We start from the raw sequence: 57,486 nt of genomic DNA, 5'->3' as shown, positions 1-57,486 counted from the left end.
TTAAACACGCAACGGTCGAGGCACACGGAAACTCTTCCGCCAAAATCAATGCTAGCGAATCATTAGATATGCATGAACGGTCGGTCAACGTAATCAAATACAAAGGCCATCCAAAAATTAAAAAGTGGAATTAACACCAAAAGATCCGGCAAAGATTTTTCAATGCCGGATCTTCTTATCTCTAACCTTATCCCCCATTTTACGTAAGTAAAAAAGCTAACCCCCAAACCCATGATCCTACTTTTACTCTTCGTTCTACTCTATATCTTCTTCTTCCTTTTCAAGATCGTATAGCTGCCGTACGGTTAGGATTCCAAGTAGAATCGCCTACCTTGCGCGTATGAAGAAGATCATCTTAATCATCGCGGCAATTTCGTTATTGGCATCGTGTAAAACCGTTAAAACACAGGGCATTCAAGGAACTGTAAACTGGATCAGCGGCAACCAAATGCCCGGCCCCGACAAGAAAAACAATGCCGCTCCAAAAGGTGTTGTCCGGGAAATTAGAATCTACCAAGCAATCTTCATCGGAAAAGTGCAATCCCACGATGGAAGCTTCTTTGATGAAACAATCGGAACGCCCATCCTAGTCGTAAAATCGCTTGAAGATGGCACGTTTAAAGCATCACTACCACCGGGCAAATATTCGGTCTTTACCAAAGAAGCACGCGGATTGTTTGCCAATCAATATGACGGTGAAGGTTGTATCAATTGCGTGGAAGTCAAACCCAATGAATTCACCCCCGTAATCATCAGCGTAGATTACGACGCCGCGTATTAGTTTATCCCATTGTTTGAATAGAAATTCGTTTGCAGAAATTCTTCTTCTGGATTGTGCATCTTTGTAAAACAGCTCACGTTGTTATGGATAGAACAACCTAAACATGACAATCGTAAAAACTAACTGATCGTCTCGCATCCTTCCTGCTGCTTCTCCTTCTAATTCACCCCGTTCTTTACATTCAACTTTATAATCACCATAGCACAACTATGTCTGATCAAGAACAACAAGCACTCTGGTTCAAGATCAAGGATTTTGAACTAGACGACCCTGAATCAGCGTATACATTCTCAGATCGTCTTGCACACGAAAATGGATGGTCATTACAGTATGCATTACGCGCCATAGACGAATATAAAAATTCATATTCCTGACCTGCGTCGCTTCCCACCCGCTAACACCTTCCGATCAAGTCGATCAAGTTTGGCATCTTCATCTGTTATACACTCGGTCTTATTGGGTTGACTTCTGCAGAAAAACTATCGGAAAAGAAATTCATCACGGCCCAACGAAGGGCGGTCGTCAAGAAAAGAGCAAGTTCATACTGAAGAAGATTAACGGGAATATTTTCCTGATACCCACACTGACACCCGTGATGTTCCAAGAAATTGGAAATGTATTCGATCATGAAAAAAAGCGTCGCCAAGTAGACGTGAATGACAGTGGATGTAGCACCCGGCCACGGCTTGGCAGTGACAGCAATGATGTTCGATTCTAGTTGCTCAAGTAGTCATGGCGGCTGGGGTGATAGCGACGGTTGCTCTGGATCTGACGACAGCGGTGGTGGAGACAGCGGCTGCAGCAGTGGATGCGGTGGATGTGGCGGTGGTGGGGATTAGCCCTTTTCCTTATTAGCATCGCCCGTTCTCCTTTGGCAAAAGGGTTGCAAAAATATTTTCCCACCCAAGCAACCTCCCTTTTCATTTATGCATCTTGCCAATGAATACCCTTCAATGGAATTACAAATTTACCGTGCTAAGGAGGAAGAGCTCATAGATGGCGTTGCAAAACGCAGCAGAAGCGCTCAAAAAGCCCTTTATGAGAAATATTCGTCCAAAATGTACGCCTTATGCTACCGGTATGTTCGGCAACCAATGGAAGCTGAAGACATACTGGTAACGGCTTTTATGAAGGTTTTCGACAAGATTGATCAATTCAAGCGGGAAGGAAGTTTTGAGGGATGGATAAGAAGAATTGTGGTCAACGAGGCCCTCACCCACTTGCGACGAAATCGCGCCATGTATTTAGAGACGGAGCTCGAGCAAGCCGATCGCGAACCCGATTATGATAACCTGAGCGATCATCTCGAAGCAGAAGATCTCCTGAACATGATTCAAGAAATGCCTGCGGGATATCGCGTTGTCTTTAACATGTACGCGATCGATGGTTATTCGCACAAGGAAATTGCTGAACAACTCGGTATCAGTGAGAATACATCTAAATCACAACTGAGCCGCGCTCGCACCTACTTGCAAAAAATACTCGCTGACCAAGATTGGATTTCAAAAAAAAAATTGAGCAACGATGAATCAGCAACCTGACAAACTCTTTCGCGACAAACTTGAGCAGTATCAACGTACCGCTCCTGCACCCGCGTGGGATCGCATTGAACAAGGGCTAGATAAAAAAAATAAGCCAGCATGGTTATGGCTTCGCATTGCCGCCGCGATTCTCTTCCTTGCTGTGGGTACATGGTTCTTCTGGCCGTCTAACGCAACCATCGATCAGTCTCAACAAATGTCTGACAAGAATAAAAGCGTACCGAAAAAAGTACTTCCACCAGTTGAAAAAGATCTTCCGAAAGAACAACAGCCAAAAGACATAGAACCTGTAGGGAAGAAGTCTCCATCATCAAAGGAAATACAGGAGAACATCAACACATCGCCTGTTATTAAAAAGAAAGAGACACATGAGGAAGTGGAACAACTCGAAGAAGTTCAAACACCACTTCATGCAAGTAATAATGTTATCAAAGAAATTCCTACACAAGAAAACACCACAGCGATTGAGCCTAAGCAAGATGTTATGATCGCTAAGGTAGAAGACCAACAAAACATCAAACTTGTATACAGTGCGAACGCAGCTGATAAATATTTAAAGAAAACTGTTCCCAGCGAAGCAACCACCGAAACGAAAAAGACATCTAGGTTGCAAAGACTGCTTGATAAAGCTGAAGACTTGAAAACAAATCAAGATCCTATTGGCGAATTCCGGCAGGCGAAAAATGAAATTCTTGCGCTGAATTTTAGAAGTGAAAAAGATCGGGAACAAAACAAGTAACACACATGAAAAAAACATTTTTAGTGATCGCCATGCTCATCGCAGCTTTCACAATCCAAGCTCAGCAAAAACAAGATACGGTTATCATAGAACTCGCAAAGACAAGTCGTGTAATCTTCACCATGCGCGACAAACAAGATTTGGAAATCTTAAAACACTATGACTTCAATGAACTATTTAAAGACATCCTGAAAAAACTTGAATCCCGCGACACTACAGCGGTTGCTGCAGACTCTACTACACAACAACCCACCATTGCCCAGGAAGAAGAAGAAGTGGAAGAAGATTGGTCTTCAGACAATGACGATGACAACAATGATAACAACCGTGGTAGACGCAGACGTGGCACATCGCAATCATTCAACTTCGATCTGGGAACAAACAACTATCTCGCCGATGGAAAATTCCCGGAAGCTGATAACCAACCTTACGCTGTTCGTCCTTGGGGATCATGGTACGTTGGAATCGCATCGGTACAAAGAACACGTTTATCAAATAAGTTTTTCCTCGAGTGGAGTATCGGCGCGAGCTGGTACAACTTTAAATTCGAAAAAGACAATGTGATCGTTCAAAAAACAGACGACGGCGTGACTTTCTCAGAAGACACACGCGATCTAGAATTCAAAAAAAGCAAGCTTACGTCGTCATATGTTATGGCATCGATTGTACCCGTTATCGATTTCGGTGGCAGCGCCGACAAATCTCGGTTGTGGGATAACGATAGCGATGCATTTAGATTCGGCGTCGGCCCTTATGTGGGATATCGAATCTCCAGCCATTCTAAAATGGTTTATGTTGAAGATGGAGACCGTGAAAAAGATAAAGAGCGCGACAACTTCTACCTCAATAATTTCCGCTATGGCTTGCGCCTTCAAATCGGCTATCGCTCTACTGATCTATTCTTTAACTATGATTTGAATGAGCTGTTCGCGGAAAATAAAGGCCCTAAGTTGAACGCCTTCAGCTTCGGTGTTACCTTCTAAGCGATACATACTCTCGCTAATCTCAAGGCCCGGTTTCAATTCGAACCGGGTTTTTGTTTTTAATAACTAACAGTCGTTTTCGATAAATCAAATTGCTTTTCTTTTCACGAAGCTTTCAATCCATTAATCTCCTTGCTAATTTAGAGAGATTTTTATTTTGTAACTTTGATTTTATTGTCAATATGAGTGACGCCATCGCAAATCTATCTAGGAAAGAACAAGTGATCCGAAAAGCTGCCGAGCTTTTCAAAGACAAAGGCTATGCAGCTGCGTCAATGAGAGATCTTGCTCAACTACTGGGCATCGAAGCTGCTAGCTTGTATTCTCACATCAAATCAAAAGAAGAAATTCTGCGAAGCCTTTGTTTCGACATGGCTGCCGAATTCAGAAAATCGCTCGATGATGTTGAGAAAGAAAAAATTTCGGCAAGTGAAAAATTAAAGAAAGGTATCATCGGCCACATTCAAGTAATGGCCAAGGATCTTACTGCGTCAGCCGTTTTTATGAATGAGCACCGCCATTTAAGCCAGCCTTTCCTCCGTGAGTTCCTGCTCCTTCGCATTAATTACATAAACCGCTTCAAAAGCATTCTCGAAGAAGGTGTGCGTACAGGCGAATTTAAAGACAGCATCGACAAAAAGCTGGCTGTAATGACGCTATTCTCTTCTCTTAACTGGATGCCAATGTGGTACGATCCAGGATCTGCCATTGACCCTTCACAGCTCGGCCAACAGCTTGCCGATATGCTCGTGAATGGCTTGAAAAAGAACGCCTAGCGTTTTCAAGTCCAGATTGGCTAACAATCGTTTGGTTCACAATTTTTTATGTCGTAAAATCGCTGATTAATCAGTGATTGGAATCCTTTTTCCAATCCTAAAATCACGATTATGTACGGCGGAGGAAATACATTCGAAGGAATCAAGACCGACAGTCTTGCCCAGGAAGATCCCATCAAGCTTGCTGAGTTTGAAGCACGAATTGCGCGTGGCGAAAAAATTGAACCTGCCGATTGGATGCCCGCACTCTATCGCAAGCAACTTATTCGCATGATCGAACAACATGCGCACAGCGAAATTATTGGTGCATTGCCCGAAGGGACTTGGATTACCAGAGCCCCTGGATTTAAACGAAAGCTCGCGCTCATGGCCAAAGTCCAAGATGAGGTGGGTCACGCGCAACTCCTCTATAGCGCGGCCGAAACGCTAGGTAAAACGCGTGAAGAAATGATTCACGACCTGATAACAGGTAAATCAAAATATTCAAACATATTCAACTATCCCGCATTCACTTGGGCCGATGCGTGTTTCATCTCCTGGCTGGTAGATGCTGGTGCCATTGTAAACCAACTCGCCAACGCCAAAGGAAGCTACGGTCCTTACTGTAGAGCGTTGGATCGGATTTGCGCCGAAGAATCTTTTCATTTGAAATATGGCCATCATTGCGTCATCTTTCTTGCTACGGGCACGCAAAAGCAACGCGACATGTTCCAAGAGGCAATCAATCGGTGGTGGGCACCAATGATGCATTTCTTCGGACCTGCGGATAAAATCTCAGCACACACGCAAGTGCTCATGAATTGGAAAGTAAAAATGGCAACCAACGACGATACAAGAAATCAATTCCTGGATATGTACGTCCCTAAAATTTGGGAACTTGGCTTTACCATTCCTGATCCGGCGTTAAAGAAAAATACAGACACTGGTCGTTGGGATTATACCGAGCCTGACTGGGAAGAATTCAAACGCGTAATCAATGGCGGTGGTCCTTGTAACGAAGAACGCCTTGCTGTACGACGTATCGCTGAAGAGCGTGGCAAATGGGTACGCGAAGCATTGCGTTCTCCAAAGGCTTCTTATGTTATGCCGCTTGCTTAGCTAGTTCCTACGCAACGGGCCAAGTGAATCAGCAAACAACATGATCTCTTTCCATAACGCCATCATCGCTTCACGAGGAGAATCAAAACAGCTTTTCAAATACAACAGTTTACTACTATCCTCCGGAAGCTCATTGTTGATCCACTGTAAAATATCATCCGCCAACATAAAAATTTCATTCGAGTGGTACTTCGGACAATACCGATGAAGAATATCCAAAGCCCAAAGAAAATCCAGGTACTTCATAATGGTGGAATAATTTAGGAACATGACAAACAACGATTTAGTTTAAAGATAATAGGATATAAAATTTCTGCAATAAATTTTCAGCTTGTGAAATCGCTCGACCCACGTGTAAATAGACTGCCGGAAACACCGAAAGATATTGTTCCGAAAGCACCTTTGGATCAATTTGGAACGTTCGAAGTTTTCGTTCAACCGAAAGAAGGAAAACCGTTTCAACATGAAGGCATCGTTCATGCACCTGAGCTTGAAATGGCATACGTGCTGGCGAAAGAAGCATTCACGCGTCGCTTCACATGCACTTCCTTATATGTCGTAGATACGCGTTCCGTGTTTGTATCTCCCCTTGCGGAAGGAACTACAAATGCGTACGACTTACTGGAACAAAAACAGGAGCAACACTCAATTTCTGAAGACACCTTTGAAATTTACCATCTGTTAAAGCGTGGCAAACAACACGTTCACATTGGAACCGTAAAAGCATCAACACCCGATGCCGCCATGCAACAAGCCAAGACGATGTTCAACACATCAACGCCTGTCATGAACATCTGGGCAATTCGCACGAAAGACATTCGCTTCACGGAAGAATCAGAGAAAGACCTCTGGGGTACGCTACCCGAAAAAAAATTTCGTGACGCTGCTTCGTACAAGGGCGGCGACAAACTCAAAACATTTCTCGAACGCAACAGCCAAGCACTATGAGTGAAGAACAAGCCATCGCATTAAAAGAACTTCTCTATAAAATTGCTGACGATCAACTCATCCTTGGTCATCGCAATTCGGAATGGACGGGTTTCGGACCACTTCTTGAAGAAGACATTGCCTTCTCCTCGATGGCGCAAGACAAAATTGGTCAGAGTTATGCATTGTATCAAATGCTGCATCATGCTGGTGAGCAAGCTCCCGACACCGTCGCCTTCATGCGTCATGCAGATCAATTTCACAACTGCGTTTTGGTCGAGCTGCCCAATGGTGAATATGACTTTAGTTTGATTCGACACTTTCTTTTCGACACCGCAGAAGCGTTACGATTCGATATGCTGACACGCTCGTCATTTGAACCCTTGGCTGATCTCGCGAAAAAAATAAAAGGGGAATTACGTTATCACACGCTTCATGCTAACACATGGATCAAACAACTTGGTAACGCGACTCCGGAGAGCATCGCCCGACTTCAGACCTCTTTAAACTATGCACTCCCCTATGCACTCGGAATATTCGAACCCTCGCCTAACGAAAACATCATTATGGACGCTGGATTTTTTCAGGGTGAAGCATCTTTGCAAGCGGAATGGCAATCACGTGTAATATCAATACTGGAGCAAACCCAGCTAAACCTCCCCGATTGGAAAACCGTTACACCTATCCTTGGCGGTAGAATCGGGAAACATAGTCAGCATCTTCAACCCCTACTCGACGAGATGTCTGAAGTATTTAAAATTGATCCAACAGCAGAATGGTAATGAATGTGGTCGTACAAGATTCAGTGAAGGAGCTTCGGCATGTCATCAACGAATATGCATCGAGGATAGCGTCTATCCCCGACGCAGAAATGTCTGTCAAGCCTCGTCCAGAAAAATGGAGCAAGAAGGAAGTCGTTGGACATCTTGTTGATTCAGCACAAAACAACTTGCGCCGATTTATTTGCGGACAATATGAAAGCAACCCAAGTATTAGCTATGAACAAGATTTTTGGGTAACCGCAAATGCATATCAACACATGACGACGAGCGACGTCATCAACTTGTGGAAACTTTTGAATGAGCGGATATCTGTCATCTTAGAAACGATGCCTTCCGAAAATTACGAACGACAATGCATTGCGGGTGGTCATGCAAGAACGCTCGCATGGCTTGCACAGGATTACGTAAAACATTTGAAGCATCATCTAAATCAAATTATTCCTAACGCATTTGACATCAAATACCCATGACGACCTTGTCACAAGAAATGATATTGAGCTGGCTTGAAGACGTGAAGGATCCGGAAATACCTGTGCTATCCTTAGTGGATCTAGGGGTTATTCGCGGCATCGACATCGCGGGCAACCACGTATCGATCGCGTTAACACCAACGTTTGTCGGCTGCCCCGCGCTTGATATGATGAAAGATGAAATAACCTCGAATCTAAAAGGTCACGGCGTGGAAGACGTTAAGATATCAGTGACATTTCGAGAACCATGGACTTCAGACATGATCTCTGAGAAGGGCAAGATTGCTTTAAAGAAGTTTGGACTGGCCCCGCCACCATCACAAGGTTTAATCGACGATATAGACGTTCTGGAACATGCTATTTGCCCAAGATGTAACGGCACGCATACAGAACTTAAGAACACGTTTGGCCCCACCCTCTGCCGTTCAATACATTATTGCCTCGATTGTCGAGAAGCCTTTGAACAGTTCAAACCAATCTGATGTTTATTGTTCCGTATTTCATGTTATTCGTTAACAAATCATACATCTCTACTAAATCCCTTCCAACCGGAGGAACATTTCTGTCATTTACCCGTATTTCGCAGATACTGGCTTATTTTAGCTTATGAAAACACTTTTTTCTGGCGCACTTGTAGCTTGTTTTGGCATCCTTTGTCTGAGCTGCTCTCAATCAGAGCGCAGGACCGAAGAAACAGCCTTTACAAAACAAGACTCCGTCGTTGATTTTTATCTCGCCTACCAGGATAGCATCCTGCAAGCCTGGAATGTGATGATCAATGACGATAACAAGAAAATAAACGCCATGCGTAGCCTTCTACATGAACTCTCCGTTTCCAATCCAGAACAGCGTGAAGATCTCTCACACTTTCAAGAACGTTTAGACAATCTCGTTCAGTTGCGTTACGATCAAAGGTCTATTGCCAATAAAGATGCTGTTGAGGAATATGATTTCGCATCGAGTTCTTTGGTTGCCGAACTTCTAAGCACAGCTGAAACACAGCCAGAGTTTGCATACAACGCTACGCTACAAACATTAGCAGAAGAAATCAGGTTAGCAGATGAGAGAGTGGGAAACTATCGCGCCGATTATGATGCGATCGTTGCCGGATACAACACGTTCCTCGAGCAGAACAAAATGTTTCTTTCTGACATTGCCCCAGATTCGACATTAGAAAAGAAGCCGCTTTTTCAAATGGTGTCCGAAGAATTACCATAAGGTGCTTTACATCGCTAATCCAGGAATTTCACCTCCACGCGTCGATTAATCTTTCTTGCAACTTCCGTTGTCTCCTCAAGCAATGGCCTCTGCTCACCAAATCCATTATGTGTAATCCTTGTTTTGTCTATTCCATGGCCTACTAAATATCCAGCCACGGTGCGCGCACGATTTTTGGATAAGGTAAGATTGAATTGATCACTACCGACATCATCAGTATGACCTCCCAACACAAGGTGTAGCTTCGGATGCTTCTCAAGCCATAAGACAAGTTGATCAAGTGTTTCTGTAGAAGCATAAGAAAGTTTGTAGCTATTGAATTCAAAGTTGATATTCTTTAACACATAAGTTTTATTCACCACAACATCTTCTCCTACAAACTCAGGTGCGAGATCGGACACAATAGCTTTCTCACGCGTGTATTTGGGTTCAACAAGTACGTTATCAATATAATAGTAAGACGCTGCCTTAAGCATTACCTGCTGCACGGGTATAAATTGCAGTCGATAACTTTTCGTTTCGAAATCATCCATAAAATTTCCGATCATCACGAAACGTTCTCCTCCTGTTGCCTTGTATTCGTGATGAATGCTTTCCCACAAACCTGTGTTTGGCGTCAGAACAGAATCCTTCCTGACAAGAACTGCCGGTGAAATCCGAACTACTTTATCAGTTTTAATCTTCACCAATGAATCCGCAAAATGAAGTCCTATCTGATTGACAGCATACATAGAATAGGATGAGAGCCTATAGTGAAATTCGATGATGTAAGTTGAATCTTTAATCAGGGGTGATGTGAGTTGACACTGGAGGTATTCCCGATAATTCAGATAGTCTGTCCATAGATAAATACCCGCATAGCCACCGCCCTCGTATGCTTCCGATACACCGGCCCAGTTGTGCGGTACATCGGCCTCGCCAACACTGCACCGATTAAAAAGATCAGGCGTGCCATTCGTTGCTGACGTCCAACTAACAGCGCGAAATTCTGCAGGATGCTGGGAATGACTTCCTGGACAGTGCGAGAACTCTTCGAACCCATTATTCGGAACGAGATTCTGTGCCGATAATATCTGCACGCATACAAAAAAACAAAGCAGAAGTATAACCCCTGCTTTGCTGAATAATATTGAATTGTAATTGGTCAACTGTTTAGGGTTAACGCAATAACGACCGGCCATTTATTTGTAGTATGTTACTTGAACCCTAAATTTTGGATCAATCGCGCCGAGTCTGTCATAGGCAGATTTAGAAATTCTAATAACAACTTTCTCCGTCAGTGCATTCTCTGGAAGTTTACCTGTAACACGAACAAACACCTCGCGATTATTCATTTCATTCTTCACTTTCAGAATACTTCCTACCGGCGCAGTACGATGAAGGGCCAGGTACTTTCGATTACCTTCTGTACCATCGATTAATTCAGCTAAACCACCTTCCGAAATCTCGTCGGCATTGTTAATCGGTTCTGTTACAACAATCGGCTTTTCGCGAACTGGCTGGTCGCGCGTGGTGACAGGCGTAGTCGTTGTGCTCGCCGTTTGTGTACCCGCACTTGTTGATGTTGACTGTGGTTCAGGAGATTTTTCAACTGGCGTTGAACTCGATGAGTTACTTGACGACGACACTACTGGCGGCGTTGTTGATGTAGCGGTACCATTCGCGTTACTTGCTATGGTACCCGTTGAAGTTTGCCCCTTCGACGCATCGACAACAGCTGTAGTGGCCGCAGGTTTAGCAACGATCAGGGATTGCCCCACTTTCAAATCGTTTCCCTGGATACCGTTCCACTCTCTGATCTGGTCTACTGTAACGTTGTATTGACGAGCAATAGAATACATCGTTTCCTTCGTATCAACCACGTGAACACCTTTCTGAGAAGGCGTAATAACTGGTGTCGACACGTTGGAGCTCGCTGTTCCTTGCGTATTTCGTTTCTTGATTGAAAGCTCTTGACCAATGGAAAGGCTGTTATCAGAAAGATTATTCCATTGTTTAATTTCATCAATAGAAACATTGTACGCCTTCGAAATGGAGAACATCGTTTCCTTTTGTGCGACGACGTGAATAATACCTCCGCTATTGTTTGCGATGACTACACTAGCGTTCGAACGAACCTGTGAAGCTGCATTTTCTTTTTTCGAATAGGGTACCTTTAATATTTGCCCAATCTCGAGACCACTGCCCGCCGTTGGATTGTTTTCAAGCACAGCGTCAACCGTAGCGCCATATCGACGCGAGATGCCGTACAAAGTCTCCTTCTCACTCACCTTGTGAATGACAAAGGTTTTGCCATTGACTGTTTCAATTCCCAGAGAATCCTGTTGGACCTGCGGCTGAAAAAATGAAACACCCGCTAAAATAATTTCTGCAATCATAAAAAATAACTTACCAGCTCCTCTCTATTCTTTACGAAAATTACGCAACCTGAAAGGACGAAAAAAGTATCCAGGCCGATTCCTTTGAGGTGTTCGTCCAGTTTTTCGTGCAAACGAACGGTCCCCTTCGTGTCAAATACTATCAAATAATTGGCCAAACCATTTTCCGTCACATAATACGACACCAATATTTTATCGTCGTATTCAAAATACTCCAACGCTGATACGACGGATAAATTTAGTTTGCGATCTAAAAATGTTTTTACTGTATTGAAATGCGTAGTTCCTTCCAAATATTGAACAGGTCCGGGTATCGGTGTAGCGTCGGATGTTGTAGCGGACAAAAGTTCCTGTCCGTTTTGCAAATCCAACAACACTAATTTCTGTCCCATTTTCAATGAATATCCCAATAGACTTTTTCGGTTCAATGTGACCAAAGAAAAATCATTATTCCACCAGCGTAATGAAGGCTTGTGAATACCATACGCCAAAATTCCCTTCTTGTCGGGATTTTGATGCTCAAGGTAAATTGTAAATAACATCGTATCATCTTCGGCGCCTGCCAAACTGACCCACCACGGTTCATCGAGTACCAAGTTAGTCCACAAAAATGAGTTCGTTTCCAGATTCAATGCGTTGAAAGAAACCGTCTTCGTCGTTTGATCGCGAATCTCAAGCAAAAGGACTCTTCGCTGGGGAACGGATATCATATTCCAGATATTCCCTTGAAAGCGATGCGAAAACTTAAATTGTAGCCTGTCTGCCAACTACTATTAATTGGTTAATTTAGTGCAAGGTATAAACAGAATGAATAACACAAATCAAATGATACGAAGTTTCCTCATCGTCTCTTTCCTGTTCTTGAGTTTTTCACTGATGGCACAAACCAAAGTGATGGTCATGGAAATCAAAACAGAAATCGACACCCGTACATCGCGCTACGTGAAACTGGCCTTGGAAGAAGCTGCCAATACAAAAGCCGACGTCGTTTTATTGGAAATGAATACCTACGGAGGTGGTGTAACGGACGCTGTTGACATTGTACAAATGCTGCTCAAATTTGAAAAGCCTGTATGGGTTTACATCAACACCAATGCAGCTTCTGCGGGAGCGTTGATTTCTATCGCATGCGATAGCATATACATGTCGGGCGGATCGAGCATAGGTGCAGCAACGGTGGTGGATGGTGAAGGCATCAAGGCAATCGATAAATATCAATCGTACATGCGATCGGTGATGCGCTCTACAGCAGAAGAAAATCATCGCGACACAACAATCGCGCAAGGTATGGTGGAAGAAAACTTTGCTATCCCTGGCCTTAAGAAAGTTGGTCAGGTGATTACGTTTTCAACATCGGAAGCTATCAAATATGGTTTCTGCGAAGGAAAAGCAGAATCTATCGAAGAGATTTTAAAGAAAAACAAAATCACGAATTATACCATCACGCGATTTGAACTCGGCACAGTCGAAAAAGTTATTGCATTTTTCTTGAATCCATATCTGAGCGGATTGTTGATCATGTTGATCCTCGCCGGTATCTACTTCGAAATGCAAGCGCCGGGTTTAGGATTCGCTGGAGCCGTCGCACTCATCGCACTACTTCTCTATCTCATTCCGTACTACCTCAATGGCCTTGCTACCAATTGGGAGATCCTGGTATTGCTCCTCGGATTTGCATTACTCGCAGCCGAAATTTTCGTGATTCCTGGTTTTGGTGTCGCGGGAATCAGCGGAATCATTTTGGTCCTGGTATCACTCGTGTTGATTATGGTGAACAACGACGTTTTCGATTTCGGCTTCGTTCCCGAATCAAGTCTTATGGCCGCACTATTAGTATCAATGGGCGGATTATTGGGCGGGGTCGTCTTATTCTTTTTGGTTGGTAACAAGTTACTTGACAATAAACATTTTAGAAAAATTGCGCTCGCCAATACGCAAGACAGCAAGGATGGTTACGTCGCTACCACGATTACTGATTCCATGAATGGAAAAACTGGGATTGCCCACACTGTATTGCGCCCTAGCGGGAAAGTTTTAATTGAAGGACAGTTCTATGATGCCTATAGCCGTGGAGAATATATCGACAAGGGAGAAGCGATTGAAGTCGTAGCCCACGAAACCACGTCGTTAAAAGTTAAGAAAATTCAAGCATGAAAATTTTAGGATTAATTCCGGCGCGTTATGCCTCTACACGTTTTCCCGCTAAACCTTTGGTTGACATTGGCGGAAAGAGCATGATTCGTCGCGTCTATGAACAAGTTGTTCAGTCGAAGTTTATCAATAAAGTTGTTGTTGCTACAGATCATCCAGAAATATTCGCACATGTGAAGCAATTCGATGGTGGTGTATGCATGACGAAGGAAAGCCATGTCAGTGGCACGGACCGTTGTTACGAAGCGCTTACGTTACAAGAAGAGAAATTTGACTACGTGATCAATATTCAAGGTGACGAGCCCTTCATAAAACCTGAGCAGATTGATTTACTTGCTGCGAAGCTCACCGGTGAAACAGAGATTGCTACGTTGGTGAAAGCAATCGATCAAGTTGAACAGCTCTTCAATCCCAATATTGTAAAGGCAGTCCTCAGCAAAAATTCTGAAGCCCTGTATTTTAGCCGATCAACGATTCCTCATATTCGTAGTGCGGCAGAATCATTGTGGATATCAAAACATACCTTTTACAAGCACATTGGGATGTATGGATATCGCAGTGACATCTTAGAACAACTCACTAAATTGCCCGTGTCGTCCTTAGAGAAAGCGGAGTCGTTAGAGCAATTGCGTTGGTTAGAGAATGGATTCAAGATTACGGTAGCAGAAACATCTCTAGAAACGATTGGTATCGATACACCCGAAGACCTCAAACACGCGCTAAACCATATTCATGCATGACAGTCTGTAAAAATTGTGACACTGCTTTTGATGGAAAATTCTGTTCCAACTGCGGGCAGAATGCTCATGTCCATCGCATCACAGTCGGGCACATGGCCCACGAACTCAGTCATGCGATTACCCACGCCGATAAAGGATTTCTCCTCTTGGTGAAAGAGCTTTTGTATCGCCCAGGTTTTGTTGCCAAAGAATATTTAGAGGGCAGGCGAAAGAAATATTTCAATCCTTTCAGTTTCCTGGTGATCATGTCGGCGCTGTCGGCATTCATCACGTACAAATCAGGATACTTGCAACAAGCTGGCGATGGTCACCGAGGGCCGAGCAATATGTATTACCAGGAAGCGATGCAACTCAGCATCAACTATGGCAAGCTCATTGGCTTGGTCGTAATTGTTCCACTGTATGCCTTGATCTCGTGGCTTTTTTTCTGGAAGCCGCGCTACAACTACGCTGAACATTTTGTATTGCAGAGCTATTCGATTGGGATGTATTACGTTGTTTCGGTGCTCATTTTCATTCCCGCATTTTTACTGATGCCCGGAACATTCCAAATCAACAACATGGTTCTTCATTTGATCTATGCGATCTATATGGGCGTTACCTATCACCAATTCTTCAAAAAGAACCTATTCGTCTGCATTCTGAAGGCATTGGTAATGACGGTCGTGTTCATTGCAGCCTTCTGGTATCTGTTAGTAGGCTATATCTGGTTGAAGCATTTGATCATTGATCACTAACAAAAAAAGGTCAATCTTTCGATTGACCTTTCTTCAACTTCAAGTGTTAATATATTCTTAAGCGATTGTTACACGCTTAAATTCTGCTACAGTCAAACCTTTCGTAACACTATCCAAGTACTGTGCTACAGTCTTAGCGTTATCTTTCACGAAGATTTGATGGAGCAAAGTACTCTCTTTGTAGAACTTCTGGAGTTTACCAGCAGCGATCTTCTCAACCATGTTCTCTGGTTTACCTTCCGCTCTGATTTGCGCTTTTGCGATTTCAAGTTCTTTTTCGATCACTTCTTTGTCGACAGAAGACTCATCAACCGCCACTGGATTCATCGCGGCGATTTGCATACCAACGTCTTTACCAGCTTCTGTTACGTCTGCGCCGTTTACACCCTTCAATGAAACGAGTACGCCAAGTTTAGAACCAGCGTGGATATAAGGTACAACGGCTTCGCCAGTCATACGGATGAATTCCGATACTTCGATCTTCTCACCAATCTTACCGACGAGCTCAACGATCTTGTCATTGATTGTAAGGGCACCAGCTTTTTGAGTAAGCAGTGCTTCTTTATCAGCAGCTTTTGTAGTGAAAGCCGTTTCAGCGATAAGTTTACCAAGCGATTGGAACTCTTCGTTTTTTGCCACGAAGTCAGTTTCGCAATTCAATGCGATCAAAATAGCTTCTTTTTTATCGTCGCTAACTTTCACGAACACAGAGCCTTCTTTCGCGTCTCTATCAGAGCGGGAAGCAGAAACTTTCTGACCTTTCTTTCTTAATATCTCGATAGCTTTTTCGAAATCTCCTTCGGCTTCAGCGAGTGCTTTTTTGCAATCCATCATACCGGCACCAGTCATCTGGCGGAGTTTGTTTACGTCTTGTGCAGAAATAGCTGACATATGATTTTAGATTTTTACAAGTTTGAATTTACAGTTACGTATGGCTATAAAAACCAAACATCGGCTTGTAGACCGATGTTTGATTGCTTTTATTTCACAACCGTGTTTGCAGACATCGTCATGTCGCCCACCGGTGATTAAATCAGGATTATTTCGACTCTTCTACAGTTTCGTCTACTCTTCTCTTCTCGTCTTCTTCCTTCTTGTGAGCAGCGTCTTCTTTATCCTTCTTACGTTCCATCAAACCCTCTTCAATCACTTTACCAATGTTTTTAGTAAGGATAGAGATTGATTTGAAAGCGTCGTCATTCGCTGGGATGGGGAAATCAACACCTGAAGGATCAGAGTTTGTATCAACCAAAGCAAATACAGGGATATTGAGTTTTTGAGCTTCCGTTACCGCAATGTGTTCGCGCTTTACGTCGATCACGAAAAGTGCAGCAGGAAGTCTGTTAAGATCAGCAATACCGCCGAGGAGTTTTTCAAGTTTAGCTTTCTCACGTGTAATCATGAGGCGCTCGCGTTTTGCAAGGTTAGAGAAAGCTTCATCTTTCATAAGCTTCTCGATTTGCGCAAGCTTCTTAAGAGACTTGCGGATCGTTGCAAAGTTTGTGAGCATACCACCCAACCAACGTTCTGTTACGAACGGCATGTTGAGGCGTTTAGCTTCCTCCGTAACGATATCTTTAGCTTGTTTCTTCGTTGCTACGAACATGATCTTACGACCAGAACGTACGATGTTTCTGAGGGCAAAAGACGCTTCGTCGAGGCAATTGAGCGTTTTATTCAGGTCAATGATGTGGATACCATTGTTTTCCATGAAGATGTACTCAGCCATCTTAGGGTTCCACTTGCGGGTAAGGTGACCAAAGTGTACACCTGCATCCAACAAATCCTGATATGTTAATTTTTCAGCCATTTCTCTATGATTAACGCTTGCTAAACTGGAATCTTCTTCTTGCTTTTCTTCTACCCGGCTTCTTACGCTCTACCATTCTTGAATCGCGGGTCATCAAACCTTCTTTTCTAAGAGCAGGTTTGTTTTCTGCATTGAACTCAACCAACGCACGAGCAATACCTAAACGTACCGCTTCAGCTTGGCCTTTAATGCCACCACCTTCAACATTTACAGTTACATCATACGCGCCTTCTGCTTTCACAGCAACAAGACCCTGCTTAACCAATGTTTGGTGGATCTCTGAAAGGAAGTACTCCTTAAGATCGCGGTTATTTACTTTGATATCACCTTTACCAGGTTTTACATAAACTCTGGCGATTGAGGTTTTTCTTCTGCCGATTGCGTTGATGATCTGCATATCAGAACTTAATTTCTTTAGGTTGTTGAGCTGTATGAGGATGTTCTGCACCTGCATAAACATGCAAGCTTCTGAACAATTCGCGTCCAAGTCTGTTTTTAGGGAGCATACCACGTACAGCGTGCTCGATCAATCTTTCAGGGTGCTTAGAGCGGATAAGGGTTGGCGTGTGTTCACGCTGTCCGCCAGGATAACCAGAGTGAGTGAAGATCACGCGATCTGTCCACTTCTTACCAGTCATTCTAACTTTCTCAGCATTGATTACGATAACATTATCGCCACAATCAACATTTGGCGTATAGCTTGGCTTATGCTTGCCCTTAATGATGTGAGCAATCTGGCTTGCCACACGGCCTAATACTTTGGCGTTGGCATCTACCACTACCCAGCCTTTTTCAACTGTTGCCTTGTTGGCATTCAGTGTTTTATAGCTATTATGATCCATTTTCTTATGTAATAATCAATTAGAAACACTACCCCTTTCAAAAAGGGACACAAAGGTAAATTGCTCCTCGCGGAAATGCAAGCATAGTTGTGAAATTGCTTGAAAAACCCTTAAGATATTTATCGCCAGTCACTTACAAACCCTCTTTTTTGCCCTTAACCTCGCTTTCACGACTTCGTGCCCCCATCAAACCAAAAAAAACAAACATGTGGTTCCCAAAAATCACTCCTTCTTGCCACCATCCTGAAGATCGCAAACCCGCTTCGTGAAGTATTCCTGACCTGGTCCGCCGAACTACTTATTCTCAGACAGTTGGCGGATGAGTGCCTGCATGTCTTTTGGATAAGGCGCTATCACCTCGCGGTCAACACCGTTCAGGTCTTTAAAGCGCAATGCATGGGCATGAAGGGCCATGCGTTTCATTATCGGTTGTTCTTCGGTCTGTTTCTTAAGATTAAACCCTCGCTTTACACTCGACAAAAAGAAGGGTTTGCCGCCATAAGTATCATCGCCCGTAATGGGCGCTTTTAGCGTTGCAAGGTGAATACGAATCTGATGCATCCGGCCGGTGATCGGCTTACAGGCAATTAGCGTATGAAACTTATAGGCCGTTACGGTGCTGAAATAAGTTTGGGCAGGTTTTCCGTCCTTCTTGCTGATTTTCACAACCCCATCGTCCATTTTCAGAATGGGGAGGTCCACCAGGGTCTCATCAAAATTGTGAATACCGTCAGACACAGCATGGTATGTTTTGGTTACCTCACGATGCTCGAACTGGAGACTCATGTGTCGGTAAGCTTCCGGATTTTTCGCAATCGCCAGCACACCTGATGTATCTTTATCCAAACGATGGCAAACTTGGGCATCGGCAACATATTCTTTCGCTAACGATAATAGATGCACCTTGTCATGGCGATCGGCTAGCGTTGAAACAAAAGGAGGTTTGTTAATGAGGAAGTAGTCATTATCCTCGTAAAGGATGATGTCGCGCAGGTCTAATTTAGATGCTTTCAAGTGGCAGTGATAATTTCAACTGCAAACCAAATCAAAAAAAGTTAATTAATCCTCCTCCAAGTCCGTTACTTCTGGCTTTGCACGCGGGAGTTTGAAGCTGAATACAGATCCTGCACCGGGCTCACTTTTAACTTCCGCTTTGGTGTTATGACCATCGAGGATGTGTTTAACGATGGATAATCCTAGGCCTGTACCGCCCTTTTCACGACTGCGGCTCTTATCGACCCGGTAGAACCTTTCAAAGATTCGTCCGAGGTGCTCGGCAGGAATCCCCTCTCCTGCATCACGTACGCTCGTCACCACATTTTTCTTTGTGACGTCGAAGCTGACGATAACATCGGAACCATCTTGTGAGTGCTTGATAGCATTAGAAATCAAATTCGTCATCACTTGGCTGATGCGCTGCCAGTCGGCGTACACCATTACTTTTGTTTCGGAGCCGGCGATACTAAGACTAACATCTTTCTTATCAGCCTTTCCTTCAAACTGCTCGAATACCTCCTCCGTCAAATGATAGAGGTCTATATTTTCGAAATGCATTTTGATCTGGCCAGTTTCAATATGCGAAAGGGTTAATAAATCTTGGACGAGCATATCAAGTCCGTCGAGACTCTTCGCTGCTTTCTTTAGAAACTTTGTTCGTACCGCGCGATCGTTCACGGCCCCGTCGAGCAGCGTGTGCACAAAACCTTGGGCAGCAAAAATGGGAGTCTTCAATTCATGCGAAACATCGGCGATAAACTCTCTCCGGAAAGCTTCCAGCTTTTTGAGCTCATCGATCTCTTTCTGTTTTACTTCCGCAAAAGAATAGATATCCTCATTTATCGTCTTTAGTGGGTTAAGCGATGATGACTGTTTGTCGAGGTGCGCAAACTCTTTCTTCTTTAATTTCGTCACCAACTTATAGATCCGATTGATCTCACGAAAGATGAGAAACTCTAATACGACAAAAGTGAGTAGGTAAGCAACTGAAAAACTTATCCCAAACGCGACCAATAAAAGTCCAGACGAAGCGGAATCAAAAAGCGAAAGAAAGAGCGTAGTGATCAACGCGATGCAGAGTGCGAGGAGTAGTGCAAGTACTCTTGAGCTGTAGACCATTATTCGTTAATCTTTACAAGTTAATCGTTAATAGTGAATCGGATTATTAAATCTCTATACGCAAAAACTTTCCGTAAAATTCCGAAGAACTTTTCACGGAAAGAAGCTTTCTGCTTTCAGCTTTCTGCTAATTCGTGAATGCAAGGAGCCTTTACATCAACTAATCGTTAATCGGATTATAAAGGGTCAGCCCGCAAATCGAGTTCCCATTCAGGGGCCAGGGGTGAACACAAATCCATACCTGAAGGAGTGCTTATTAAATCTCTATACGCAAAAACTTTCCGTAAAATTCCGAAGAACTTTTCAAGTAAAGAAGCTTTCCGCTTTCCGCTTTAAGCTTTCTGCTAATTCGTTAATCGGTTATAAGTTAATAGTGAATGCAATGAGCCTTTACATCAACCGTTGGCAGAAATAAAGGAGTTGATTCACGCATCAAAGGTATTCGAGAACCTAAAACTTTTAACCCTGAACTTTAAACACTCTACTTAATTACCATTCTTGCTAGTTATCGGTTGCCAGTTAATGATGGAAATCGTTAATCGGATTATTAAATCTCTATACGCAAAAACTTTCCGTAAAATTCCGAAGAACTTTTCACGTAAAGAAGTTTCCGCTTTCCGCTTTCCGCTTTCTGCTTTAAGCTTTCTGCTTTAAGCCTTAAACTTTCTACTTAATTGAGGCTGAATTTGTATCCCACACCTTTCACTGTGGTGATGTAGTCTTCTCCGATTTTTTCGCGAACCTTTCGGATGTGAACATCAACCGTTCTTGCCAGTACGTAAACATCCGATCCCCAAATGTTTTGCAGCAGATCTTCGCGGCTAAATACTTTGTTGGGATTTTGGGCAAGGAAGTAGAGAAGCTCAAATTCTTTTTTAGGGAGATTGATCTCCTTCTCATTCACTTTAATGGTGTAGCTTGTTCTATCAATGGTGAGATCGCCGATGTTGATCAGACTAGTCGGTGAAGTTTTTTTAGAATCCCTTCTAAACAACGCGCTAATCCTGCTCATCAACGCCCGTGGCTTGATCGGCTTGGTGATGTAATCGTCGGCGCCAACATCAAATGCTGCTACTTCAGAGTATTCTTCCGATCGAGCAGTCAAGAAGACAACAAAGGTTTGTTGAAGTTCTGGAATATCGCGAAGCATGCGACATGTTTCCACACCGTCCATCTTTGGCATCATAATGTCCAGCAACACTAGGTCTGGCACGAATTTCCTTGCAATGTCTACAGCTTTCGATCCGTCGGATGCAGTTTTTACTTCATAGCCACCTTTTTCAAGGTTGTATTTCAGCAATTCGAGGATAGGTTCCTCATCATCTACGACAAGCACTTTGTGCATCTGCTTGTTTCCCATAGTTCAACTATTTGCATCAAAAGTAGACAGAAAAGGGGGCTTAAAAAATGAGGTATGCTTTATTAACAATTCCTTAATGTCGCCTGAGAGTTTGAAAGTCTACAACAACCGGGAAGTCCGTTAAGACGAATACAAAATGCAGCTGTTTCATAAAGTTACACAAAAGCAACAGAGGCCACAGGAAGGAAATACAACGGTTATCAGTTATATTTGTGATCGTTAATCACCTAAAGTAATGTACTCATAAAACATCCACGAGCCTCTGATAAGACTTTGAGTGGATGGAGAGTGGACACAGAGTGGAGAAATGAGCCGTCTTCGTCGCTCCTTGGGTAAGGTGACAACCCGCATGCGTCAGCCAAAACGATGATACATCCTGTTAACCTGCACTTAACAGATCCTACCAACTAAACCTCAACACGTCAGCACATCAACACATCAACACGTCAATCATACATCTTTGTTAACGTGTATCTACCGAAGAATTCAACTAAACCTCAACACGTCAACATCCAACACATCAACAGGTCAAAGAAAAGGATATCGTGTACTCAAATGTGCTATGTACTTTTTCAAGTCTCCCCCGAATGCACCATTATATTCTTCCCAAAAATCATTTTGCTTTGCCTGGTATTGCCGAAAGTTCATGAAGTAGGCATTGTTTGGTAATTTTTCCTTGAAGCGTTCCGATGGCTTCTTGTTCAGATCCAACGTTAATGTATCAAGCGCCGTTACAATCATTTTTATCGTTTCATTCTTGATCCGCTTCTTCTGTTCGACAGGATCTTCTGTCCTCATGCTCTTGTAAATACTATCCAGCGCATGCGCGCCACGCAGCATATGATTGACATATTTTACATAGTCTTTATCTTCATTGATGTAATCGCGATATTCTTTTGATCCTTCACCATACTTGGCGATAAGAAATCTCTCTGCACCACGATCACCGATGAACGTGGCGAGGTTTTCATTGAAGTCGATGCTGTCTTTGACAAAGATGGTTGCATGCGACATTTCATGAATAATAAGGTTTGCTAGGTCACCTTCACTCCTATTCAGCATCTTACTTAAGATTGGATCGGTGAACCATCCCAGCGTGGACCACCCACCAGGATTTCGAACGATCACATCGAACCCTTCCTTTTCGAGTGACTGCTTCAAGGTAAAAGCGCGTTCCTTATTAAAAAAACCTTTGTAGGGCACTGAACCGATCACCGGAAACTTCCACTCCTTATGTTTCAATTCAAATGGTTCGCTCGCCATCACCACCCACATGATCTCTTCACCTTTTTGATCATACATGGTTTTATAGTTCTCGGTATCTTTTAATCCTAGTGAATCCGTAGCAAAGCGTCTTACATCTTGAATGAGGTTCAGGCGTGCTTTCAAAGAATCAGGAAAATTGGGATCGGCAAGGAACTCTTCTACCGGCCGGGCATTCCAGATGATGTTCATTTGTCCGTATCCCTGCTGAACGCCATAACTCACGAGTTCCCAATAGATCAGAACAAGAATGGCAATCACACCCAGCAATCCCCACAACGCCCGTTTAATCCATTTTTTGATTTTGCCTTTCATGTTTTCCAGACAATACGCTTCATAATTTTCCCGACAATCCCGCAATATAAAAACGTTTGACACTAGTTGTCACAAAACTGTGCTACCTTCGAATTGTTATTACAGCGCAAGAAATCAGGGATGACAACCAGACAAGTTGAGGTCTCATAAAAAGGCTAAACACAACAAAATCAGCTGAATACTTGCAACTAATTAAATTAGTTTATTTCTTTGAACAACCTAAATTGATTAGTACATCGTTGATAATCGTTTTCAACAAGAAGTTGTTGATTGAACATAAGAGTTAATAAAACAAACACATGAGCGACGCAAAAGAAAAACTGAAGGCACTTCAGTTAACCTTAGACAAACTTGACAAGACGTATGGCAAAGGCACGGTGATGAAACTTAGCGATGAAAAGGTAGTTGACATCGCTTCAATTTCTACGGGTTCACTAGGATTGGATATTGCATTGGGTATTGGTGGTATTCCAAAGGGAAGAATTACGGAGATCTATGGCCCTGAATCATCTGGTAAAACGACGCTAACCATGCACTGTATAGCTGAAGCTCAGCGCAGAGGTGGTCTTGCAGCGTTTATTGATGCGGAACACGCTTTTGATAAATCTTATGCAGAGAAATTAGGTATCGACACCGAGAATTTATTGATTTCTCAGCCAGACAATGGAGAGCAAGCACTCGAAATTGCAGATCATTTAATTCGTTCTGGAGCAATCGACATCATTGTTATTGACTCAGTAGCAGCACTTGTTCCGAAAGGGGAACTTGAAGGCGAAATGGGTGAAAGTAAAATGGGACTTCAAGCGCGTTTGATGTCGCAAGCGTTGAGAAAACTTACGGGAACGATCAGCAAAACAGGTTGCTCTTGTATTTTCATCAACCAGCTTCGCGAGAAGATCGGCGTAATGTTTGGAAACCCAGAAACAACCACGGGTGGTAATGCTTTGAAATTCTACGCATCAGTTCGTTTGGATATTCGTCGTATCGGGCAAATCAAAGAAGCTGCTGACGACATTACAGGAAACCGCGTGAAGGTAAAAGTGGTGAAAAACAAAGTAGCACCGCCGTTTAAAGTGGTCGAGTTCGACATCATGTATGGTCGTGGTATTTCCAAATCAGGTGAAATTATTGACTTAGGTGTTGAGTTGAACGTTATCCAGAAATCAGGTTCTTGGTTCTCTTACAATGGAAACAAGCTAGGCCAAGGTCGCGATGCTGTAAAACAACTCATTGAGGACAACCCAGAGTTGTTGGACGAGTTAGAAAAGAAAATCAAAGAAACCCTCGCCGGCGACGAAGCGAAGAAAGTACTCGAAGAAAAAGAAGCAGAATAAAATCTGTTCCTTATATACTATATCGTAATAGAAGAAAGCACTGGGAAACTGGTGCTTTTTTCATTTTCACCAGGTTAAACGGAAAATGGCAATCAGTCCGGCCAAAAAATATCCCTCGTGGCTCGAAACTAATAGACGGTTTTTGAAGTGCTTAAAAAAGAGAGGCTTGTCTCTAAAAAATTAAAATTTGATAGAGCGTGCGCGCGGTGGCCCAACTTAAACGCGGGGAGCCCCGGCATGTGCGATGGGCAGCATGTTTAAGTTTCCCCTTTTTCTTTTGTTACTTTTCTATTTGGGGAAGCAAAAAGAAAAGTAAGCAGAGGATGATGCATGAACTAATCCAGACGGACTCAGTAGCACATTCAAAAAGTTGATAAGAGTAAGTGCGATCAGCTTTTTGGGCCGCTATGAAAATACTTTCTCCGGGCACTAATAACTCGCAACTCATAGCCCTTTATTTCACTACGTCGCCCGCAGCGCAGCCACAGGATCTAATCTTGCGGCAAGGGCAGCTGGAATAATTCCGCAAATCAATCCAATAGCAGTGGATACACCTAGGCCAAGTATGATATTCTGAATGGAAAGCGTTACGACCAAACTGCCCATTGGAATGAGGGTAACTGGGAAAACCAACAATAAACCACACATACCACCGATGAGGCATAAGAAAACTGCTTCAAACAGGAATTGGAATAAGATGAAGTAATTTTTCGCACCCATTGATTTTTGTAGTCCGATGATTGGAGTACGCTCTTTTACGGAGACGAACATGATGTTGGCAATGCCGAATCCACCGACGAGAATGGAGAATCCTCCAATGATCCACCCAGCAAGGCTCAGTCCATCGAAGATACCGCCGATGATGTTGGCAATGGCTTCAGGGCGATTCAAGGCGAAGTTATCTTTCTCGGTAGGGCTCAATCCACGACGAACGCGAAGCATACCACGCAATTCGTTTTCGAGCTCAACCAATCCGATATCATCTTCATAACCTTTTACACCAATACGTGATGTGAGTTCATCCCATGCTCCGCTTCCTGTTTGAAATAGCCTACGGAAAGACTGATAGGGAATAATTGCCGTGAAGTCGTTACTGGGTGTTCCCAAAAAGCTTTCGCCCTCCTTTTTAATCGTTCCAATAACGACATACTTGAGGTTTTTAATCTTCACTACCTTTCCGATAGGATCCTCTCCTTTGAAAAGGGACTGTACGATTTCATGTCCGATAAGGGTAACATTTCTACCAGACTCAATTTCTTCGGGCGTGAAGTATCGACCGTTTTCCACGTTAACTTCGAATACGGTATTATATCCATGATCGCCACCTTGCAGACGCGCTTCATCAATACTGTTACTTCCGTATTTGACGACCTGATTTCCACGGCCCGCGAAAATGGTGATACCACTTTGATGTTTCATCGACTCGCGTAGCGTTTCAAATTCACGGTAAGAGGGGTTGGGTCTCATCCAGAAGTCCCACCAACGATATTCACCAGAGGCATCGGCTGTGAATGGCCATTTGTCAACATAGATTACGTCGGTGCCGAGGAAATTCAAGCTGTCTTTAATATTCTTTTCGAGAGAATCTACGAGCGTGAGCACGGCGATAATGGCAAAAATGCCGACCGTAACCCCTAAAAGAGATAACACGGTTCTTAAGATGTTCGACTTGAGGGCCTTCCAGGCAAATCGAAAGCTTTCAAAAATCTGGTTTAACGTCTTCATGGGACAATGGTATCGCGCGCTTTTGGTTAAAGTTAGTCGACGGTAGGCGAAACAAATTACCGGTAATGACTAAAAAAGGGCGTTTTTGTTACAGGATTTATCGCCTTTGCATATCGTAAGGAAAAAAAGGACGATGTTTTGTCGCAAAAGCCAATTGTTGGCTTATTTTTGCAACCGCTAAAATTCTACCCTTAATTGGGCGTACTTTGCTTTACCGAATATGAAGTTATCCGAATTCAAATTTGAACTCCCCAATAGTCTTATTGCCTTGGATCCCGCAGAAAACCGTGACGAGTCTCGGTTGATGGTGGTTCATAAGGACACCGGAAAGATCGAACATAAGGTCTTCAAAGATATCGTGGAGTATTTTGGAGAAGGCGACGTAATGGTTGGAAATGACACAATGGTGTTTCCTGCCCGATTATATGGTCGTAAAGAAAAGACCGGTGCAAAAATCGAAGTATTTCTCCTCCGCGAGTTAAATGCTGATATGCACCTTTGGGATGTGTTGGTTGATCCTGCCCGTAAAATTCGTGTGGGTAATAAACTTTACTTCGGCAATGGTGATCTTGTGGCCGAGGTGATCGACAACACGACCTCCCGTGGAAGAACCATTCGTTTCTTATTCGACGGTGATTCTGCAGCATTCGATAAAGTTGTTGAAACACTGGGCGAAACGCCGCTTCCGAAGTACATCAAGAGAAAAGTTAAGTCAGAAGACAAGGAGCGTTTCCAAACCATCTTTGCGAAGAATAAAGGTGCGGTTTCTGCACCAACAGCAGGTCTTCACTTTACACGTCAACTGCTAAAGCGTTTACAATTACGCGGTGTTGACATGGCGTTTATTACGTTGCACATCGGCTTAGGAACATTCCGTCCGGTAGATGTAGAAGATTTGACGAAGCACAAGATGGATTCTGAGAATTTCATCGTGAGCAACGAGGCTGTTGACATCGTTAACAAGGCATTGGATAACAAAAATAAAGTGTGTGCTATTGGTACAACCACCATGCGTGCACTTGAGTCGGCAGTATCGGCTACGAATCGCTTAAAAGCACGTGAAGGATGGACAGACAAGTTCATTTTCCCGCCATATGACTTCAAAATTTGCAATGCAATGATCACAAACTTCCACATGCCTGAATCAACTTTGTTGATGATGGCTTCAGCTTTCGGAGGTTATGAATTGATTACAGAAGCATATAAGGTTGCTAAAAAGGAGAAATACAAATTTCTCACGTATGGCGACGCGATGCTTATCATCTAAGGAGTTATCACAGGTTTTTATAGAGCCAGCCTTAACGGTTGGCTTTTTTTATGGATGTTACACGACATGTGTAAAGTCTATTGCGATGATTTACCTTTATAAAATACATTTATGAAGAATCCAGAATATGCCTTGATTGTAGCGGGCGGTAAGGGAACGCGAATGGGTAGCGCACTGCCGAAGCAGTTTATTGCGATTGATGGCTTACCCATTTTAATGCACACGATCAATGCGTTTTACGCGTATTCGAGCACGATTCAAGTCATTCTGGTATTGCCTCAAGAAGATTTTTCGACATGGACATCGCTTTGTGAGCGACATCATTTTAACCGACCGGTTGTTCTCCAGCAAGGGGGAGCTACACGATTCCAGTCGGTAAAGCGTGGACTGGCCAAGATTGAAGGAGACGGATTGGTTGCCATTCACGATGGTGTCCGCCCACTGGTTTCCGCCACAGTAATTGATCAATCCTTTCGCATTGCTGAAAAGGAGAATAGTGCCGTTGCAGCGGTTAACTTAAAGGAGTCAATTCGAGAAGTTCAACAGGGCGGTACGAAAGCGCTGGATCGAACCAAGTTTAAATTAATCCAGACACCTCAAACATTTAAAGTAGCACTTATCAAGCGCGCCTATGAGATGGAGGAAGATCTTCAACTCACGGATGATGCAAGCGTAGCGGAGCGTGGTGGACATAGCATCACATTGTTTGAGGGCAGTTACGATAATATCAAAGTGACGACGCCAGAGGACTTAGTTTTTGCGGAAGCATATCTTCAGTCTCAAAAAACAGCAAAGCCAGCATAGCTGGCTTTGTATTCTTTCAGGGAAAATGGTATTTCTACCTTTTAGTATTCATCTTCATTGAAGAAGAAATCCTCTTTCGTTGGATAGTCCGGCCAAATTTCCTCGATACTCTCATAAGGTTGTCCGTCATCTTCAAGTTCCTGGAGGTTTTCCACGACTTCAAGTGGGGCGCCCGAACGGATAGAGTAGTCGATCAGTTCATCTTTGGTTGCAGGCCATGGCGCATCTTCGAGGTAGGATGCAAGTTCAAGGGTCCAATACATAGCGTAATTTCCTCCTTTTAATTTTCCGCAAAAATAAAATTAAATCATCAAGAGTCAACCCCCCTCTACCGAAAGACGGAAACTCCCGTCGGTTGACCAATTAAAGCTTCATCTTGACAATGGTTTAAGGGTAACCACTAAGCACAATTTTCTGGCCATCACGGCGCATTTTACATTTTTATTCCAGTCCAGTATTCCTTAAATAACGAAAACAGCCCATATTGCGCCCAATTCAGATTATTAAAGAGTGTTACTAGAATTTTGGTCATTTGTAGACCTCTTACGCTCCTGATCATTCAAGATTTCATATATAACTCATGGCAGACGAAAAAATTATTTTCTCAATGGCGGGCGTCAATAAGATTTATCCGCCCAGCAAACAAGTTTTAAAAAATATCTACCTCTCCTTCTTTTACGGCGCTAAAATTGGTGTTTTAGGTCTTAACGGTTCAGGAAAATCTTCTCTTCTCCGCATTATCGCAGGAATCGATAAAGAATTCCAAGGCGAGGTCGTATCAGACCTTTCGTTCACGGTTGGGCTACTGGAACAAGAGCCGCAGCTTGACAAGACAAAAACAGTAAAAGAAATTGTCGAAGAAGGTGCGCATGAAACAATCTCTTTGCTAAAAGAATTTGAAGCGATCAACGAAAAGTTTGCTGACCCAGCGGTGATGGAAGATCCAGATGCAATGGATAAACTCATCACCAAGCAAGGCGAGATTCAGGAGAAACTTGATGCTGTTGGCGCTTGGGATCTTGATCACAAACTTGAACGCGCAATGGACGCGCTTCGCTGCCCTCCTCCGGATGCAAAAGTTGAGCACCTCTCAGGTGGTGAGAAAAGACGTGTAGCGCTTTGCCGCCTCTTGTTAAAAGAACCAGATGTTCTCCTTCTTGATGAACCTACCAACCACTTAGACGCAGAGTCAGTACATTGGCTAGAGCAGCACTTGAAACAATACAAAGGAACTGTTATCGCCGTGACCCACGATCGTTACTTCCTTGATAACGTTGCGGGTTGGATCCTCGAACTTGACCGCGGCGAAGGTATTCCATGGAAAGGAAATTATTCTTCGTGGCTCGACCAGAAACAAAAGCGTTTAGCGCAAGAAGAAAAATCAGAATCGAAACGTCAGAAGGCCCTCGAACGCGAGTTGGAGTGGGTGCGCATGAATCCAAAAGGAAGACAAGCAAAAGGTAAAGCTCGTCTTAGCGCATACGAAAAACTCTTAAGTCAAGAAACCAGAGAGAAAGAAGACAAATTAGAATTGTTTATTCCGCCTGGACCGCGACTTGGTAACAAGGTAATTGAAGCAAAAGGTGTAGCAAAAGGTTATGGCGATAAGTTGCTGTACGAGAATTTAACGTTCTCGCTTCCACCAGCGGGCATTGTAGGTATTATCGGACCGAACGGCGCGGGTAAGACGACATTGTTTAAAATGATCATCGGCAAAGAGCAGCCAGATGCGGGAAGTTTTGAAGTTGGTGAAACTGTACAGATCGCATACGTAGATCAGGAGCACGACGACTTGAAGCCAGAGGATTCAGTTTGGCAGGCAATTACCGGCGGGAATGAATTGATCGAGATGGGTGGCAAAACGCTTAACTCACGCGCTTACGTTGGAAAATTCAACTTCAACGGCAACGACCAACAGAAGAAAGTAAAAGAACTTTCCGGTGGTATGCGTAACCGTGTGCACCTAGCCATAGCGTTGCGCCAAGGCGGAAATCTTCTCCTCCTTGATGAGCCTACCAACGACTTGGATGTAAATACACTTCGTGCACTAGAAGAAGCATTGGAGAACTTTGCAGGATGCGCGGTAATTATTTCCCACGACCGTTGGTTCTTAGATCGCGTCTGCACACACATTCTTGCTTTCGAAGGAGACTCTCAAGTATTCTGGTTTGAAGGTAGCTTCAGCGAATACGAAGAAAATAAGAAGAAGCGACTTGGCGATGACACGCCACATCGTATTAAGTATAAGAAACTTGTTAAATAGTTATCGGTTATCAGTTATCGGTTATCGGTGATCCAAGATTTACCATTAACCGATAACAGATAACTGATAACCGACAACCAACTCAACATGCGCGGATTTTACACCATACTCCTCCTTGTTCTTTCCAATGCCTTTATGACACTAGCGTGGTATGGGCATTTGAAATTTAAAGACATGAAGTGGAGTCAGAGTTTGCCGCTCATTGTGGTAATTTTAATTAGTTGGGGCATTGCGTTGTTCGAATATATTCTGCAGGTACCTGCAAACCGATTGGGGTTCAAAGAACACGGCGGCCCCTTCACATTGGTTCAGTTGAAAGTAATTCAAGAGGTAATCACGCTTGTGGTCTTTTTCATCTTCTCAACACTCTTTTTTAAGACCGAGAGTTTTCGAATGAATCACCTGATTGGATTTCTATTTCTTGTCTTGGCTGTGTATTTCATTTTTAAGAAATAACTATCATGCCATTGCTCCTAACATTGTAAGGTAATGGTGTAACTTGAACTATGGGATCTTTACAAGGAAAAGTTATTTGGATTACGGGGGCATCTTCCGGTATTGGCGAGGCGCTTGCATATGCACTTGCTGAACGAGGCGCTCGTTTAATTCTTTCTGCACGACGAAAAGAAGAACTTGAGCGCGTGAGGGGAAACTGCTCACCGTCGACGCATGCAAACATCAGAACGCTACCACTCGATCTCACAAAAACAGAAACACTTAAGCTCTCTACCGACGCTGCCATTCAAGTATTCGGTCATGTAGATATCCTGGTCAATAACGGCGGAATCAGTCAGCGAAGTTTTGCAAAGGATACATTGATAGAAGTTGACCGGCAAATTATGGAAGTGAATTATTTCGGCGCGGTGGCGTTGACGAAATTTATTCTTCCTCATTTCCTAGCGCGGAAGCAAGGACATTTTGTTACGGTATCTAGTGTTACTGGAATTTTTGGAACGCCCTATCGTTCGGGATACGCCGCCTCCAAACACGCACTCCATGGATTTTTTGATTCATTACGTGCCGAACTTTGGAAGGATGTCGAAGAGAAAATTACGGTAACAATGATTTGCCCTGGATTCATTCATACCCCTATTACACTTTCTGCTGTAACCGGCGATGGTTCTCCCCTTGGCAAAATGGACGATGCGCAATATAAAGGTAAGCCAGCATCATGGTGTGCCGCGCGTATTGTGAATGCCATCGAGAAGAAAAAAGAAGAAGTTTATATTGGTGGTATCGAAACGTTGGGTGTACGATTTAAGCGATTACTTCCAAAATTATTCTCACGCTACATGCGTACTGCAAAAGTGAGGTAGTTCTTTAAACTCAATATCGTTGTCTAAAAAAGAAAATTTACTCTTCCTCGTCTATCACGGTACTGGCCATTTCAATGCCTGCTTTCATGCCGCAAAAATCCTTGCTACACATGTCAATATATTTTTTGCAGGTGTTCCTTTCTTTCAGCAATATGTAACTAGCCAAGGGTTCGATTACATCCCTTTGAAAACCTTACCGTTTGGATTAGGACTTGAGCAATGGCGCAATGAAGTGTTTAAAAAAAAACCTATTTACATCAACACGGTTAAAGATCGTTGGCGTGATACGCTCTATCGCGAGCGAGAAAACGAATTGGTAGAAATACTGGAGCGCATTAAGCCTACCCATGTATTGCTCGACGCTCAACAAAGTTCAGACTTCATTGCAATTTATCGAAAGGTGATTGACGACAACATTAAGATTGCACTGATACACACCATGCTTCCTCTACGATTGGTTAAAGGATTGCCACCGATGAACAGTCTCGCCTTACCCGGCGAAGCTAAGGCTATCACTAAGTCACATCGTGCAATCCGTTTCAGAAACTTTCTGAAACGCATCACCCAATATTTACGCTTTGGCATTACCGACAATGGCATCATCGCGCGACGCATCCGTCGGAATAACGTTCCTTTAGTGTACTTTAAGGATTCTGACTCCAGTTTTCATTTGACGATCAGTGGCCTTCGAGAATTCATCTTCGCTCCTCAAGCTTTTGAGTTTAACGAGACGCCGATGAATAGCCATCAACATTACTGCGGAACATTCGTCGATTACACACGGGTAGAAAACAAAAACCAAGAATTCCTGATACATCGCGACGCCATATTCGGTCGTGCCACCGCCCAAGAACGAAAGGTAATCTATTGCAGCTTCGGTACGCGTGCGAGCCAATATCACAATGAAATCATCGCGTTGGTCAACCATATTATAGCGGCAACGGCTAAGCTTAAGTGCATATTGCTTTGCGCTGTTGATGTTGATCACACCATGATTCCTACCAAACAATACACGCATGTGTATTTGTACAAGCAGCTAGCACAAATAGAAATCCTAAAGCATGCGGATCTTTTCATCAACCATGGTGGATTAAATTCGATCAAAGAGGCTATTGATCATGGTGTCCCCATGCTTGTTTATCCCATCGATAAGAAAACAGATCCCCTTGGAAATTCTTCCCGCGTAGTCTATCATAAACTAGGATTACGAGGAGACTTGTCCGATCGTGTTGAAGATATTGAGCAAAAGATTCATGCCCTACTCTCGGACAATTCGTTTAAAAAGAACTTCGCGCGTTTCACTGTCAGCCAAAAAGAAAAGGATGAAGAATTTTTATCCCTCATCCTTTCCATGGTATCGCTACGTGATCAGGCTTTTACCGGCTCACGATGACCTACCCATGTAAATCGTTTAGCAACATATTCTGGATTGGTGAACGACGCATTCCCTGATGGATTTCCACCCGTGACATGAAAATCTGAGAAGGCAGCATTTTGATTCATGTAGATACCGCCGATTAGGTTAAATGATACAGGCGTTGCTGCCAATGACATTTCATCGGCTATCTTATCTTTCACGACAGGATCGGTTGTATATGCGCCACATGAAATCGCGCCATGATTCATGGCCATCTGTTGTGCGAGTGAAATAGATTGATCCGTGTTTTTAGTTTTGATTAGCAAAGCAATGGGACCGAACAATTCTTTCGCATAAACATCTTTTGCTTGTGCGTCGACTTCAACAATGACGGGTGTTGACACGCGGGCGTTCTTGAACATTGGATTTTCGAACGTCCTCGACGTCAACCAAACTTTACCGGGCAGACTTTCAGCATCTTTAACACGGTCACATGTTTTTTTATTCTGCACCGCGCCAAGCACAAATGGACCTGCCTTCGGGTTGTCGATAAGTCCGTTGATGTTATCCACTAACTTCTGCGCGAATGTATCGAACGAGATTACACCTGTTTGACTTTTAATACCCTCGGCTGGAATGTAAAAGTTCTGGGGCGCAGTACACATTTGACCGCTGTAGAGCGAGAGTGCAAAAGCCAAGTTAGCGGCAACTTTATCAACGTCGTCTACCGAGTCAAGTATTACGGAATTCACACCAGTCTTTTCTGTAAAAACTGTTTTGCCAGGAAGCGCTTCCAGATAGCTTCCAAACACACCGTTACCGGTGAAGTCTATCAACTTAACATCAGGATGTTCAGCGAGATCTTTCGTGATCATTTTATCGAATGTATCGACCGCAAGTTGGCAGGTATTGGGATCAAGATTGTTTTCAGCAAGTACCTTTTGAATTTCCGCGACCACGATGGCGATGGGAAGAATTGCACCAGGATGAGGCTTAACAATTACAGGGTTTCCTGTGATCAAGCTTGCATAAATTCCAGGTACAGAATTCCAGGTAGGAAAAGTTGAACAGCCTATCACAACGGACACACCTTTAGGTATTGCACGCCATTCTTTATTCAGTTGAATGTTAAACTTTCCCATCGGCTTATCCCAAAGTGCCGTTGCTGGAAAACGTTGCAGTTCTGCATAACCCGCTGCCACAGCTTCAAGAGCACGGTCTGCAGCGTGCGGACCAGATGCTTGGAAAGCCATCATATATCCTTGACCAGTGGTGTGCATGGTTGCGTATGCAATTTCAAAAAAACGCCCTTTTATGCGTTCAAGAGATTCAACCAAAATACCGGCACGACTTTCAACGGATACTTTTCTCCACTGATGATAACTTGATTTTGCGCGATCAATCAACGTCGAGACTGCAAAGCTTGGATATGCTATTTTTAGCGGCTCCTGTAAATAGGGAGATTCTTCTTGTCCAACCCAACCGTTGGGATCAGATTGGAGAAGTTCTGTGAACTTTTGATTCAGTGCAGCTTTAAATGTCTGTTGTCCATCGGCATCCGCAGTCTCTCCATAGATGGCAGGTGCGGGGTGTTCTGGATACGCTGCGAAAAAACTTCGTTCATGCAATGCCTTTACCGCTTTATCGATAAAAGCCTTATGTTTTTCAAAGGGCGTCATTTGAAAATATTTAGGTTAATGAGTAATGAGTTCAATCCCAAATGTTCGCCTACGTCTTATTTTTTGTAGCCGAATACTTTCTTTAGAATTTCTGTTGTTCGCTCTAACGGATTCTCACGGATTTGTTTCTCTTCTTTTGCAATTAACAGGAATAATCCGTCCATGGCTTTGGTGGTCGCATAGTCGTTAAGATCAGGGTTCACCTTCTCCACCATCGGAATTTTGTTATAGGTCGTTACAATGGTGCTGTAGTATTTTGTTGCTTCCACTTTCGTGAGCGAGTTTGCGATAACCGGTTGAAATTTTTCACGCAACGCCGACGTGGTAGTGCGTTTCAAATATTCCGTTGCCGCATTATTCTCGCCTTTTAATATTCCCCATGCATCTTGCACAGTCATTTGCTTAATCGCCGAGATAAAAATTGGCTTTGCTTCCTTGGCAGCATCTTCGGCCCCGCGATTTAATGTGAGAATAAATTTATCTACCTCCTTACCGAGGCCGATATTACGAAGCTTGGTTTCGATCTTTTGAATATCTGGCGGTAATGGAATTTTAATTTCTGGATTCTTGAAATATCCATCAAGCATGGAAGCCTGATCCGAGCCCTCCGATGTTCCTTTCACGAGTGCTTCTTTTAGTCCAGCAATCACTTCGTCCGTTGTGAGCGGTTGTTCTGACCCCAAAGCTTTGTTAACCTCTGACATAGTTTGATTAATCTGGGCGGAGGTACAAGCGCAAGCGATAAAAACTGTAGCGATAAAAATCTTTCCTTTCATAGTGGTTTTAACTGACGGTAATTTAGAAAAAGTTTACCATCAAACTTGAGGAGTTTCTACGGTCGAGCAAGGGTATTTTCCACGATCTCCCGAATATTCCTACACCCGGCCAGTCCCATCGTTAATTCAAAATCAGCCATGATGTTGCGAAGGACTTCATAAACACCCTGCGCTCCAGCTATGGTGAGTCCATAAACATATGGCCTACCTACACAAACTGCCGTGGCGCCCATTGCGATTGCTTTGAATGCATCGGCACCGCCGCGGATACCGCTATCCAAGAGCACTGGGATTTTCTTGTTAACTACTTTTGCAATAGCAGGAAGCGCATCGAACGTTGCGATAGCTCCATCAACTTGTCGTCCACCATGATTCGAAACAATGATGCCGTCGATGCCATGATCTATTGCTTTCCGGGCATCATCGGGATGAAGAATTCCTTTTAATACAATTGGGAGCGAGGTGTATTCGCGAAGAAGTTTTAGGTCATTCCAAGTTGTGCGTGGATTTGAATACGTGCTAACAAATTTCCGTACTGCTTTCAGGGGACGTCCACTTCTCAATTTTTTGAAGAAGCCATTGCCGGGATAACGGTTCACCATCTTCACTAATCCTACCAAGCTCGACGGTGTGACTCTTCTTTGAACTTCGGGCCCGAGGTCTGGCTCGTCCATCATCTTTTGAAATACGGGGTCTGATGTATACTGCGCGATTCCTTTCCCTTCGAGAAATGGCAAGTAGCCAATGTCTAGATCTCGTGCACGCCATCCAAGCAACGTTGTGTCAAGCGTAACAACAATGGCCGTACAGCCACACCGTTGTGCTCGTTGGACGAAACTCTCAACAAGGTCATTCGATTTACTCCAATACAATTGAAACCATCGGGGACTTGTGTCCATCAATGCGGCACATTCCTCCATAGGAAAACTCGCTTGATTTGAAAAAATGTAGGGAAGCGACAATCGTTTCGCAGCATTTGCCACCGCGAGATCGGCCTGTGAATGAACCATCTCCAATACACCAACGGGTGACATCAAAAAAGGAGAAGGCAATGTATGGCCAAAGATTGAGATCGAAGTATCGCGTGCACCCACATCGCAAAGCATTCGCGGAACGATCTTGTAGCGATCAAAAGCTTTCCGATTACCCGTCATCGTTGATTCAACACCTGCGCCGCCAGCAATGTAGGCATAGGCATTACGACTCATGATTCGTTTTGCTTCGGCTTCAAGTCTTGAGAAATCAACAGGAACTTTCGAACGATGTCCTGCAAAACCATTGAGATAAATTTCCTTTTGCCAATTGGCTGCCGTTTGATCCATAGAACAGGCGTTACACTATAAATGTAACGCCTGCCAGATCATTTTTCAAAAGCGATAGATCGCACCGACGCCAATGCCTGCGCGATAAGGTTTTAACTTAAAGGGTTCACGCAAGTTCTCATTTGATATAATTGCATGCGTGTACGAGGGCTGAAGAAAGATATTCCACCGTTGGTTTGCTGACATTTCTAGACGGTATGACAGCTGATAGTTCAAGTACCTTGACTGTTTATTGTTATAAGAAGACTCACCACTTGACTTCAACAGTCCTTGATGGAATTGTAACCCTGCGCCGAATTTATGTCGCAGACCACCTTGCTTTATTGTATAAAACACACCAGCCGATGCACCAACATTTCGCATGTTATAGCTAAATGACTTTGTTGCTGTTTGCGGCGTCATGGTGATGCCCTTTGGAGTTTGTGTTACGTCGAACTTGCCTGTGTTGTATCGATATGACAGGGTTTGCTGTTGTTGATAGTAAGAAAGTCCCGCGTACCATTCGAGATTCTTTTTGATTACCCCTTGATATCCCGCATCGAAAGACCATCCGAGGCGCGCGTTATCAATCACACCAGGCGATTCAAAATCTAGCACTTCAATACCATCCGTCTTAACGGGCGTTATTTCCTGAAAAGAAAGCGACGGCGTTATTACAGCATAGACGTTCGCATTCCGCAATATTTTAGGTTTACGCAAATCTTCTTTTTGCTTCGTCTTCGTTACAGCGCGCTGTTCACTTTCTTTCACGCTTGTGTCGGTTGAATCCATGCTTTCATCACCACGCGGTTTGGCCGACATTCTACGTCTAAGATTTGCTGACACAGAAGGTACATGTGCATTGCCAACTGTATCGTGCACCGCGCTAGCGCTATCGCTGATGCTGTTATTATCATTCATAGCAATAACCGGATTGGTATCCGCGGTTGCTATTGCACTTTGCTCTGCATGCACGGTGCCGTTGTCTTCAGCTGAATGGACCACATCAGAATTTTTACGACGCTTGATCTGCTCTGCCGACAACGATGGTGGATGCGTCCCGTCACTGCTCCTGGCGAGGTTCGCTATGCTATGTTGCTCAACAACCGTAGTTTCTAAACCACCTGACTTGCCTGGATCATTTATCAAGGGATAACCCGATGTCGTAGTAGTCGTGGTCGATCGATCGGAATCGCTTACTTGTAACGAGCTTGTATCACGATGGCCGTTAGTCGCTATTTCATCCTTCAAACGTCGCTCATCATTTCGTGTAGAATTGTTTGGGCCCCTCCCCGCAATTTCTTGTTCAGACGTAACGTTTCTCTGATCGTGATGACTGAAGAATTGGGTGACACCAGCGCCAGCAAGGGCTCCTAAAATAAAGACGGTGGCGGTGCCAATACCTTTCTTAAGTTTTCCCCTGTTTGACACCGCCGGAGGGAGCGCGCCGGCGATCTTGTGCCAGGCGTCATCGGCAGGTACCTCTTCATAATTTCCGAGACGCGTCTTAATGCTATTCCAGAAATCTTTCTCAGGCATATTTTTCATAATGTTTGATTCCTACTTTACTCAGCTTTTCTTTTAAGAGTTGTTTCGCATAATGCAATTGTGAACGCGAAGTACTCTCAGTGACATCAAGAAGTTTCGAAATTTCTTGATGACTATATCCTTCAACAATCGACAGGTTAAACACAACACGGCATCCATCCGGAAGTTCATTAACAAGTTGGATGAGATATTCATCGGTGAGATTATCGAGGATCAATTCGTACGCGGTATCGGCTACATCGTGATCAGTGGTTGAACTAACAAAAACTTCATTGCGCTTCTTCTGCCGGTAAAAGTCAATGGCGGTATTCACGGCCACCGATAACATCCAGCCTTCTAACTTTTCTTCGCTAGAGACCTGATCGATTCGCGAGAAGATCTTGATAAAAGTATCCTGCAAAAGATCCTGCGCATCGTCGCGGTCTTTTGTATAGCGTCTGCACAACCCCATGAGCCTGGCTTTAAAGAGATCATACAGTTCACGCTGTGCCCTGCCATCTCTTTTTTTACACTGCTCAAACAGTTTTTTGTTTACTGTCATATAATGAAGAAAATCCTCATGCAACATGAGGACTTCCTTGTTAGATTGTTATTGATTAAAAGATGGCAAATCTTGCTCTCCCAGTTTTACATTGACCTGGTACACATACTTTGTATAGTAGACTATCGAAGACAACGGTGTCGGGGCCAGGTAAGTCATAATGATATTTGACATAATACCCGAGTTCCGCATTTTGCCCGATCAGGTATTCACCAAGATGTGGCTCTTCTTCAATCGTAAAAGAAATTACGGACTCGCATAAAAGATCATTGAGTGTTACCGGTAAGGTTACGGTATCCTGTCCAACAGGTCTATCAAACGAAAATTGATCATCGAACAATGTAAAATTGCAAGCATCCGGATTGATCAACACATGCACTGATGCATAAGCATACACGGACGGATTTGAAATACGAGAAATTCGGTAAATGATGGTATCGGCTACACTTGTTGTTAGTTCTGTTTCATACAAAATGTGGCCACCGGAAATTGCTGCAGTACCCTGATGTGGAGGAAAAGTATGATTAGGACGGAAAACTTCGATTTTCAAATCGGTCGTATCGCCGCAGATAATATCATTCTTCCACACTTCAATAGCTACGGGTGAGGAGGTTGCTGTCACTACATCGTCGTGGGCATATAATCCGCATGGAAGATTTGTTGTGTCATCTTCTACAATGATAATCACGCTATCACTCTTCAACAAGGCATGCGACGCGTCGAAAATGTCGTACTTAAAAACGTCGTGACCGTGAGTAAAATTATGGTTGGGTGAATATTTTAATAGTCCGGGCGCTACATTTGTTAAGATCCCTTTCTGTGGTGCTTTTGAAATAGCTACTTGTATTTCGCCATTCGTATTCAATAGTGATTTAAAATCAATGTAAGCACTGGTATGTTTGAGTACGTGTACTTCATTTTCGATGACGGGTTTCGAAGGTTTTACGTCATCGTTGAACACATCGCAGGCCGCAACCAACAAGGCAACTCCGATGGGCAGCATTACCGAACCTATTGCTGCTATCTTATGGGGTATCTTAATCATACGGGTATTTGTTTTAAAGGTAAGACCTGTTTCCTTTGCAAAACGCTGGAAAGCATCAAACATTTTTTATACTTTTTATGAGGAACGTCGTAGCAGAACTACTTACCATCGGCGATGAGATCTTATTCGGTCAAATCGTGGATACCAATTCACAATGGATGAGCGTGGCTTTAAGCAATGCTGGTATTAAAGTAATCCGCAAAACCTCGGTAGGCGATGTTGAATCTGAAATCTTAACGGCGCTTGCTGAAGCAGAAAAAAGAGCTGATATCATACTCATAACCGGTGGTCTTGGACCAACCAACGACGATCTTACGAAGCCCTGTCTCGCGAAGTACTTTGATTGTGAGATCAAAATGCATGAAGAGGCGCTTGTTGAGGTTACAGAATTTTTCAAGAGCCGCGGACGGGAGCTTACAGAGATAAACCGTCAACAGGCCGCATTGCCAGTTTGCTGCGAGAAAGTCACGAATGCCATGGGAACGGCGCCGGGAATGTGGTTCAACAGAAATGGAAAAGTGTTTGTGTCCATGCCTGGTGTGCCGCATGAAATGAAAAAAATGATGACGGACATCGTCGTCCCCAAATTGATAAAGACATTTAATACGCCAGCGATCTTTCATCAACTTATCAGGACCGTAGGAATTGGTGAATCTTTCCTTGCCGAGAAAATTGCCGACTGGGAAAAATCTCTTCCTTCACACATTAAGCTCGCGTACCTGCCAAGTCTCGGTGAAGTAAAGTTACGCCTTACTGCTTTGGGTGAAAATCGGCAGACGTTATTAGAAGAGACACACAGTTTAATTGAAAAGCTTAAACCACTTGCTGGTGACTACATCTTTGGCTATGATGAAAATCCACTCGAGGTTGTGATGGGACAGAAGCTCACCGAAAAAAAACTCACCGTTGCTGTTGCCGAAAGTTGTACGGGTGGGTATCTCTCACACTTGTTTACGAGTGTACCTGGAAGTTCTGCATATTATCTCGGCGGCATTATTCCCTACGATTACGAAATCAAAATGCGACAACTCGGTGTTAGACCAGAAACACTTGAAAAGCATGGTGCCGTAAGCGAGCCTACGATTATTGAAATGGCCAACCTCGTTCGCGCAAAATTCAAAACAGACATTGGTATAGCAACGAGCGGAATTGCCGGGCCCGGTGGCGCGACCCCGGAGAAACCTGTAGGTACGGTATGGATCGCGTACTCAGATAAGCATCAAACAGTCGCGCGTAAACTTCAACTGTCAAAAGACCGCATGATCAACATTCGGTTGGCATCTATAGCCACGTTGAATTTAATGCGCCAACATTTACCAGCCGATTAATCACACCACACGACTGTGTTGTAAAATATAGTTTACGATCATCGACATCGCGGATGATCCAACCATCGCGTGTTTTTCTGACCGTTAGCACCTTTCGATCTCTGGCAGCGTACTTAACATCTGCGTATCCAAAAGAAAGGTTCAGCAAGCCTCATACATACCGGGCGATGGTAACGGCTCGGATGCAGTATTGCATCCGAGAAATTCGGCGGTCAACCAATATGACTTGCGGGTGGTTGCGTCTATCCACCAACTGATTCGATTTATTATAGGCTAGATTCATGTGTTACGTTTTTCCATAATTTTTATTCTGATATTTTGCGGTTCTTCCAAATAGAATTGGTCTTGCCGATTTTCATTTTGAAGTAACCCGAAATACTAACTAACTTGGCAACGCTTTAAAACAAACGATTGAAATCATGGCAGACGTAGAACTCATCATGCCTAAGATGGGCGAAAGTATAATGGAAGCTACGATCCTTTCCTGGCTCAAAAAGCCTGGCGACAAGATCGAGCAAGATGAATCTGTGCTGGAAGTTGCCACCGATAAGGTCGACACCGAAGTTCCGTCAACACATGCTGGTGTGTTGAAAGAGGTACTCGCCAAAGTGGGCGATGTCATTAAAGTAGGTAGCCCGATTGCTATTATTAGTACCGACGGCGCTGTTAACAAACCTGTTGCTACGCCTGCCACTACTACACAAAAAAATACAGAACCGGTTCAACAAGAATTGGCCCTGTCTCACGTGAATGGTTCGTCAAACACCGAAGACTATAAATCGAGTAACCGTTTTTATTCGCCTTTAGTAAAAAACATCGCAAAGGAAGAAAACATTTCCGTTGCAGAACTTGAGACGATTGGCGGTACTGGAGCTGAAGGGCGCGTTACGAAAAAAGATATCCTTGATTTTGTTCAGAATAGAAAGCTGGGTGTTGCGATCAAAACAACTCAGGCGACTACGTCAACTTCTTCTGCATCCGCAGCAGCACCGAAAGTGAATGTGTCGATCAGCGCTGGCGATGAGATCATCGAGATGGATCGCATGCGTAAAATGATCGCCGAGCGCATGGTAGATTCGAAACGAATTTCTCCACACGTCACATCTTTCGTTGAAGCCGACGTGACCAACATCGTGTTCTGGCGGAACAGAGTAAAAAATGAATTCCAGAAACGCGATGGTGATGCGCTTACCTTTACACCGATCTTTATTGAAGCTGTTGTAAGAGCTATCCAAGATTTTCCGATGATCAACGTTCAGGTTGATGGCGACAAGATTATCAAGAAGAAGGACATCAACATTGGTATGGCCGTAGCGCTACCTTCAGGGAACTTGATCGTACCGGTAATTAAGAAAGCTGACCAATATAGTATCGCTGGCCTGGCGAAGATTGTAAATGATTTTGCCAAACGCGCGCGTGATAATAAACTCAAACCAGATGATTTGGCTGGTGGAACTTTTACAGTTTCAAACGTAGGCTCATTCGGCAACGTGATGGGTACGCCGATCATCATGCAGCCGCAAGTAGGTATCCTTGCCCTTGGTGCGGTTCAAAAAAAACCGTCTGTGCTTGAAACACCTTATGGTGATGTCATTGCCATCCGTCATAAAATGTTTCTTTCCCATTCTTATGATCACCGCGTAGTCGATGGCGCGTTGGGTGGAAGTTTGGTAAGGCGTGTAGCCGATTATCTTGAGAAATTTGATGTCAACAGAAGCATTTGATAAAAAAGGGGACTAACAATCCCCTTTTTCATTTATCGTGTGATTAAAGACATTCGATACAACATCCATCTAAGTTGATTTTCTGGTGGTTGTTCTTAATTTTATAGGAATATGTCGAAGATAATCTCCTTCATTAGTCGTAAAGGTGGTACAGGAAAAACAACCAACGCCATCAACCTTGCAACAACATTGACCACCATGGGCAAGCGTGTTTTACTTGTGGAAACGGATGAGAACTACACTCTTCATACGCTTCGAAAAATGGAGCAGTTCAAAGCAAAAGACGTCACTGGCTTTGAAATTCTAGGATCCAAAGACCATGACGTAGCGGATGAATTGGTCAAATTGAAAGAGAATAAAAAAATAGATTTCATCATCGTTGATAGCGCCGGGAAAACCACAGATGAAGGAATAAAAAAACTATGTCTCGCGAGCGACGCCGTGGTTGTTCCCACAAGCTTGACGCAAAATGATCTGTTGGTAACGTACCAAACCGTCACGGATCTTGCTCCTGCCCGCGACCTTAATCCAAAACTGAAGATCATTGTTCTTCCTAATCGTATTCACAGTCAAACCAATGTTTATACGGTACGCGAAAGTTTGAAGAATCTCGACGCGATTATTCTACCAGTGATCGTTCCGCAAAAAAATCTTTTCGTAAATTTCAGTACGTTGGAAGCTGAGAAAGAATATCAGCCGATCGCACAAGCTATTTTGCAATACCTCGCATGAGTAAGAAGAAGAACACCTTAAAAGATCTCGACGAATTCTTGAAGCAACAAGCGGCAACAATCGTTCCGCCAACGCCGCTCAGCGAAAAAGTTGAAAAACAGAAACCGACATCGGAGCAAGAAAAGCCGGTGATTGAACCGAAAGAAGTTGTTGCTGAAATTACCGAAGCTGCCGCTGCATCAGTAGCAAAGCAGCCAACGCAAGAGCTCTCACTCGAAAAAATCCTCGAAGACCTCGAAACGCTTGCGCAAAAAGAAGGCACTAGTTTCCGCAAAAAAGTTTACGACCTTGTTCTACAAGCAGCCGATAGCGAAGAAGGTGTATCGCAAGCTGAAGACAAAGTACTTATCAATACTATTCTCTATCTCAAGAACGGCTCACGTTGGAAGGATGCTATACGCGACTACTGGCGCGCGAAAGGCTGAATTGATTCAGTCGCAAGCTTAACACGCTAACCACCTCTATTGCTTCTTGCATTGCTTTGGAGCTTTGCGCTTTCTGCTTTAAACTTTAATTTGCTCCCTTAAATCACGACATATGAAATTTGGAACGAAGGCTGTCCATGCCGGTGTTGAACCGGACCCATCGACAGGTGCGATCATGACTCCCATTTATCAGACTTCAACGTATGTTCAAGAGTCGCCAGCCAAACACAAGGGATATGCTTACGCCCGTGGTGCAAATCCTACAAGAAACGCTTTACAAAAAAGTATCGCAGCCCTCGAAAACGGAAAATTTGCATTATGTTTTTCATCAGGGATGGGCGCAACAGATGCCGTCATAAAATTGCTCAACCCCGGTGACGAAGTGATTACCAGCAACGATCTTTACGGTGGTTCTTATCGCATGTTTCGTCGTGTCTTCGAAAAGTACGGGATCAAATTCCACTTCATTGATTTAACAGACGTCAACAACGCAAAATCATATATCAACGATAAAACAAAATTATTTTGGATTGAAACACCCACGAATCCATTAATGAATATCGTCGATATTAAGGCTTGTGTCGACCTTGCAAAACAATGTAAGGCTTGGGTGGCCGTCGATAACACTTTCGCTTCACCATATTTACAAAATCCATTAGACCTTGGAGCAGACATCGTAATGCATTCTGTCACAAAGTATCTTGGCGGTCATTCTGATGTTGTGATGGGTGCATTGGTAATCAATGATGAAAAGCTCTATCAAGAATTAGCATTCATTCATAATTCCTGTGGCGCCGTTCCTGGACCACAAGATTCCTTTCTTGTGCTCAGGGGAATTAAGACGTTGCATTTGCGGATGGAAAGACATTGCCTCAACGGACGTAAAATAGCGGAGTATCTCAAGCAGCATCCGAAGATTGGAAAAGTATATTGGCCTGGTTTTTCAGATCACCCCAACCATGCTATCGCCAAGAAACAGATGCGCGATTTTGGAGGGATGTTATCGTTCACATTAAAAGGCGATAATCTTGACCAAGCTATCAAGTTGATGGAGTCAATGGAATTGTTTTCACTGGCTGAATCGCTTGGTGGTGTTGAGTCACTGATAAACCATCCAGCATCCATGACGCACGCCAGTATTCCAAAAGAAGAACGTCTGAAGAGCGGTTTGGTGGATTCACTAATCCGTCTAAGTATTGGTGTAGAAGATGGTGAAGACCTGATCGCTGACCTAGAGCGGGCCCTTGCTAAAGTCTGATAAAAAAAATGCCTTCCTGAAAATTCGGGAAGGCCAGCGAACCCCAACTATCGCTAACTAATTAGTACCCGGTCTTTGCTGATCATCTTGCTTATTTCTGCGCAAGCTTCTGCTAGCTTTATTTTGTTTGCGCTGTATGCGGGCACGTTCTTCGGTTGTCATTTCACCGTCGGCCTTAGCCCGGCGCTCCGTCCTTCTAATTCTTCGCTGGTCGCTTCTAGCTTTAACGGTTTCCCGACGCGTTAGCTCCCCACTTGCAGCACCGCTACGGATTCGTGCTCGTTGTACTTTCTGTCTTTGGTCGATTACCGGCGTCTCGGTACTTTGTGCCAACACCGTCATTGTGCATAGTAGCATGGCAATAGCCATTATCACCCTAATATTTTTCATGTTTCTAACATTTACGTCCCTTTGACTCGCTTCAGAACAGAAGGTTTAACCGTCGATGAAAGAATATTTCCCCAGCAAAATTATATTTACCTTTTATTTGGTGAATACTATTAATCCAATAGCGTGAAAAGACTTCCCCTGTTACTTACTTTAGGCCTGGTAGCACTCGCTGCTGGGAGCTTTTTCCTTTATGAGTACCTGATCAGAAGAGCCCCCATGTCACCGTGGGACCTTGTTCCGGCTTCATCTGTGTTTGTCTATGAGACTAACGACTGCAAATCGTGTGTAGAACAACTCCAGCAAACTTCGATGTGGTCGATACTACGCAAAGCTGCCTTTTACGAGAAGCCAGCGGATTCATTGTCTACAATATTCGACGTTCTGAATGCGAATCGTACGGGAAAATTAATCTCTGCGCACACTACTCGTAAAGACGACTTTGATTTCATTTTTTACATACCCGCAGGAAAATCAGCCGCTGTTCCGGAAGCTTGGAGTAAGTTAAAAGTATCCGAACGCGAATTCAATGGTATTAAGATCTATGAGCTTTCGCTTCACAAACAAATATTTTCATGGTCATTGATAGATCAGGTGTGGGTAGGAAGTTTTACGCCATTCTTAATTGAAGATGTAATCAGAACATATGCAGCGGACGATGGCTCTCCATTCAAAAACGATATTGCCGCTGCTTATCAACTCGCGCCAGTTAAATCGGATGCCGGCAATCTTTATGTGAACATCAAAAAATTTGGACAGTGGCTAAGCTCGTTTACGACAGAATCTCCGGACCTTATCAAATACCTTGGCCAATCTTCGTTGTTAGACATCAAGAGTACACCTGAAAGCCTTGTCTTGAACGGACTCAGCTTGGATAGCGCTGACCAACGATTCCTGTTGTCCATCTTTACCAATCAAGTTCCGGTTCCTTTCAATTTGAAGACAGTTGTGTCAAATAGGTCGGTGATGTTCATGAGTTATGGTATCAGTGATGGTACAAAATTCGGCGATGCACTTCAGAAATTCGCGGCGCGTAAAAAGCCAAAGTTTAAAGATTCCATTGCCTATGTGAATAACATGACTGGCGTGAAAGTAGAGAACCTCTACAGCAGTATAGGAAAGGAGATTGGCGTATGTTTTCTTGAATCGAAAGACGAAACATTGTCGAAGGTTCTTTTGCTCGAAACATCGAACGGCGATCAATGGATACAGTCACTTAACACGATCGCAGAAAAAACGAGTGTCGATACGATCTTTGCGGAAACATATTCAGACTACGAAATCAGGGAAGTACCTGTGGTTAATTTTGCAGAGAAAATCCTTTGGCCATTGGTCACAGATTTCCCAAACTGTTTTTACACACGCACGGGCAATATCATTGTGATGGCCCAAAATCTTGATGAGCTAAAAGAATTCCTTGATGACATCGACCAAGAAAATACATGGGGTAAATCGGTGGCTCAAAACAAATTCTTAGAATCTACTTTACTTGAAGCCAACATCAGCTTGTATTTGAACACGCCGATGGCTTGGAATATTTTAACGCACTCACTTCATCCGAAGTGGGCACGGTTTGTAAAAGAACATCAAGAGTCGCTCGATGCACTCGGTATGGGTGCTGTACAACTAAGCCACTTGAACAATAGCTACTACACAAACGCGATTTGGTCTTTTGATGAATCAGCAAGCGCAGCAGTCACAAACGATAAGAATGATAAAAAAGACAATAAAGACCGTAATAAAACAAACAAGTACCTCACAAACTTCAGTGAGAGTATCTCGAGATTTTTTGTCGTGCAAAATCACAGCACAAAGAAAGATGATGTGTTCATTCAAGATTCTAGCAATACGGTAAGCCTCGTTGGCGATGATGGAAAAGTTCTATGGAGTGTTGACGTAAACAAGCCTATTCAAGGTGACATTTCACAAATCGATTATTTCAACAACGGCAAACTACAAGTTCTTTTTGCCACAGCCGGCCAATTACATCTGATTGACAGGCTGGGGAATTATGTAAGCCCATTCCCGCTCACGATAAAAGAAAATGATCCGGATTTTTTAAGTATTGTCGATTATGACCACAGTAAAAAATATAGGTTTTTAATCTCAGGCAAATCCGGAAAATTATGGATGCATGATAAAGGGGGAGAAAACCTGGAGGGTTGGCAACCTAAAGCGGTCGGTGGAAAATTATCGACAGCAGCACACCACCACAGAATTCGCGGAAAAGATTATTTGATTGCCGTTCGTGAAGATGGAACTGCGCTGTTAATGAATAGACGGGGTGAAACACTAAAAAACTTCCCGTTGAATCTCGATGCACGATTCAGTGGCGACTATTATTTGGAAACCGGAAATTCCACCGCGACAACAAGCTTCGTTGTCGTATCACGTGACGGTTTACGCATCAAGTTTAATCTAGAAGGAAAAATCTTGAGTCGTGAATCGTTAATTAAGACTTCACCTGATGCAGTGTTCAAGCTTATTCGCGATAAAAACGATCGCAATTATGTTATCGTCCGTCAAGATTCTCGACGTCTCACGGTGCTTGATGAGAATCTTCACGAAGTTTTATCAGCCGATTTTATTGGCAACAACGCCGTAGACGTTAAGCTCTACACATTTGGCGGAGGTAAAGAATACATCACCTTAACGGACAAGACGCAAGACCTTTCTTTTGTCTATGATACGAAGGGAAATTTGTTAACCAATGTTCCAATTGAGAGCCGATCGATTATTGTGCGTCCATCGAGAACAGACAAACCAAAAGTGTTCGCGATTGAAGGAAAATCGCTATCGATTATGCCTTTGTAGAATGGTCAGATCGCAGACAAAAATTCACGAATAACATCGTAGGTTCGATCAAGTGCTTGTTTTGACATTACATAAGGAGGCAATACATAAATTGTATTTCCCAGGGGACGCAACAACACGTCACGTTCGATAAAGAAATCGTATATCTTTTTGCGAATTGGATTGGCATAGCTTGAACCATCAACACTTTTCAGTTCGATTGCGAGGATGGTTCCCAATGACCGCACTTCGTAAATCGCAGGATGTGTCGCGACGCTAGCCTTGAATGCTTCATGACTTTCGGTGATGAATTGTATGGCCTGCCGACAGGACTCACTTGTTAGCAGCTGAAAACTTGCATTGGCCGCAGCACAAGCAAGAGGATTAGCGGTATAGGAATGACCATGAAAAAATGTTTTCATGAAATCATCCGTTTCGAAAGGTGAAAGGATTTCTTCAGAACAACTGGTTACCCCTAATGGCATTGCTCCTCCGGTGATCCCTTTCGACACCGCCATTATATCCGGTAGCTGACTACCGTGAAGTGATGCGAATAATTTTCCCGTTCTCCCAAAGCCCGTAAATACTTCGTCCGCGATACAAATTACCTTACGCGCTTTTGCTTCCTTGATGAGTTCATCGAGTAATTCCGACGAATACATACGCATGCCTGCAGCGCCTTGTACTAGCGGCTCGTAAATAAAAATACCGGCTGCGGAATCATCAATCAGTTTTTTGAATTGCTTTAACACCGCTGCCTCTGTTCCTTTCGTCGGGTAAGGAATAAAATGAACATCAAAAAGACGACTTTGAAATGGTGCCGTGAACATGCCACGTTCACCAACGGACATCGATCCAAAAGTATCACCGTGATAGGCTCCGTCGATCGCAATGATATTAATTTTTCTGTGCCGCAGGTTGTACCAGTATTGTAGCGCCATCTTAATAGCAACCTCAACAGCGGTGCTGCCATTATCAGAAAAGAAAATTTTTTTCTGATTCGATGGAAGAATCGATAGGAGATTTTTTGAAAGCTCTATTGCTGGGGGATGGGTAAAGCCTGCGAAAATCACATGTTCTAAAGTAGTGGCCTGCTTAGCAATGGCTGCCGCAATCACGGCATTAGAATGACCGTGTAAATTCACCCACCAAGAAGAAACGGCATCAATAATTTTCCGTCCACTAGGCGTATACAAATATTCTGCTTCAGCACGTTCGACAAGAATTGGATCAGGCGCACCGATAAGTGGCGTGAACGGATGCCATATGTTCTTTTTATCTTCCGCTTGAAAATCAATCATTCCAATGGGCAATCAATGTTTTAGCATACTGCTTTACAATTCCCGGATGAATGTGTCGCTCTTGATCGATGCGTAAAATACATTTCAGGCCCGACTTAAGTAGTATGATCCTTTCGCTCTCAGGATTTGATTCGCCATTAAAGATAATTCCTTTCACTTTAATATTTCTGTTTTGCAAAGCTTCAACAGTGAGTAAAGTGTGATTGATACTTCCTAAATAAAGATCGGCTACGAGTACTACTTGCGCATCGAAAATTTTCACCAAGTCGATAACGACGTCTTTATCATTTAACGGTACTAGACATCCACCCGCACCTTCAATCACAAGATTTTTATTTTTACTGGAAGGTAGTTTAAACTCATTAAGTTGAATCGTAATACCCTCCTTCTTGGCAGAGGCATGCGGAGATGCTGGTGCCTTAAGCAGATATGTCTCTGGATATATTTCTGTTGTGGTATTTGTGATCAGATTCTTCACCGTTTGATTATCGCGAGGCAACCCTGCTTGTACGGGTTTCCAATAGTCCGCTTCGAGTGCTTCACAAAGTATTGCTGAGGCCAATGTCTTTCCGCTGTCGGTATCAATCCCTGTTACAAAATAATTCATGACGGAAAGTTAATGGAATAATTTACACCAGGCCATTCATGGACTTTAATAATGAAGCCAGCGCCACGATATCATCATCGGTGTTAAAAGTATGGAGACATATACGAAGACGCTCAGCGTTTACCGGTACCGTTGGCGAGAGAATCGGACGAACGTCGAAGTTTTGCGCTTGAACTTTCTGAGCTGCTCTCTTTACATTTTCATTGCCAGGATAAAGTGCAGTTTGTATCGGACTTTTACTGTCTGTCCGGTTGTCGACGCTTGCAACTTGTTCGCAAAAAAGATTGATTTTATTTCGTAATGCATCTTGCAATGCGATATTTTTCGAGAGAAAATCGAAGGCACATTCGATGGCGACGACACTGTGTGGCGGCAATGCTGTTGTGTAAATAAACGGGCGCGAAAAATTAATGAGATAGTCGATCAACAATTGAGATCCTACGACAACAGCGCCGTGAATTCCCATGGCTTTTCCGAAAGTATAAACACGTGCTGCAAATTGTTCGTGAACACCAATCGATACACTTAACCCGTTGCCACTTTCTCCCACAATGCCGGTGCTATGAGCCTCGTCAATAATTAGCGAAGCACCGTATCCGTTTGCCAAAGTTGTTAATTGAATCAATGGACATTCATCGCCATCCATTGAATAAATCGATTCCACGACAACAAAGACTCGCCCTTTAGCTCTTCTTATTTTCTGTTCAAGATCGTCGAGATCGTTGTGCCGAAAACTAAAGCGACTTGCCAAACTTAATCGTGCACCATCCTTGATGCACGCGTGAGATAATTCGTCGTAAAGTATTGTATCGCCGCGTTGTGGAAGTGATGAAAGCACCGCAAGGTTCGCAGCGTATCCGGAGTTAAATATCAGTGCGGCTTCGGCTTTAAATATTCTTGCGAGTTTCCGTTCAACAGTTTGAGTGTATGCATCGTTTCCCGACAGCAGCCGTGAACCTGTAGCGCCATTCGAATGGACGCCAAGATCTCTCATTCGTAGCACGATCTGCCTTGAAAGCTCTTCGGACCTTGCCAGACCGAGATAATCATTCGACGTAAAATCAATGAGCCCCTCCGAAACCGTGAGCTTTCGCAAAAGAAGATTCTCCTTCCTTTCGTTTATTTTTTTTTCAAACCAAGACTGTAACACGCTACCGATCGTTACTTACCTCTAGATTTTTCCAGCATATCCCACATGTGTTCTGGAATATGTTCGAGATCACTAAACTCCCCACCACTTCGCAGCCATTCACCACCATCGATGGTAATAACTTCACCGTTTACATAAGCACTATAATCCGACATCAAATAAGCAGCGAGGTTAGCAAGCTCCTGGTGTTCACCGACACGCTTCAATGGAACACGTTGCGCTGGATCAAATTTACTAGCTAACTCACCAGGAAGGAGTCTACTCCAAGCGCCCTCCGTCGGGAAAGGTCCAGGAGCGATGGCATTGCTTCTAATTTTATATTTCGCCCATTCAACGGCCAATGATCTCGTCAACGCCAACACGCCGGCTTTGCTGCAAGCAGATGGTACAACATAGCCAGATCCAGTCCAAGCATATGTCGTCACGATATTGAGAAACACACCAGGTTGTTTATTAGTGATCCAATGTTTACCAGCGGCAAGTGTTGTATAGTAAGTGCCTTTCAAAACAATATCAACGATAATATCGAAAGCACGGTGAGAAAGTCTTTCTGTAGGACTAATAAAATTTCCAGCTGCATTGTTGAGTACACCATGAATTGGTCCGAATGTCGACGCAGTCACCTTAATTACATTTTCAATCTCTTCATACTTACGCACATCACAGGCTACTGCCAATACCTTACCACCAGTTTCTTTCATCAATTCCTCGGCGGACTTGTCAAGTACATCTTTCTTTCTACTTGTAATAACAAGATTGGCGCCAAGTTCAAGAAAATATTTTCCCATAGATCGACCAAGTCCTGTTCCACCGCCAGTGATAATGATGGTTTTATCTTTTAGACTTCCAGGTTTCAACATGCCTTCCATATTAAATTGGTTAGTTTGATGTGGTCGCAATCTAACGTTTCAAACCATATATCCACAGGAAACAACCGTTTGATTACTGCTGAATGTTAATTTTTAATCCATAATATTGTAGGATTGTTAAACCCGAATTATGGCGCGATTACGATTAATCATTATTTTTTGCCCACTCCTGCTATTGTCATCTTGTATCGTAACCAAGAAAAAATACGATGACCTCCTTGCTCAAAAAGTAAGACTCGAAGCCGATCTGCAGGATAGAACCGCTCAGCTTGAAACATCAAATGCTTCAATCGACAGTTTACAAAAACTTTTGTCGACCCTTAAGAGCGACACGAGTGCACTGGGAAGTCAAAAACGTTTAAACAATGCACGGCTAGCAGCACTCGAAAAGGAGCATCAACAACTCAATAGCAATTATAAAAATCTGGTAAGTAATAGCGGAAAGCTGAATCGCGACTTATCAACACAGCAAGAACAACTTCTTGCCATACAACAAAGTCTTGAGAAGACCAGAAAAGAAAACGACTCATTGAGTGTTAGCCTTGCGGAAAGAGAGCGAAAAGTTCAAGAGCTAGAGCAAGTACTTGCTAATAAGGATAAAGTTGTGCAAGATCTAAAAAACCGGATTAGCAACGCATTGCTGAATTTTAAAGAAAACGACATCACGGTAAAGGTTAAGAATGGAAAAGTATATGTGTCACTTGCCGAGCAATTACTTTTTGGGTCAGGAAGTATTGAAGTTGATTCCAAAGGGGTAACGGCACTTCAGCAGCTAGCAAAAGCAGTCAAAGATCAAAAAGACATCAACATCATGGTGGAAGGTCATACCGACAATGTTCCGGTATCGAAGAAGTCGACATACATGCAGGACAATTGGGATCTAAGTGTGATGCGCGCTACGTCGATAACGAAGATTCTTACAAAAGCAGGTGTTTCGCCTACTCAGGTTACGGCTTCCGGCAAAGGAGAATTTATGCCGTTATCATTGAATGACACGCCTCAAAACAGACAGAAAAACAGAAGAACAGAAATTATCATCACACCAAATCTTGATGAACTGTTCAGAATTCTAGAATCAAACTAAAGCACTATGGGAAGGATCATTGGTTTATTGGTATTGGTTGTGATGATCGTCACAATCGTTGATATTGTTAATTCAAACCGAGATAGTGAAAAGAAAATTCTGTGGGTGTTGGCTGTTGTCTTCTTTCCGATACTCGGTGCGCTCGCGTGGCTTCTTGTGAGCCGAAATATTATTAAGTTATAACTCATCGACCATTGCTCTCCATGCAACGTGATGACCTAAAAAAATTATTCAGCCTGCCCGTTGTTGTGGCAGCACTCGGATATTTTGTCGATATCTACGATTTACTTCTTTTCGGCGTTGTCCGTGTAAAAAGCTTAAAAGCACTGGGAGTTCCTGATGAACAACTCTTCGAACAGGGAGAGTATCTTCTTCGCATACAAATGGCAGGATTACTCATTGGAGGTATTCTATGGGGCGTGATGGGCGATAAGCGAGGAAGACTATCAGTACTTTTTGGATCTATATTACTCTACTCGTTAGCAAATTTCGCCAATGGTTTTGTGCAGACTGTCGATCAATATGCTGTACTTAGATTAATCGCAGGTATTGGCTTAGCAGGCGAACTTGGTGCTGGCATCACGCTCGTATCAGAAACACTTCCCAAACACATTAGGGGCTACGGTACAACCGTGATTGCCTCCTTTGGAATTCTGGGCGCCGTACTGGCTTATTTTATTTCGGAGTGGCAAGATTGGCGCGTATGCTATTTCATCGGCGGTGGTATGGGACTGGCATTGTTGGTAACACGCGTGAGTGTTTTTGAATCCGGAATATTCTTAAAAGCAAAAACAAAAGACATTCAGCGCGGAAATTTCCTTCAACTATTTACAAACAAAACAAGATTGAGAAAACTTACGGGCTGCATCCTCATTGGACTACCCTTGTGGTATGTGATTGGTATTTTGATCACGTTTTCTCCAGAGTTTGCAAAAGCATTATCTATTGAAGAGCCGATTAAAGCAGGGAAAGCGATTATGATTAGTTACCTAGGACTTACTGTGGGAGACCTTGCCAGCGGAATTATCAGCCAACGACTGCACAATAGAAAAAAAGTTGTGGCGGCGTTTATCACATTCACGATGCTGCTGATTGTCCTCTATCTTTTTCTCCCTATCCGTACGAGTACATTCTTTTACGCCGTGTGTTTTATTCTCGGCATCGGCATCGGATACTGGGCACTCTTTGTGACTATTGCTGCAGAACAATTTGGAACGAACCTTCGAGCAACGGTCGCTACATCCGTTCCTAATTTTATACGCGGAACTGTGATACCATTAACCTTACTATTCAAATTTTTAAGAGACTTAATTAGCGGTTCATCCACGGATACGATGGCCACGAACAACGGGATCATTTACGGCGCACTAATCGTCGGCTTATTAACGATCGTTATTGCATATTTCTCTTTAACGCTCATTGATGAAACTTATGGTCGTGATCTGAATTTCGAAGAAGAGGTGTAAACCTTTCTGTGCTCCGGCCGTTTGGGAAATCGGTAGTTTATTCCAATCTTACTGTTAGAAAGATCGAACCCGTGAATCATAAGCCCCTTTTCATTTTCTTCATTTTTATTTGTTGGTCTTTCTCAGCTAAATCACAGAATCTCAAATTAATTGACAGCCTTAAGTCGCAGCTAAAAATTGCAAAGGGTGAAAAGAAATTTGAACTTCTCGATGATCTTGCCTGGGAATACCGGTGGGCTTTTCCCGATAGTACGATTTATTATGCAAATGAAGCGTACAAACTCGGCAATTCGCTTAAACTCAATAAGCTTGCTGAACCGTTAAACTTCATTGGCGTTGCGTACAATTATAAGGGTGACAATATCCTTTCATTTGAAAATTATCAGCGCGCCCTGCAAACATCCTTAGATCAGCAAGACTCACTTCAGATTGCCTATTCGAATAATAATTTAGGTCGTTTATTTTTCGAACAAGGGCTTCTCTCCAGAGCCTATGAGCATTTTGTTAAATGTCTCGCGATCTTCGATGCGTTGGGAGATTCGTCAGGACTTGCTTACACATATCAAAGCCTTGCTAACCTTTACAAATCACAAAAGGATTTCACGAAAGCCGAAAGCAATTATCTGAAGGCGTATACCATGCGTATCGGCCTTGGCAATACACGTGACATCATGTCTGCGCTTACGCAACTCGGGCGCCTATATCAAGAAATCGACCAAAACGACAAAGCAATTAAATATTTCCTCCTTGCCGATTCTGCCGGAAATGCAATTCGAGATCATATCAACCTTGCCGAGATCAAAACGTTTCTCGCTGAAAGTTACCTCAACAAGGGTCTGCTTAAGCAGGCTGAAGCAATGTGTGCTGAAGGACTTGACGCCATTACCAAGACAAACAATTTAAAGATTCTCCCACACGCGTATGTAACGATGGGGCAGATCAAAATGGAATCTGGCGATCTTGGCGCGGCGAAAAGATTTTTAGACTTGGGTATTGCAGTGGCTGCCAAAACAAGTGATCTCACTTCAAAAATGGAGGCGCACTATTGGTTATGGAAAATCATGATCAAGCAGAATAATAGAAGTGAAGGATTAAAAAATCACAATGAATATCTGATTTTAAAAGACTCCATTAAAGATTTGGATTTAACGCGACAGGTAGAGCGGCTTCAATTTGAAATTGAGATACAACGTAAGGAGCAAGAAAACAATCTATTAAAGGCAACCGAATCGGAAAATACATCGACCATCAAACAACAGAAACTCCAGAATATTATCCTATTTGTTGTTATCGGATTCATCAGTATTCTTGGCTATGCTCAATATCGCAACAGCAAAAAACGCCGAGAAAGCAATGAAAAACTTGCACAGCAAAATCAGTTCATTCAAAATCAACGCGCTGAAATAGTGCAGCAGAATGAAAAACTGTTTAGGAGAAATCAAGAGCTATCTGATTTGAACCATGAGAAAGATACGTTAATGAGTATTGTCGCCCATGACTTAAAATCACCATTAAACAGAATCAAGGGTATCATCAGTATTATGGAGGCGGAGCAGGGCTTGACCGAAGATCAGACTATGTACGTGAAACTGATGAATGATGCGACGCAATCAGGCTTAGATTTGATTAAAGATCTACTGGATGTACACATGCTAGAAGAGAATGTGGAACCCACACACAGCAAATTCGATATCAGTCAATTTTTATTTGAGAAAGTGGCGGCATTCAAACCTGCAGCGGAGGCTAAAAATATTCACTTACACATCACGCGAGTTGAAAGTGAAGAGATAACGCTTGATGCCGACTACCTCAATCGAATTCTTGACAACCTTCTCACCAACGCTATCAAGTTCTCGCCGAAAGATTCTGTCATTGATGTTTCAGGGGGCAAGAAAGAAGGGCAACTATGGATATCTATTAAAGATCAAGGTCCAGGCTTTTCAGACAAGGATAGACAATCACTCTTTCAAAAATTCAAGAAACTCAGTGCTCGTCCCACAGCCGGAGAAACTTCTAATGGATTGGGACTTGCAATCGTGAAGACTCTCGTGGATCGTTTAAAGGGCAAGATTGAATTGATCACTGCACAAGGAAAGGGGAGTGAATTTATCATCTGGTTTCCTATAGCAAGCCGCTAATCCTTCACTTGTATTATTCCGCACATATTGAATTAAGCTCAACATGGCTCTTCCAAGTCTATCGCTTTGATGACTTGAAATTTTTTCCCTTACGTTAGTAGGATTTATTCTCGCCTGAATATTTCGCTACCGTCTGACCCACCCTTTCGGTAATTACCTGACCCACCTATTTCGGAAATGGTTTGACCCAGGTATTTCGCTAATTATCTGACCCACCCGTTTCGGTAATCATTTGACCCGGG

General features: G+C 43.3%; 58 protein-coding genes (1 of these 58 only partly in view). 34 read left to right on the top strand and 24 right to left on the bottom strand.

Features of this window, described 5'->3' with window-relative positions; translation table 11 throughout:
* The 9 genes from DQQ10_RS24530 to paaA form a co-directional block, all read left to right on the top strand.
* Positions 1 to 134, top strand: partial view of a PspC domain-containing protein gene (locus tag DQQ10_RS24530; protein ID WP_112749586.1) — the end only. Its footprint begins 2,254 nt before the window's first position; only the last 134 of its 2,388 coding nucleotides appear in the window; its start codon lies off the left edge, out of view; the stop codon is at positions 132 to 134.
* Between the two features lie 206 nt (positions 135 to 340).
* Positions 341 to 781 carry a carboxypeptidase regulatory-like domain-containing protein gene (locus tag DQQ10_RS24525; protein ID WP_112749585.1) on the top strand — a complete coding sequence of 147 codons (441 nt, stop codon included), beginning with the start codon at positions 341 to 343 and terminating at the stop codon, positions 779 to 781.
* 209 nt (positions 782 to 990) lie between these two features.
* Complete coding sequence (locus DQQ10_RS28035) at positions 991 to 1,155, top strand: hypothetical protein (protein ID WP_165824111.1); 165 nt, start codon at positions 991 to 993, stop codon at positions 1,153 to 1,155.
* A gap of 282 nt (positions 1,156 to 1,437) precedes the next feature.
* Entirely contained in the window at positions 1,438 to 1,620 is a 183-nt protein-coding gene (locus tag DQQ10_RS24520; protein ID WP_112749584.1) for a hypothetical protein, read from the top strand.
* Between the two features lie 114 nt (positions 1,621 to 1,734).
* Complete coding sequence (locus DQQ10_RS24515; protein WP_112749605.1) at positions 1,735 to 2,322, top strand: RNA polymerase sigma factor; 588 nt, start codon at positions 1,735 to 1,737, stop codon at positions 2,320 to 2,322.
* The gene (locus DQQ10_RS24510; protein ID WP_112749583.1) at positions 2,306 to 3,061 is read left to right on the top strand and encodes a hypothetical protein; all 756 of its coding nucleotides are present in this window, start codon (positions 2,306 to 2,308) and stop codon (positions 3,059 to 3,061) included. The genes DQQ10_RS24515 and DQQ10_RS24510 overlap by 17 nt, the downstream gene beginning before the upstream one ends.
* A 5-nt stretch (positions 3,062 to 3,066) precedes the next feature.
* Positions 3,067 to 4,044, top strand: a complete 978-nt coding sequence (locus DQQ10_RS24505; protein ID WP_133259756.1) for a hypothetical protein — start codon at positions 3,067 to 3,069, stop codon at positions 4,042 to 4,044.
* A 182-nt stretch (positions 4,045 to 4,226) separates the two neighbouring features.
* The gene (locus DQQ10_RS24500; protein WP_112749581.1) at positions 4,227 to 4,820 is read left to right on the top strand and encodes a TetR/AcrR family transcriptional regulator; all 594 of its coding nucleotides are present in this window, start codon (positions 4,227 to 4,229) and stop codon (positions 4,818 to 4,820) included.
* Between the two features lie 111 nt (positions 4,821 to 4,931).
* Positions 4,932 to 5,918, top strand: coding sequence for a 1,2-phenylacetyl-CoA epoxidase subunit PaaA (gene paaA, locus DQQ10_RS24495; protein WP_112749580.1), 987 nt, complete (start codon positions 4,932 to 4,934; stop codon positions 5,916 to 5,918).
* Here the strand turns inward: paaA and DQQ10_RS24490 are convergent, their stop codons facing one another.
* Positions 5,919 to 6,188, bottom strand: coding sequence for a hypothetical protein (locus DQQ10_RS24490; RefSeq protein WP_133259755.1), 270 nt, complete (start codon positions 6,186 to 6,188; stop codon positions 5,919 to 5,921). It lies immediately after the preceding gene.
* A 63-nt stretch (positions 6,189 to 6,251) separates the two neighbouring features.
* Here DQQ10_RS24490 and DQQ10_RS24485 point away from each other — a divergent pair, with 63 nt between their 5' ends.
* The 5 genes from DQQ10_RS24485 (at position 6,252) to DQQ10_RS24465 (ending at position 9,315) form a co-directional block, all read left to right on the top strand.
* Positions 6,252 to 6,866 (top strand): phenylacetic acid degradation b, encoded by a 615-nt coding sequence (locus tag DQQ10_RS24485; RefSeq protein WP_165824109.1) that lies wholly within the window; start codon positions 6,252 to 6,254, stop codon positions 6,864 to 6,866.
* Complete coding sequence (gene paaC, locus DQQ10_RS24480; protein ID WP_112749578.1) at positions 6,863 to 7,627, top strand: 1,2-phenylacetyl-CoA epoxidase subunit PaaC; 765 nt, start codon at positions 6,863 to 6,865, stop codon at positions 7,625 to 7,627. The genes DQQ10_RS24485 and paaC overlap by 4 nt, the downstream gene beginning before the upstream one ends.
* Entirely contained in the window at positions 7,627 to 8,097 is a 471-nt protein-coding gene (locus DQQ10_RS24475; RefSeq protein WP_165824107.1) for a DinB family protein, read from the top strand. The genes paaC and DQQ10_RS24475 overlap by 1 nt, the downstream gene beginning before the upstream one ends.
* Entirely contained in the window at positions 8,094 to 8,579 is a 486-nt protein-coding gene (gene paaD / locus DQQ10_RS24470; RefSeq protein ID WP_112749576.1) for a 1,2-phenylacetyl-CoA epoxidase subunit PaaD, read from the top strand. The genes DQQ10_RS24475 and paaD overlap by 4 nt, the downstream gene beginning before the upstream one ends.
* 124 nt (positions 8,580 to 8,703) lie before the next feature.
* Complete coding sequence (locus DQQ10_RS24465; RefSeq protein ID WP_112749575.1) at positions 8,704 to 9,315, top strand: LemA family protein; 612 nt, start codon at positions 8,704 to 8,706, stop codon at positions 9,313 to 9,315.
* 14 nt (positions 9,316 to 9,329) lie between these two features.
* Here the strand turns inward: DQQ10_RS24465 and DQQ10_RS24460 are convergent, their stop codons facing one another.
* The 3 genes from DQQ10_RS24460 to DQQ10_RS24450 are packed head-to-tail and all read right to left on the bottom strand — an operon-like array spanning position 9,330 to position 12,403.
* Complete coding sequence (locus DQQ10_RS24460) at positions 9,330 to 10,463, bottom strand: OmpA family protein (RefSeq protein ID WP_165824106.1); 1,134 nt, start codon at positions 10,461 to 10,463, stop codon at positions 9,330 to 9,332.
* A 33-nt stretch (positions 10,464 to 10,496) separates the two neighbouring features.
* Positions 10,497 to 11,693 (bottom strand): LysM peptidoglycan-binding domain-containing protein, encoded by a 1,197-nt coding sequence (locus DQQ10_RS24455; protein WP_112749573.1) that lies wholly within the window; start codon positions 11,691 to 11,693, stop codon positions 10,497 to 10,499.
* Entirely contained in the window at positions 11,690 to 12,403 is a 714-nt protein-coding gene (locus DQQ10_RS24450; protein ID WP_112749572.1) for a DUF4905 domain-containing protein, read from the bottom strand. The genes DQQ10_RS24455 and DQQ10_RS24450 overlap by 4 nt, the downstream gene beginning before the upstream one ends.
* Positions 12,404 to 12,518: 115 nt before the next feature.
* Here DQQ10_RS24450 and DQQ10_RS24445 point away from each other — a divergent pair, with 115 nt between their 5' ends.
* The 3 genes from DQQ10_RS24445 to DQQ10_RS24435 are packed head-to-tail and all read left to right on the top strand — an operon-like array spanning position 12,519 to position 15,321.
* Positions 12,519 to 13,847, top strand: a complete 1,329-nt coding sequence (locus tag DQQ10_RS24445) for an NfeD family protein (protein WP_112749603.1) — start codon at positions 12,519 to 12,521, stop codon at positions 13,845 to 13,847.
* On the top strand, positions 13,844 to 14,584 hold the full coding sequence (gene kdsB / locus DQQ10_RS24440; RefSeq protein WP_112749571.1) for a 3-deoxy-manno-octulosonate cytidylyltransferase: 741 nt from the start codon (positions 13,844 to 13,846) through the stop codon (positions 14,582 to 14,584). Before DQQ10_RS24445 ends, kdsB begins: the two co-directional genes overlap by 4 nt.
* The gene (locus tag DQQ10_RS24435; RefSeq protein WP_112749570.1) at positions 14,581 to 15,321 is read left to right on the top strand and encodes a DUF3667 domain-containing protein; all 741 of its coding nucleotides are present in this window, start codon (positions 14,581 to 14,583) and stop codon (positions 15,319 to 15,321) included. Before kdsB ends, DQQ10_RS24435 begins: the two co-directional genes overlap by 4 nt.
* A gap of 57 nt (positions 15,322 to 15,378) precedes the next feature.
* Here DQQ10_RS24435 and tsf read toward each other — a convergent pair whose 3' ends face one another.
* The 8 genes from tsf to DQQ10_RS24395 form a co-directional block, all read right to left on the bottom strand.
* Complete coding sequence (tsf, locus tag DQQ10_RS24430) at positions 15,379 to 16,212, bottom strand: translation elongation factor Ts (RefSeq protein WP_112749569.1); 834 nt, start codon at positions 16,210 to 16,212, stop codon at positions 15,379 to 15,381.
* 148 nt (positions 16,213 to 16,360) lie between these two features.
* Positions 16,361 to 17,131: a 30S ribosomal protein S2 gene (rpsB, locus tag DQQ10_RS24425; RefSeq protein ID WP_112749568.1), complete on the bottom strand. Its 771-nt coding sequence runs from the start codon at positions 17,129 to 17,131 to the stop codon at positions 16,361 to 16,363.
* Between the two features lie 10 nt (positions 17,132 to 17,141).
* Positions 17,142 to 17,528: a 30S ribosomal protein S9 gene (gene rpsI / locus DQQ10_RS24420; RefSeq protein WP_112749567.1), complete on the bottom strand. Its 387-nt coding sequence runs from the start codon at positions 17,526 to 17,528 to the stop codon at positions 17,142 to 17,144.
* A gap of 1 nt (position 17,529) precedes the next feature.
* Positions 17,530 to 17,973, bottom strand: a complete 444-nt coding sequence (gene rplM, locus DQQ10_RS24415; RefSeq protein ID WP_112749566.1) for a 50S ribosomal protein L13 — start codon at positions 17,971 to 17,973, stop codon at positions 17,530 to 17,532.
* Positions 17,974 to 18,267: 294 nt separating this feature from the next.
* Positions 18,268 to 18,987 carry an RluA family pseudouridine synthase gene (locus DQQ10_RS24410; RefSeq protein ID WP_112749565.1) on the bottom strand — a complete coding sequence of 240 codons (720 nt, stop codon included), beginning with the start codon at positions 18,985 to 18,987 and terminating at the stop codon, positions 18,268 to 18,270.
* Between the two features lie 45 nt (positions 18,988 to 19,032).
* Positions 19,033 to 20,088: a sensor histidine kinase gene (locus DQQ10_RS24405; RefSeq protein WP_112749564.1), complete on the bottom strand. Its 1,056-nt coding sequence runs from the start codon at positions 20,086 to 20,088 to the stop codon at positions 19,033 to 19,035.
* 670 nt (positions 20,089 to 20,758) lie between these two features.
* Positions 20,759 to 21,448 (bottom strand): response regulator, encoded by a 690-nt coding sequence (locus tag DQQ10_RS24400; RefSeq protein ID WP_112749563.1) that lies wholly within the window; start codon positions 21,446 to 21,448, stop codon positions 20,759 to 20,761.
* A gap of 528 nt (positions 21,449 to 21,976) precedes the next feature.
* Positions 21,977 to 23,026 (bottom strand): aminopeptidase, encoded by a 1,050-nt coding sequence (locus DQQ10_RS24395; protein WP_112749562.1) that lies wholly within the window; start codon positions 23,024 to 23,026, stop codon positions 21,977 to 21,979.
* A 299-nt stretch (positions 23,027 to 23,325) separates the two neighbouring features.
* Between DQQ10_RS24395 and recA the strand changes: the two genes are divergently transcribed.
* Positions 23,326 to 24,360, top strand: a complete 1,035-nt coding sequence (gene recA / locus DQQ10_RS24390) for a recombinase RecA (protein ID WP_112749561.1) — start codon at positions 23,326 to 23,328, stop codon at positions 24,358 to 24,360.
* Between the two features lie 462 nt (positions 24,361 to 24,822).
* Here recA and DQQ10_RS24385 read toward each other — a convergent pair whose 3' ends face one another.
* Positions 24,823 to 26,085, bottom strand: a complete 1,263-nt coding sequence (locus tag DQQ10_RS24385) for an ABC transporter permease (protein ID WP_112749560.1) — start codon at positions 26,083 to 26,085, stop codon at positions 24,823 to 24,825.
* 220 nt (positions 26,086 to 26,305) lie between these two features.
* On the opposite strand from DQQ10_RS24385, the gene queA reads away from it, so the two are divergent.
* Positions 26,306 to 27,352, top strand: a complete 1,047-nt coding sequence (gene queA, locus DQQ10_RS24380; RefSeq protein ID WP_112749559.1) for a tRNA preQ1(34) S-adenosylmethionine ribosyltransferase-isomerase QueA — start codon at positions 26,306 to 26,308, stop codon at positions 27,350 to 27,352.
* 111 nt (positions 27,353 to 27,463) lie between these two features.
* The gene (locus DQQ10_RS24375) at positions 27,464 to 28,156 is read left to right on the top strand and encodes a 2-C-methyl-D-erythritol 4-phosphate cytidylyltransferase (protein ID WP_112749558.1); all 693 of its coding nucleotides are present in this window, start codon (positions 27,464 to 27,466) and stop codon (positions 28,154 to 28,156) included.
* Between the two features lie 41 nt (positions 28,157 to 28,197).
* Here DQQ10_RS24375 and DQQ10_RS24370 read toward each other — a convergent pair whose 3' ends face one another.
* Complete coding sequence (locus tag DQQ10_RS24370) at positions 28,198 to 28,419, bottom strand: DUF2795 domain-containing protein (RefSeq protein ID WP_039751840.1); 222 nt, start codon at positions 28,417 to 28,419, stop codon at positions 28,198 to 28,200.
* 317 nt (positions 28,420 to 28,736) lie between these two features.
* On the opposite strand from DQQ10_RS24370, the gene ettA reads away from it, so the two are divergent.
* The 4 genes from ettA to DQQ10_RS24350 all read left to right on the top strand — a co-directional run bounded on the left by ettA (position 28,737) and on the right by DQQ10_RS24350 (position 33,128).
* Positions 28,737 to 30,419 carry an energy-dependent translational throttle protein EttA gene (gene ettA, locus DQQ10_RS24365; protein ID WP_112749557.1) on the top strand — a complete coding sequence of 561 codons (1,683 nt, stop codon included), beginning with the start codon at positions 28,737 to 28,739 and terminating at the stop codon, positions 30,417 to 30,419.
* Between the two features lie 87 nt (positions 30,420 to 30,506).
* Positions 30,507 to 30,875, top strand: coding sequence for a DMT family protein (locus DQQ10_RS24360; RefSeq protein ID WP_112749556.1), 369 nt, complete (start codon positions 30,507 to 30,509; stop codon positions 30,873 to 30,875).
* 50 nt (positions 30,876 to 30,925) lie between these two features.
* On the top strand, positions 30,926 to 31,735 hold the full coding sequence (locus tag DQQ10_RS24355) for an SDR family oxidoreductase (RefSeq protein ID WP_112749555.1): 810 nt from the start codon (positions 30,926 to 30,928) through the stop codon (positions 31,733 to 31,735).
* Positions 31,736 to 31,754: 19 nt separating this feature from the next.
* The gene (locus tag DQQ10_RS24350; RefSeq protein WP_112749554.1) at positions 31,755 to 33,128 is read left to right on the top strand and encodes a glycosyltransferase; all 1,374 of its coding nucleotides are present in this window, start codon (positions 31,755 to 31,757) and stop codon (positions 33,126 to 33,128) included.
* Here the strand turns inward: DQQ10_RS24350 and paaN are convergent.
* Genes paaN through DQQ10_RS24320 form a run of 6 tightly spaced genes read right to left on the bottom strand, consistent with a single transcriptional unit; the run spans position 33,104 to position 39,982 of the window.
* A complete protein-coding gene (gene paaN / locus DQQ10_RS24345; RefSeq protein ID WP_112749553.1) occupies positions 33,104 to 34,771 on the bottom strand; it encodes a phenylacetic acid degradation protein PaaN in 1,668 nt (555 codons plus the stop codon). The genes DQQ10_RS24350 and paaN overlap by 25 nt on opposite strands.
* A 56-nt stretch (positions 34,772 to 34,827) precedes the next feature.
* Entirely contained in the window at positions 34,828 to 35,547 is a 720-nt protein-coding gene (locus tag DQQ10_RS24340) for a DUF4197 domain-containing protein (RefSeq protein ID WP_112749552.1), read from the bottom strand.
* A gap of 56 nt (positions 35,548 to 35,603) precedes the next feature.
* The gene (locus DQQ10_RS24335; RefSeq protein WP_112749551.1) at positions 35,604 to 36,869 is read right to left on the bottom strand and encodes a lactate 2-monooxygenase; all 1,266 of its coding nucleotides are present in this window, start codon (positions 36,867 to 36,869) and stop codon (positions 35,604 to 35,606) included.
* Between the two features lie 45 nt (positions 36,870 to 36,914).
* Positions 36,915 to 38,396, bottom strand: coding sequence for a hypothetical protein (locus DQQ10_RS24330; RefSeq protein WP_112749550.1), 1,482 nt, complete (start codon positions 38,394 to 38,396; stop codon positions 36,915 to 36,917).
* Positions 38,380 to 38,937 carry an RNA polymerase sigma factor gene (locus DQQ10_RS24325; RefSeq protein WP_165824104.1) on the bottom strand — a complete coding sequence of 186 codons (558 nt, stop codon included), beginning with the start codon at positions 38,935 to 38,937 and terminating at the stop codon, positions 38,380 to 38,382. The genes DQQ10_RS24330 and DQQ10_RS24325 overlap by 17 nt, the downstream gene beginning before the upstream one ends.
* Before the next feature lie 55 nt (positions 38,938 to 38,992).
* On the bottom strand, positions 38,993 to 39,982 hold the full coding sequence (locus DQQ10_RS24320) for a hypothetical protein (RefSeq protein WP_133259753.1): 990 nt from the start codon (positions 39,980 to 39,982) through the stop codon (positions 38,993 to 38,995).
* Between the two features lie 77 nt (positions 39,983 to 40,059).
* Between DQQ10_RS24320 and DQQ10_RS24315 the strand changes: the two genes are divergently transcribed.
* The 6 genes from DQQ10_RS24315 (at position 40,060) to DQQ10_RS24285 (ending at position 48,650) form a co-directional block, all read left to right on the top strand.
* Positions 40,060 to 41,310 (top strand): competence/damage-inducible protein A, encoded by a 1,251-nt coding sequence (locus DQQ10_RS24315; RefSeq protein WP_112749547.1) that lies wholly within the window; start codon positions 40,060 to 40,062, stop codon positions 41,308 to 41,310.
* A gap of 419 nt (positions 41,311 to 41,729) precedes the next feature.
* On the top strand, positions 41,730 to 43,034 hold the full coding sequence (locus DQQ10_RS24310) for a dihydrolipoamide acetyltransferase family protein (RefSeq protein WP_112749546.1): 1,305 nt from the start codon (positions 41,730 to 41,732) through the stop codon (positions 43,032 to 43,034).
* A gap of 111 nt (positions 43,035 to 43,145) precedes the next feature.
* Positions 43,146 to 43,766: a ParA family protein gene (locus DQQ10_RS24305; protein WP_112749545.1), complete on the top strand. Its 621-nt coding sequence runs from the start codon at positions 43,146 to 43,148 to the stop codon at positions 43,764 to 43,766.
* The gene (locus tag DQQ10_RS24300; protein ID WP_112749544.1) at positions 43,763 to 44,191 is read left to right on the top strand and encodes a hypothetical protein; all 429 of its coding nucleotides are present in this window, start codon (positions 43,763 to 43,765) and stop codon (positions 44,189 to 44,191) included. The genes DQQ10_RS24305 and DQQ10_RS24300 overlap by 4 nt, the downstream gene beginning before the upstream one ends.
* 112 nt (positions 44,192 to 44,303) lie before the next feature.
* Positions 44,304 to 45,449: a cystathionine gamma-synthase gene (locus tag DQQ10_RS24295; RefSeq protein WP_112749543.1), complete on the top strand. Its 1,146-nt coding sequence runs from the start codon at positions 44,304 to 44,306 to the stop codon at positions 45,447 to 45,449.
* A 513-nt stretch (positions 45,450 to 45,962) separates the two neighbouring features.
* On the top strand, positions 45,963 to 48,650 hold the full coding sequence (locus tag DQQ10_RS24285) for a hypothetical protein (protein ID WP_133259752.1): 2,688 nt from the start codon (positions 45,963 to 45,965) through the stop codon (positions 48,648 to 48,650).
* A gap of 5 nt (positions 48,651 to 48,655) precedes the next feature.
* Here the strand turns inward: DQQ10_RS24285 and bioA are convergent, their stop codons facing one another.
* Genes bioA through DQQ10_RS24265 form a run of 4 tightly spaced genes read right to left on the bottom strand, consistent with a single transcriptional unit; the run spans position 48,656 to position 52,556 of the window.
* The gene (gene bioA, locus DQQ10_RS24280) at positions 48,656 to 49,930 is read right to left on the bottom strand and encodes an adenosylmethionine--8-amino-7-oxononanoate transaminase (RefSeq protein ID WP_112749540.1); all 1,275 of its coding nucleotides are present in this window, start codon (positions 49,928 to 49,930) and stop codon (positions 48,656 to 48,658) included.
* Complete coding sequence (gene bioD / locus DQQ10_RS24275) at positions 49,923 to 50,537, bottom strand: dethiobiotin synthase (RefSeq protein ID WP_112749539.1); 615 nt, start codon at positions 50,535 to 50,537, stop codon at positions 49,923 to 49,925. The genes bioA and bioD overlap by 8 nt, the downstream gene beginning before the upstream one ends.
* 22 nt (positions 50,538 to 50,559) lie before the next feature.
* Positions 50,560 to 51,687 carry an aminotransferase class I/II-fold pyridoxal phosphate-dependent enzyme gene (locus tag DQQ10_RS24270; RefSeq protein ID WP_112749538.1) on the bottom strand — a complete coding sequence of 376 codons (1,128 nt, stop codon included), beginning with the start codon at positions 51,685 to 51,687 and terminating at the stop codon, positions 50,560 to 50,562.
* A gap of 11 nt (positions 51,688 to 51,698) precedes the next feature.
* On the bottom strand, positions 51,699 to 52,556 hold the full coding sequence (locus DQQ10_RS24265) for an SDR family oxidoreductase (protein WP_221409786.1): 858 nt from the start codon (positions 52,554 to 52,556) through the stop codon (positions 51,699 to 51,701).
* A 130-nt stretch (positions 52,557 to 52,686) separates the two neighbouring features.
* On the opposite strand from DQQ10_RS24265, the gene DQQ10_RS24260 reads away from it, so the two are divergent.
* From DQQ10_RS24260 to DQQ10_RS24245, 4 genes are all read left to right on the top strand, one after another.
* The gene (locus DQQ10_RS24260; RefSeq protein ID WP_112749537.1) at positions 52,687 to 53,640 is read left to right on the top strand and encodes an OmpA family protein; all 954 of its coding nucleotides are present in this window, start codon (positions 52,687 to 52,689) and stop codon (positions 53,638 to 53,640) included.
* Between the two features lie 6 nt (positions 53,641 to 53,646).
* On the top strand, positions 53,647 to 53,823 hold the full coding sequence (locus DQQ10_RS24255) for a PLDc N-terminal domain-containing protein (RefSeq protein WP_112749536.1): 177 nt from the start codon (positions 53,647 to 53,649) through the stop codon (positions 53,821 to 53,823).
* A 20-nt stretch (positions 53,824 to 53,843) separates the two neighbouring features.
* Entirely contained in the window at positions 53,844 to 55,106 is a 1,263-nt protein-coding gene (locus tag DQQ10_RS24250; protein WP_112749535.1) for an MFS transporter, read from the top strand.
* A gap of 71 nt (positions 55,107 to 55,177) precedes the next feature.
* Positions 55,178 to 57,244 carry a tetratricopeptide repeat-containing sensor histidine kinase gene (locus DQQ10_RS24245; protein WP_165824102.1) on the top strand — a complete coding sequence of 689 codons (2,067 nt, stop codon included), beginning with the start codon at positions 55,178 to 55,180 and terminating at the stop codon, positions 57,242 to 57,244.
* Positions 57,245 to 57,486 lie beyond the last annotated feature (242 nt).

This window comes from Pseudochryseolinea flava, from assembly GCF_003286915.1.
Lineage (GTDB): Bacteria > Bacteroidota > Bacteroidia > Cytophagales > Cyclobacteriaceae > Ohtaekwangia > Ohtaekwangia flava.
Note: the sequence above shows the minus strand (reverse complement) of the source record. Positions and strands in the feature narration are given on the sequence as shown.

What these genes read in the sequence shown, in the direction of transcription:
- paaD (WP_112749576.1), top strand. Translation starts at nt 8,094, where the DNA reads ATGACGACCTTGTCACAAGAAATGATATTGAGCTGGCTTGAAGACGTG.
- DQQ10_RS24325 (WP_165824104.1), bottom strand. Translation starts at nt 38,937, where the DNA reads ATGACAGTAAACAAAAAACTGTTTGAGCAGTGTAAAAAAAGAGATGGC.
- queA (WP_112749559.1), top strand. Translation starts at nt 26,306, where the DNA reads ATGAAGTTATCCGAATTCAAATTTGAACTCCCCAATAGTCTTATTGCC.
- DQQ10_RS24300 (WP_112749544.1), top strand. Translation starts at nt 43,763, where the DNA reads ATGAGTAAGAAGAAGAACACCTTAAAAGATCTCGACGAATTCTTGAAG.
- DQQ10_RS24400 (WP_112749563.1), bottom strand. Translation starts at nt 21,448, where the DNA reads ATGGGAAACAAGCAGATGCACAAAGTGCTTGTCGTAGATGATGAGGAA.
- DQQ10_RS24355 (WP_112749555.1), top strand. Translation starts at nt 30,926, where the DNA reads ATGGGATCTTTACAAGGAAAAGTTATTTGGATTACGGGGGCATCTTCC.
- bioD (WP_112749539.1), bottom strand. Translation starts at nt 50,537, where the DNA reads ATGAATTATTTTGTAACAGGGATTGATACCGACAGCGGAAAGACATTG.
- DQQ10_RS24295 (WP_112749543.1), top strand. Translation starts at nt 44,304, where the DNA reads ATGAAATTTGGAACGAAGGCTGTCCATGCCGGTGTTGAACCGGACCCA.
- DQQ10_RS24340 (WP_112749552.1), bottom strand. Translation starts at nt 35,547, where the DNA reads ATGAAAGGAAAGATTTTTATCGCTACAGTTTTTATCGCTTGCGCTTGT.
- recA (WP_112749561.1), top strand. Translation starts at nt 23,326, where the DNA reads ATGAGCGACGCAAAAGAAAAACTGAAGGCACTTCAGTTAACCTTAGAC.
- DQQ10_RS24490 (WP_133259755.1), bottom strand. Translation starts at nt 6,188, where the DNA reads ATGTTCCTAAATTATTCCACCATTATGAAGTACCTGGATTTTCTTTGG.
- DQQ10_RS24465 (WP_112749575.1), top strand. Translation starts at nt 8,704, where the DNA reads ATGAAAACACTTTTTTCTGGCGCACTTGTAGCTTGTTTTGGCATCCTT.
- DQQ10_RS24330 (WP_112749550.1), bottom strand. Translation starts at nt 38,396, where the DNA reads ATGAAAAATATGCCTGAGAAAGATTTCTGGAATAGCATTAAGACGCGT.
- DQQ10_RS24305 (WP_112749545.1), top strand. Translation starts at nt 43,146, where the DNA reads ATGTCGAAGATAATCTCCTTCATTAGTCGTAAAGGTGGTACAGGAAAA.
- rpsI (WP_112749567.1), bottom strand. Translation starts at nt 17,528, where the DNA reads ATGCAGATCATCAACGCAATCGGCAGAAGAAAAACCTCAATCGCCAGA.
- ettA (WP_112749557.1), top strand. Translation starts at nt 28,737, where the DNA reads ATGGCAGACGAAAAAATTATTTTCTCAATGGCGGGCGTCAATAAGATT.
- DQQ10_RS24510 (WP_112749583.1), top strand. Translation starts at nt 2,306, where the DNA reads ATGAATCAGCAACCTGACAAACTCTTTCGCGACAAACTTGAGCAGTAT.
- DQQ10_RS24315 (WP_112749547.1), top strand. Translation starts at nt 40,060, where the DNA reads ATGAGGAACGTCGTAGCAGAACTACTTACCATCGGCGATGAGATCTTA.
- rpsB (WP_112749568.1), bottom strand. Translation starts at nt 17,131, where the DNA reads ATGGCTGAAAAATTAACATATCAGGATTTGTTGGATGCAGGTGTACAC.
- DQQ10_RS24255 (WP_112749536.1), top strand. Translation starts at nt 53,647, where the DNA reads ATGGGAAGGATCATTGGTTTATTGGTATTGGTTGTGATGATCGTCACA.
- bioA (WP_112749540.1), bottom strand. Translation starts at nt 49,930, where the DNA reads ATGATTGATTTTCAAGCGGAAGATAAAAAGAACATATGGCATCCGTTC.
- DQQ10_RS24310 (WP_112749546.1), top strand. Translation starts at nt 41,730, where the DNA reads ATGGCAGACGTAGAACTCATCATGCCTAAGATGGGCGAAAGTATAATG.
- paaA (WP_112749580.1), top strand. Translation starts at nt 4,932, where the DNA reads ATGTACGGCGGAGGAAATACATTCGAAGGAATCAAGACCGACAGTCTT.
- DQQ10_RS24500 (WP_112749581.1), top strand. Translation starts at nt 4,227, where the DNA reads ATGAGTGACGCCATCGCAAATCTATCTAGGAAAGAACAAGTGATCCGA.
- DQQ10_RS24260 (WP_112749537.1), top strand. Translation starts at nt 52,687, where the DNA reads ATGGCGCGATTACGATTAATCATTATTTTTTGCCCACTCCTGCTATTG.
- DQQ10_RS24435 (WP_112749570.1), top strand. Translation starts at nt 14,581, where the DNA reads ATGACAGTCTGTAAAAATTGTGACACTGCTTTTGATGGAAAATTCTGT.
- DQQ10_RS24250 (WP_112749535.1), top strand. Translation starts at nt 53,844, where the DNA reads ATGCAACGTGATGACCTAAAAAAATTATTCAGCCTGCCCGTTGTTGTG.
- DQQ10_RS24265 (WP_221409786.1), bottom strand. Translation starts at nt 52,556, where the DNA reads ATGGAAGGCATGTTGAAACCTGGAAGTCTAAAAGATAAAACCATCATT.
- DQQ10_RS24505 (WP_133259756.1), top strand. Translation starts at nt 3,067, where the DNA reads ATGAAAAAAACATTTTTAGTGATCGCCATGCTCATCGCAGCTTTCACA.
- DQQ10_RS24405 (WP_112749564.1), bottom strand. Translation starts at nt 20,088, where the DNA reads ATGGTCTACAGCTCAAGAGTACTTGCACTACTCCTCGCACTCTGCATC.
- DQQ10_RS24475 (WP_165824107.1), top strand. Translation starts at nt 7,627, where the DNA reads ATGAATGTGGTCGTACAAGATTCAGTGAAGGAGCTTCGGCATGTCATC.
- DQQ10_RS24385 (WP_112749560.1), bottom strand. Translation starts at nt 26,085, where the DNA reads ATGAAGACGTTAAACCAGATTTTTGAAAGCTTTCGATTTGCCTGGAAG.
- rplM (WP_112749566.1), bottom strand. Translation starts at nt 17,973, where the DNA reads ATGGATCATAATAGCTATAAAACACTGAATGCCAACAAGGCAACAGTT.
- DQQ10_RS24320 (WP_133259753.1), bottom strand. Translation starts at nt 39,982, where the DNA reads ATGATTAAGATACCCCATAAGATAGCAGCAATAGGTTCGGTAATGCTG.
- tsf (WP_112749569.1), bottom strand. Translation starts at nt 16,212, where the DNA reads ATGTCAGCTATTTCTGCACAAGACGTAAACAAACTCCGCCAGATGACT.
- DQQ10_RS24455 (WP_112749573.1), bottom strand. Translation starts at nt 11,693, where the DNA reads ATGATTGCAGAAATTATTTTAGCGGGTGTTTCATTTTTTCAGCCGCAG.
- DQQ10_RS24525 (WP_112749585.1), top strand. Translation starts at nt 341, where the DNA reads ATGAAGAAGATCATCTTAATCATCGCGGCAATTTCGTTATTGGCATCG.
- DQQ10_RS24360 (WP_112749556.1), top strand. Translation starts at nt 30,507, where the DNA reads ATGCGCGGATTTTACACCATACTCCTCCTTGTTCTTTCCAATGCCTTT.
- DQQ10_RS24515 (WP_112749605.1), top strand. Translation starts at nt 1,735, where the DNA reads ATGGAATTACAAATTTACCGTGCTAAGGAGGAAGAGCTCATAGATGGC.
- kdsB (WP_112749571.1), top strand. Translation starts at nt 13,844, where the DNA reads ATGAAAATTTTAGGATTAATTCCGGCGCGTTATGCCTCTACACGTTTT.
- DQQ10_RS24375 (WP_112749558.1), top strand. Translation starts at nt 27,464, where the DNA reads ATGAAGAATCCAGAATATGCCTTGATTGTAGCGGGCGGTAAGGGAACG.
- DQQ10_RS24395 (WP_112749562.1), bottom strand. Translation starts at nt 23,026, where the DNA reads ATGAAAGGCAAAATCAAAAAATGGATTAAACGGGCGTTGTGGGGATTG.
- DQQ10_RS24520 (WP_112749584.1), top strand. Translation starts at nt 1,438, where the DNA reads ATGACAGTGGATGTAGCACCCGGCCACGGCTTGGCAGTGACAGCAATG.
- paaN (WP_112749553.1), bottom strand. Translation starts at nt 34,771, where the DNA reads ATGACGCCCTTTGAAAAACATAAGGCTTTTATCGATAAAGCGGTAAAG.
- DQQ10_RS24370 (WP_039751840.1), bottom strand. Translation starts at nt 28,419, where the DNA reads ATGTATTGGACCCTTGAACTTGCATCCTACCTCGAAGATGCGCCATGG.
- DQQ10_RS24445 (WP_112749603.1), top strand. Translation starts at nt 12,519, where the DNA reads ATGATACGAAGTTTCCTCATCGTCTCTTTCCTGTTCTTGAGTTTTTCA.
- DQQ10_RS28035 (WP_165824111.1), top strand. Translation starts at nt 991, where the DNA reads ATGTCTGATCAAGAACAACAAGCACTCTGGTTCAAGATCAAGGATTTT.
- paaC (WP_112749578.1), top strand. Translation starts at nt 6,863, where the DNA reads ATGAGTGAAGAACAAGCCATCGCATTAAAAGAACTTCTCTATAAAATT.
- DQQ10_RS24450 (WP_112749572.1), bottom strand. Translation starts at nt 12,403, where the DNA reads ATGATATCCGTTCCCCAGCGAAGAGTCCTTTTGCTTGAGATTCGCGAT.
- DQQ10_RS24335 (WP_112749551.1), bottom strand. Translation starts at nt 36,869, where the DNA reads ATGGATCAAACGGCAGCCAATTGGCAAAAGGAAATTTATCTCAATGGT.